The following is a 57,671-nucleotide window of genomic DNA, read 5'->3' as shown; positions in this document are numbered from 1 at the left end:
AAAACATCGCGGGCGAATTTCGGAATCTCTTGATTCCCGGTTGTTGAGTCAGTTGAACTGGTCTGAGGGACAGCGTCACAAACTTGAAGATGCTCTTGAATCTGAAGACAAGCTCGAACAACTCAAAAAAACTTCTCAAGACTTGCTCAATCAACTGGCGTCGAGGCAGCGAATCGATCAGCTCGACGGAGGGCTTCCGTCGAGGTTGGGGAGTGCTCGTCGAGATCTCGATAGCAGGTCGGGGCATCTTTATTCTCCGATCGAGCAACTTGCGAACGCGTTGCGGCAGCAGGCCCAACTCCTTCAGCAGAGTCAAAACTCAGCTGACTCTAACAAGAGCAACGAATTCCTGCGCCAGTCGCAACGCTATGAAGCAGAGATAAATCTGAAGCTACGGCATAGTCTGGACCAGTTGCGCGACCGTCGCGATCTGACCCAGTCTCGGATCGATGCCGATTCGCAATATGCAGCTGATTCAAGTCTTACTCATCGTGCGGTGACATCGCTCTTCAATATCTCTCAGCAGGGGCAGTTGACCGACTCTGAAGTTCCAGCTCATCTGGCTGAAATTTTTCCAGCCTACCGAATCCTGGAGGCAGGACATCAACTGATCCTCGTTCAGAAATCGGTGACTCAGTTACACAACCGGGAACGTTGGGAAACGGATCGATCGCAGGCTTACTTTGATCATCCCCGGCAATGGGATGTTCTCTTCGGGCAATTTGACATCGCCAGCCGACGATTACGAGAAGCGAAAGTCCCGACTGAAATTACGACCAGATTCGATCAAATGCGTTGGTCGGCGTCTGTCCGTGATGCTGCAAGAAAGATCGGGGAACGCCGCTGGAATCGTGAGAAGATTGTGGGAGCCAACCACGAACTTGGAGAGCTTCAACGAGAGATTGATTTTCTTGTCGTTGAGCTTGAACCGATCATGGCTCAGGCACGAGCAGTGATTGCAAACTACACGCCGACAATTCCACAAATGGCAGAGCAATCAGCACAGCAGCTTCGTAATCTGGAAGAAAAAACAACTCAGGCAGCTGAATCTGCCGAGAAGAACGAGACGTCGGAGCAGACGCCGCAACTGGCCGAGATTCAGCAATTACAAGAATCGATCAACCAGCAATTGGATGATTTATCACAAGCCCTCATTGAAGATGCGAACTCGCAAGATCTTCTGGATGAGCAACAACGCGAGCGTGCTCGAGATGCCGACGACAGTATCGCGATGATTCAAGAACCTGCGAGAAAAATGAACCGCGCACTTGAGCAGGCACAGGCTGCGAAAACAGGCGAGAAGCAGGCGAGCGATCTCGCACGAGCGACCGAGGAACAGGAGAAAACTGCACAAGCTTTAGACTTGGTCGCCAAACATTTTGGGAAACTTGAAGAAGGTCTCGACATCGCCGACTCACGCGAGCAGCTTCGTCAAGCAGAGCGTGAGATGGGAATTGCCGGGCAAATGGATCAGCAATACCAGAACGCACAGCAGCTTGGAGAAATGGCTCAGCAATCTCCAGAAGCATTACTTGCAGAACTCGAAAAAGAGTTGCAGCAGAACCCTGCAATGCAGCAGGCTCTCTCGGAAATCACAGAAAAAACGCTCAATGAAGCTCAAAGTGCTTTAGAGTTTGCAGCCCGGGATGATGAAAATATCCAGAAGGCGAATGAACGCTCCGATTCTCAGTTTCAGGCGAAAAAGAAAGAGCTTGCAGCGGGACTCCGTCAAGTTGGCTCGGAAGCATCCCAACTTTCCAGGCAGTTGCTGGCGCAGGCAAATCAATCGGCAGCACAAGGGAAATCTACTGAAGCTCAGAAGAAACTGGCAGAGACTCAGCAGAAACTGAACGAGATTGCGACGATCGCGAACAGTGCCAGAGATGATCAGCTTCTGGAAGATTTGCAACAGACCGCACAAGAAGCAAAATCCGCCCTGCAAGATGCTACAAAGTCTCTGAAGCAAGCGAAACAAGAGACCGCTGCGAAGAAGGATGAGCAGATTCACGCTGATGACAAATCGCGCGAGGCTCAAAAGAAAGACTCCGAACAGCGTCGTCAGCGTTTTCATGATCAACAAAAGCGGACCGCACAAGATCTCGCGAAACGGGCTGACGATGCAAAACGCCGGGCCGATCAAACTGTGAAGAACGCACAGAATCAGGTGAATAGCGCCGAGAAGAAAGTTCAACAAGCTGAGAAAAATCTCGCTAGAAAACCTGACGATTCGGGGTTGAAGAATAAGGTCAAACAGGAAGAAGCACGGAAGCTGGCTGAGCAAAAAAAACTGGACGCTGCGAAACAGGCACAGACTCAAGCTGTCGAGGTTGCTCAAGAGCTAAGAAAAGCCTCTGACGAAATCAACAGCAGGAAGCTTCCTCCACTGAACGCCCAAAATCCGGCGACTCAACTTGCTGACCTCTATACTGAAGAAGCCCTTCAGGTCGCTGAGAAATTGAATCAGCAGAGCGAAGAGCTTGCCAAAGCGTCAGAATTTCAAGATGAACTTGCACCGACTCAAAGACAGCTTGCGTCGTCCGAACAGCAGCAACAGGAATTGACTAAAGATATCAACAAGGTCGCAGAAGACGTCTCCCGAGCGGCGCGACATGAACGCAGGCTGAAGAATTTGAATGCCGTTGAGCCTCTCCAGTCGCTTGCAGAATCGATACAACAGGTTGCCACAAAGGAGTCAACAGAGGCACAGCAGCGACTCGGCCAAGCTCAAAGTGAAGCAGAGTCTCGCGAGGCTGCCGAGGCCACTAATCCTGCTGAGGCGAACAAACAACAGGGGCAGAATGACATGGCCCTGCAGGCTCAACAAGCTGTAGCCAAAACCGAAAAGTCACTTTTAGATCAAGCTGAGCAACTTTCGAAAGCTCTCGAACCAATCCTCGCCGCCGATGAGAACGCCCAGGCAAATGCAGAGGATCAACAAGGTGGACAAGCCGACCAACAGTCAGCGACCTCTCCGGGTTCGGGAACTCCACAGTCGAAACCGACAGCACAGCAACAGGCTGAATCACAGCGACTTGCTCAAACGCTCGATGAACTGGATCGACAGCTCGCAAATGCGAGTTCAAGTGAATCGGCCGACGGAGCGAATCCGCAGGTCGCGCAGACTCTCGATTCGATCTCGCAAGCTGCACGAACACAACAGGCTCAGCTTGCCAAATCTCGTACGCAATCACAGCAACAGTCTCAGTTGGCCTCCTCTGATTCCATAACAGAGTCAGCAGATGTTCCTTCCGAGACGGGGGTGATGACAGACTTTAGCGTTCAGGCAATTAATCGGACTGAAGATAAAAAATGGGGGATGCTTCGGAGTCAGTCAGCGGATGATTTGGCGAAAGGTCAATCTGAAGTCGTCTCTGAGGAATACCGAAAAAGTGTTGAAGCCTATTTTCGAGTCTTGGCTGAACGGGCGAGGAAGAAAAAATGAGGTATCAGAGATTCCCAACCGGGATCGCTTTTTCGCAGTCTGCGGTCGTTTGTTCTATCGTCAGTATCAGTTTAGTCCTGTCATCTGGACAACTCGTCGCACAGGTCGACGCAAATTCCGTAGACCAGAAAGCCTCCGCGTTTGAAACTGATGAAATTGATATCGGGGTCGAAAAAGCGATTGCGTATCTAATTTCTCAACAGCGTGAAGATGGAGCGATTCTCGATCAGCGATACGATAGCACGATGACAGCGCTGTCGATCATGTCGATGGCGAGCGTCGGAGTTCAACCCGCTGATAAAGATTCGCGAGGGCAAGCGATGCAGAAAGCATTGGCTTACATTCTTCGCGATGATCGTGTTGATGACAAAGGATACTTCGGGACCAAAGATGGTTCGCGAATGTACGGACATGGGATTATTACTCTCATGCTCACAGAAATGCTGGGAATGGGAGCAACCGAGGAGCAGGACCAACTGATCCACCAACGCTGTCAAAAAGCGATCGATGTGATTCTCAGCTCTCAAAAAGAACAGAAACCGACCCAGCACAGGGGTGGCTGGAGATACAATCCGAATTCCCGGGATTCTGATTTATCTGTTTCCGTCTGGCAGTTGATGGCGTTGCGATCAGCGAAGAATGATGGTCTTGCGGTTCCGGCGAGTGCGATTGATGAGGCTGTTGAATACTTGAAGCGATCCTACGCTTCACGGCTTGACCGAAATGGATTTCCCGATAAGGAGGCGAGTGGGTTCACTTACACTCCTGGACAAAGTCGCCCGACTTTTACGATGACAGCTGCCGGACTGCTGGCGATGCAGGTTTGCGGGGAGTATGAATCTCCATTAGTTACCGGGGCCTCCGATTGGTTGTTGGAGAATCCACCAAAATGGAAAGAACGCTTCTGTTCCTACGGGACTTACTACTACTCACAAGGGATGTATCAGCGAGGAGGCGAACACGCAATCAAGGCTCAAAAGCTAGTGCAGGAGATGCTTCTCGGGCAGCAGGCGAAAGATGGCTCATGGCTGGCGGAGAACGGATCGGAGAAAAGTCACGGACGTGTTTATGCAACCTCGATGGCGGTACTCAGTCTGTCGGTGAAATATCATTATTTACCGATCTATCAAAAGTAGCCCTGGAAAATCTTCCTCGGTGACTTCATTTCTGTCAGTGTAAAGAGAGGCGAATTTTTCGGCGTATAACAGTTTTTTCGATCATTCGAAGAATTTGACATCTTTTTGACACGATACGGTTTCCCTGATTGCAGTCGCCTGCGGTGTTCACTAGACTTCGCCTCGTTCGCTTTTCCGAAAGAAATTTCAGGAAAGACTGGTAAACGACCTGCCACACTCGCGAATTCAGTTCGCTGTCGCAAGTCATTCCCAGTAAAGGACTTGGGAGCGTAGCTCAGTTGGTAGAGCAACGGACTTTTAATCCGTAGGTCCAGAGTTCGAGTCTCTGCGCTCTCACATTGAAACCTGACAGGTACCAAAATATTGGTGTCTGTCAGGTTTTTTTATGCGCACTCAGCCCTTTTTTCAGTACAAGGTGACGACAGGTTCGGAAAATCAACCGGCCTTTTTAAGGCCGCAAGATCTCTGAGAAAAGTGAAATCTTTCTGGCCATTGTGGTTCGCAATTGAATAGCGGTTCGTATGTTCAGGCTTACGACACACGTTTGAAAATAAAACTGGCGCAGATTGTCTTTGTGACGTTCGCGCATGAAAACAACCTCGACAAGCAAAGCTCGGCGAGGCTGTTAGGGCTCAAAATCGATTGAACGTCGCGCAAATCTGAGGATGTCAGAGTTGATACGCTTTTCAGAATTGGGGCTATCAAGTTCTGAGAAAAACGTTCGAAACTCAAGTCTTCAACATGAGATGAAGAGGTTTCTTAATTCTCTGAGGTCAGTGAGTCTCTTTGTGACGCTTCTGTTTCGCGAACGGTTGAGAAGTGTGGACCTTTCAACTCTTGGTTCTCGTCGAATTGGACACCTTCGGCGGTTGTGATTCGGCTCACAAAATTCATGATGATGCCGGTAGAGTCGCGGGACATTTCCATTGTCTCCATGTCGTAGCCAGCTTGCTCGAAAAGGGCTCGACAGTCTTCTTCCGTTCTGAGGTAGAAGTGCCAGTCAGCATGCCATTGATACTCAGAAGCGACATACTCACGACAATCTTTGAAGGCAACATAGACTACGCCACCCTCGATCACTGACTGCCGCCAGCCTTCCAAGATGCGAATCATGTAGCGATCGGGGATATAGTCACACAGTCCGACGCTGTAAACGATATCCGAGGCGCCAAAGTTCTGGATGTTTTTCTCGCCGCTAGTCGTCTTTAAGGCGTTATAGCAGACGGGTGTGACAGTCAGATTTTTTGCAGCGGCTTGCTCGACTTCATCTTTTAAGAATCCGAGAGCAGCTTCATCGCTGTCCAGGCAGGTGACAGAAACCGGATTTTCGAGATGATCAAATCCGCATGTGTACTCACGTCCTGGACCGGATGCGACATTCAAAATCGAAACAGGTTTATCCCGCTTCTGGATTTCATCTAAGACAAACGCTTTCACGTCAGCTAAACGAGTTCGTACAGCACGGGCAAGGTCTGCTTTAAGAAAGTAACGGTCCATGACCAGTCCGAGCCCAGTCGACTTCGGCTCTTCGTTGTAGAGAGCCGTTAGCATGACATAGTCACCTGGGTAACCTCGGGGTTTTTTCTTTGCACGATCAAAGAACCAGCTTTGATCAAACCAGGGGGCGAGTTCATCGCGAAAGCGTTTTTGAATCTCAGCGAGTTTGCGAGTATCGTTCTTCAGCAATTCTTCAGCAGCTCGGCACTCTTCGCGTGACTGATGGAAAGCGGTCGTGAACTCTTCAACGCAACGGTCTTCGGTTTCCTGATCTGGGTTTTGCTCGATCTCCTTTTCGATACGACCCAGAGTTTCCTTAAAATTCGCAACTTCGACATTAAAGAAGGACTCGACATCAAATGGGATATTTGAATCTACAGTGGACATTTTTTCCCTTTATGGATTAAGCCCGACCATGATTTCTTACCCGCTGAAAAGAATAGTGGCAGTACGCTGGACCATTCACAAGATTATTTTGAACATTCTGAGCAAATTGATTGAAACGATTGTTCCGTGTTGTTCATTTTCTACAACAGTGAATTTACTCCTTTCAGGTAATTTGGGGGGACAAGGGAAAGAATGCCTCACGCAGGTGAGTCATGAAGTAAAGATATAGATTGATACCGGTGCTTTTGATTTGTGGTTAAACAGTCTTTCCCTTTACTTCCGAGTGCTTACTACTTCATGGCTTCAACACCTTCCCAATCTGAACTCAACTCTGACGTGGACACCGCTTCGGTTCACGAACAGGGAGTCGATGAAGGCGTGCTGCTGATGGAACGATTTCAGCTCATGACTCGGGTTGATTGTCGTCTTGGGTTTGAGTGTTGGCTGGCTTCAGATTTAGAGAATGAAGAGCTTGTTTTTGCCTTCAACCACGGAGAGCTGAAAGAGGACGTTCGGAAGAAATTTGTCAGTGACGTCGAACAGTTGCGTGCTAAAAATTATCGGAATGTTGTCGCTGCAACCACACGTGACTTTGCAACGTGGTTCTTCTCACCAGCGACCAATGGGGATCTGCTCCCCGACCTGATCGCTGAGCGACCGTTGACCGAATTAGAAGCATTGCGACTCTTTCAGGCCTTACTCAACGAGATTCAAAAACTGCACCAGGCTGGGGTTCTGCACCGTTCCTTAACGCCTTCGCACGTCCAGGCGAGACGGTCGAAACCCGATTGGACCTGGAGAATTTTCTGGACTGGGGGGCCATTCGTTGAGGAGTCTGCCGGAAAACTCAGCGAGCTCGATTTCCGAAATGTCTTTTACATGTCTCCCGAGCAGACGGGAATTGTCAGTGACAAGATTGGCGTCACTTCAGATCTTTACTCGGTTGCCTGTATTGTCTTTGAAGCACTCACACAGCGAACTCCATTCCTCGGTGAAACACTCAACGAATTTCTCTACTCGCAGTCTACGCAGAATTCGCCATCAGTTCGGAAACTTGGAGTCACAGTTTGCAGCCACTTTGATCAGATTCTCACACGCTGCCTACAGCGGCGAAGTGCTGATCGCTACCACTCAATCGACGCTGTCCTCGATGACGTGAACGCATTGTATGAGTCTCTGACGACGTCGGGGCGAGAACCATCGAATGCTATTGGGGCCAGTGATGTCCGGAATTCACTGGCTGCGCCAGCTTTTGTCTCGCGGAGAACTGAACTTGATCAACTGGAGCATGCCGTTGATCTTACGATTCCTGGTGAGGCTCAGGACATTATTCTCGAAGGAGAGTCCGGGTACGGGAAATCGCGGTTGATTTCAGAGTTGTCCAGCCGAGCTCACGCCAAAGGGATTGATGTCTACCACGGAACAGCTTCGATCGACATTCGGACGTCATTCAAAATTCTGAATCAGATTGCCAGTCAGATTGTGTCGAAGAATGACGCCGACCCGGAGTTTGGAGAGCGGCTGCGGTCTGAATGTCTTGATATTGAAGAAACACTCGTCAGAGCGCTGCCAAAACTGGCTCAACTTTTTGAGACTCAAGGTCAAGTCGCCAAGCCCCCTGTGAATGGTGAAGCGGGAACGCTTTTGGCCATCTGCCAGCTTTTCAGTCTGCTCGGTGATGCCGAAACCCCTGCCCTGGTAATCCTGGATGATTGTCAGTGGGATGCCGACTTCGTCAGCCGTTTATTGAAGTTTTGGCGTCTGCAACAGAGTGAAAAAAGTCCCGGTGACCGTCATGTCATGTTGCTCATTTCCTACCGGACAGAAGAGGTCTCAAATTATCATCCTCTAAAAAGTACGTCCCTCATTCAACGGATTCATTTGAGTCCTTTATCGGAGGGTGATGTTGATCAAGTCGTTCTTTCCATGGCAGGGCGAGTTCCACAGCGAGTCCTTGAGGTCGTTCGAGAGCTTGCGGCTGGAAGTCCGTTTATGGTGACTTCTCTTCTTTATGGCTTAGTCGAATCAGGCGGGATCTACCCCGCGCAGTCAGGTTGGAAAATCGACAAAGCTCGCTTTAGGAATTTGTGCTCATCTGCCGAGGCTGGCGAAGTCTTGGCGCAGCGTCTCGCGCTACTCTCACCTGCAACACGCAAGTATCTTGAGGTGGGGGCGATTTTGGGGCGTGAGTTCGATGTTGAGCTTGCCAACCAGGTTTCGGAGCTTTCTCCGTCAGAGATTCTTCACGCGATTCAGAATGCCAAAAATCGTCAACTTCTGTGGAAACGCCATACCAGTGAAGTTTGTGTTTTCCTGCACGATAAAATTCGGGAAGAACTCCTGTCGCGCATGAATCGGTCTGTACGAAAGAAGCTGCATCTTCTGACTGCCAGGTTCATCGAAAAAAAATACCCTGATCAGATAGCAGCCCTTGCTTACCACTATTCGTCAGCAGGAGCAAATGAGCTAGCTTACTATTACGCTTTATTAGCTGCGAAACGAGCCAGGAATCAACATGCGCTCGAACTCGCTGAGCAACAGTTTCGAATTGCGTTAAAGGCAACCCCGACAACAGGTGGTCCGAATCTCTTTGATATCCATGAAGGTCTTGGCGACGTCCAAATGCTTCAGGGAAAATACGAAGAGGCTCGCATTGCATTCGCACATGCAAGAGATCATGTGAAGTGTGATCTGGAGAGTGCTGAAATATGTGGGAAGCAGGGGGAGCTGTGCATTAAACGCGGAGACATGAATACGGCGATTCAACACTTTCGCGATGCCTTAGAGATCGTTTCACAAAAAATTCCACAGACACGATTCTCTCTGTTCGCTCACTTGGCATATGAAAGTTGTCGTCAGGTTGCACATACGGTTTTCCCAACACTCTTTCTCTCCAGAATGCGTCGAGAACCGACAGAGAGAGAACGTCTGGTTCTCAAGCTGTTGAGTGGGTACTCACATGCGAGTTGGTACTGTCGTTCTAAGCCGATGACGTTGTGGGCCAACTTACGTGGTATGAACGAGGGGGAAAAGTACTTCCCGACTCTTGAACTGGCGCAAGCATATTCCGACCACGCACCGGGGATGGTCCTCATTCCATACTTCCCCCGGGCGTACAAGTATGTCACCCGTTCTTTTGAGATCCGAGATGAACTCAATGATGAGTGGGGAAAGGGACAGTCGTTGCACTTCCACGGAATCGCTCACTATGCAAACTGTCGATATGAAGATTGCATCGACTATTGCCGGAGAGCAATAAAGATTCTCGAAAGAACAGGAGACTTCTGGCAGGTCCATATCGCGCGTTATCAGGTCGCTGCAGCTTTGTATCGGCTGGGGGATTTCGCTGGAGCGATCGAAGAGTGTCGTCGAAACTATGAATCTGGAATGACTCTTGGCGATGAGCAGGCTTCAGGGATCATCCTGGATGTCTGGATTCGTGCCATGAACGGTAAACTCCCTGCGGAGATGCTCGAAAAAGAACTTCGTCGGGAACGCGAAGACGCACAGGGAACGGCTCAAGTTCTGCTCACGCACGCAATTTCTCTCCTCGATCAAAATGAATCTGAGCGGGCGATCGCAGTGCTCAATCGAGCCCGCAACCATGTGGAAGCAGCCGGTGTCAAAAATCCTTACACCTGTCCGATTTATACCTGGCTGGTCGCTGCGTGGAGGCAACGCGCACAGCAGGACAAATCGTTCTTGCTTACGTCGCGAAAGATGTCTCTCAAAAAAGCTCGCAAGACAGCGAATCAGGCCATTCTGACTGCGGTTCGTTTCAAAAACGAACTACCGCAACTCTACCGGGAACTGGCATTGATCTCGGCCATGCAGGGTCGAAACGCGAAGGCAAATAATGAGTTGCAAAAAAGCCTGAAATTCGCAAGAAAACATAAAGCCGCTTATGAGTTGGCGCTGACCCGACAAGTCCAGCGAAAGCTGGGAGAAGAACTTGGCCGGAAGTTCACGAAAGCGGAGCTTGACCAATTTCAAGAGGCCGAGTTCCAGATCGAATCGGTCAATTTCTTGATCCAAAACGATGACGATCGAGAAACTCTTTCTCTCGCAGATCGATTTGAGACTCTCATGCAGACTGGTCGAAAGATTATGTCTGCCAGAGCAAACGAAGAGATCGTTCGGGAAGGTGAAGTCGCTGCACGTAAGCTTGTTCGTGCTCCGATTGCGAAACTGCTTTGGAAGAGAGACGCTCATCTTTATTCTGGGAACTCGCTGCGTCGTTCGAACGTCTTTAATCTCGCTGACCTGGAGGAATCTGAGCCACCTTCAACAATGTTGACAAAAGTGGTGATTCGAGGAGAGATCATTGCTCATTTGAAAATTGAGCATTCCGATCTCTCGCGGTCGTTCTCGATTACTGATCGTCAAATTGCAGAGTTTATTGCCACGCTCGTTGGTGCTGCTCTTGAGAATGCAGAAGGCTTCGCGGAACTCCAGGCCCTCAATGAAACACTTGAAACTCGTGTCGCAGCCCGAACGGAAGAACTTGAAGATCGTGCTTCGCAACTCGTCCGTTCCAATCGTGAACTGGAAACGGTTGCGAAAGCATTGCGAAGAACTCAGTCTCGACTTGTGGATTCCATTCGAGAAGCCAGAGATGCGAACGAAGCCAAAGGGCGGTTCCTGGCAATGATGAGTCACGAAATTCGCACGCCGATGAATGGAATTATCGGGATGTCTCAACTTGCATTGGCAACACGGTTAGACAACCAGCAAACGAGTTACCTGAAAACCGTTTCGCAATCCGCGAAAACTTTATTGACGATTCTCAACGACGTATTGGACTTTTCAAAAATTGAAGCAGGCAAGCTGGACATTGAGCGGATCGAATTCAACCTGCACAGTTGCGTTGTCGATGCGTGTCGTTTGCTCTGTGTGAAAGCGTACGAAAAGGGCCTCAAGTTCCGTTGTCTGATTTCTCCTGATGTTCCAGCCAGTGTTTACGGCGATCCGAATCGTATTCGCCAGATCCTGCTGAACTTGCTTGGAAACGCGATCAAGTTCACTGAAGAAGGACACGTCACGCTCTACGTTGAAAGGTCAACCGATTCTCGGTACGACCAGGGTATTGAGTTTTCAGTTCAAGATTCTGGAGTGGGAATTCACCCCGATGCGATCAACCAGGTGTTCGAGTCGTTTGATCAAGGCGATGCCTCGGTGACGCGACGGTTTGGCGGTACCGGCCTGGGGCTGGCGATCTCTCGCCAACTGGTCACCCTCATGGGGGGAGACATTCATGTTGAAAGCAAGCTTGAAGAAGGATCAGTCTTTCGGTTTGCACTGGAGCTTACACCGGCACAAACGCCATCTGAACGTCAGCAAGATTCAAAGTCGCTTTTACTTTACTCTTCCGACGATTTGTACTTCGATCATTTAGTAAGAATTGTGGAGGCTCTTGGCCATAAGATTGTTCGTGTGGACAGCCTTGAGAGTCTTCAGGAACTGGTCCCGAGTCAGGATGCATGTGAGTACGAAGCTCTGATTGTTGACATCGATTGCTTCGGGTTCTACGAAGATCAACTTCTAGGAACTGCAGCAGACCTGCTTCCGATCATCACACTGATCCCCTCGGGAATGGAAAGTGAACCATCGATACAACTCTGCGTAAAGACTTGCTCGCAACTCATCAAACCATTCACGATTGAAGAGTTTGACTCCGAGATTCACTCGCTGAATACTAAAGAGGAAAGCGACAGCGAGCAGGAAAATTTCGTCGCTCCGGAAATACCAGAAGGGACTCTGAAACTGCTCATTGTCGATGATAGTGAAATCAACTTGATGGTTGCAGGGGAGATGATTCGTTCGCTCGGTCACCAGGTGACCACGGTTGAGAGTGGTCAAGCGGCTTTGGAATTGTGCCAAACCGGGATCTTTTTCGATGCGATCTTTATGGATATCGAAATGCCGGGAATGGATGGTGTCACGACCACCCATAAAATTCGGGAATTTGAAGAGCAATCAAACGTCACCAAAACTCCCGTATTCGCCATGACAGCCCATGTCCTCGAAGAGTTCCGCGAGCGTTGCTTCAAAGCAGGGATGGATGGGTTTGTCTCGAAACCGATTGATCAGGATGAGTTAGAACGCTTCCTCAATCGATTCGAAGAGAATCTCAAAGCTCCCAAAACTTCACAGCGAAAACTTCAATGGGTGCAGTTCCCATCAAGCGAATAAGTCATTGACTGCTTGCCCATTTCCATCTTGGGTGACATAAAATGGACGGCCTTCGATGTCGAAACCGGTTCTTGGACTGATCCCCATCGCGGTCATGATTGTCGCATGCAGGTCCATGATTGAAACAGGGTTCTCGATGGCAATCAGCGGTCGTTCATCAGCCGTTTTTCCGTAGAGGAATCCTTTTTTCATTCCTCCTCCAAACATCACCACACTGGTTCCGCCCGTGAAGTGGCGATGCAATCCGTAGTGCTTCATCTCGGAAATTGTATCGACTTTGAATGTTGCTTGGTCATTGGCAGTTGAGCCGGGCTTGCCTTCAATAAGAGCGTCTCGGCTGAACTCAGAAGCGATAATCACCAGGGTCCGATCAAGGAGTCCGCTCGCTTCTAAGTCGAGGATGAGTTGAGCGACGGGGCGGTCGATCTCTTTGTGTAATCGATCGACCGTTTCATGTCCGCTGTTGTGTGTATCCCAATGCAAGAATGGAACGTACTCCGTGGTCACTTCGACGAAGCGAGTACCTGCTTCTACAAGTCGACGTGCCAGCAAGCAACCACGTCCGAATCGGCCTGTGTCGTATCTTTGGTAACTCTCTTGCGGTTCCTGACTGATGTCGAAGGCGTTCCGATCTTTTGAACTGAGTAAATGGTACGCGCTGTCGAGAGCATTCAACATCGATTCCTGTTGATAATCGCTGACGTACTCAGATCGTGGGCTTTCTTTGAGTAACTTCTTAAACAACCGGTTGCGACTGGCGAATCGCTGGGCGTTCATTCCTTTTGGCGGCTGAACCGAAGCGGCAGCTTGCTCAGGATACGGAAGGTTCATTGGTCCGTATTCCGAACCGAAGAAGCCCGCAGTGGTAAACGCCTTGAGCTCTTCCTTCTCTCCGACACCCTCCAAACGTTGACCGATATTTACGAATGCAGGCATCACCGGATTGACCGGACCCAGCACCTTTGCCATCCAGGATCCCAGATGAGGACAGGCTACCGTTTGTGGAGGGACATATCCGGTATGCCAATGATATTGATGCCGTGAGTGGAGGATGCTCCCCAGATCAGCTTGCACCGCAGAACGAACGAGCGTCGCGCGATCCATCACGCCGGCGATGTTCTCCAATCCTTGGCAAATTTTAATGTTGTCGACCGAAGTGTCGATCGCGGGAAACGTACTGAGCACATCCTTGATGGGGAGCCCCTTTTCGAACGGCGCATATCGCTTCGGATCGAATGTTTCCGGGGCAGCCATTCCGCCACCCATCCAGATCAGTATGCAGGCGTCAGCGGTCGCTTCGGGATGTTTGAGCTCATCATTTGCGCTCAGGTCGCGTGGAGCCCCCGCTGCCATTGCTGCCAATCCAGCAGCAGAGAGCTGTTTCAGGAAATCGCGACGAACAATCTGTTCAGGAACTTCAGACAAGTCATACTCAAACATGGCACTCTACTCTTTGAATACGTGATGTTCGCAATGGCCGCTCATGTGACATGGTTCCTGGCAGAAACTTACCAGGACTGGCATCACCTCTCGGTGATTCTCCTCTTCAATCGAAGAGTCCTTACGTTTTCGCTACACCTTCACTTCTTTCAGTCACCCGCTTACTTCTTCCTCTCTTCGATGCTTCGTCTCTCTTTGGGAATTCTGTGTGAATCAGCACGAAGAGCGGAAATACTATTATAGACGAACGGCTCATCGAATCAGTAAAAATTCGGGCATCATGACAATCACCCACAGCAGGTCTTCAATTTTTTCAGGAGTGATTGGTTCGCTCAGCGCTGATAACATCACTTCGCTTTCTTCGCTTGTTGGTGGACGTGTGAACGCCGAAAGCACTAGGAAATCGACCAATTCTTGCGGGCTGTCCCACTTTTTTTGACTGAGGTGCTCTCCGCCACGCTTGAGAAACGAGGCGAGAGTCTCACCGTTTGTGAGGTTGATTGCTTCGAGAGTCGTCAGTTCGTTGGGGCGAGAGGAGACAATTTGTTCGCGGAGCGGGCGACCAAGTGAGCTCATGAAGAAGTCATTGTTCATCAACGAAGCACGAATCATCGGCAGGTTTTCATCCGCTCCCTGCGCGAGTTTCTGTCGAATTGGTTGAGTGGTCTTTTCGCTCCAGGCACCAAGCGTTGGCACGATTTGGACTGGATTCCATTTTCCGGTCACTTTTCCGAGTCGCCCCTCCCGAGAAGCTGGAAGTTTGTCGTTCCAGTTCCAGGACTCATCTGTCGCAAAGGTGGTCTGTTTGCCGTTCTCTAGCACGAGGCGGCCTTCGAGGTAAAAGCCCGCAGGGTTCGGAGTCGCTCCTGTGTTCTTGGCAATTGCAATGATTGCGTTCTTCCCTTTTTTCAGTAGGTGATGAACGGGTATCGACTCCACTTTTTGCCAATTGTTGCCTCTGCTGGCTTCGCGATTATTGATGAACAGGGTGAACTCATTATCACAGGTCACGGCGATGACACCGCGCGAAACATCCTCGTCCAATTCAAGAGTCTTGCTGAGCAGGATCGTTTCACCCCCCGGAGGAACCCGATTCGGTTCCTCGGCCGGGGCTGTTCGCCAAATCCATTTCCCTTGCAGCGAGACTTGATCAACTTCTTCAGCGGTGACATTTGACCGCAAGATCGGTGCATCAATCGAAGTCGGTGCAGTCCCGGTGATTTGCCAGATACCGTCGAGGAACTGTTCAGCTGTCATCCGTTTTGATCTGGGACCACGGTAAACATATTCACCATCTAATGATTCCTGCGACAAAAGTTCCGTTTGAGACTGATAGGCTTGTGAAGTCGCAATGAGCGCGAGCACTTGTTTCAGATCGTAATTGTTCTCAATCAGGAAGTTAGACAGAACCTCCAGCAGATCGGCATTCCATGGTTCGCTTTGCATGGCGTCGAGTGGGTGAACGATTCCGCGACCCATCATCTGTGCCCACAATCGATTGACAATCGTCCGTGTCAATCGACCGTTTTCCGGATGTGTCATCAACTCGGAGAGTTGCTTGAGTCGTTCTGGTTGAGTCACTGAGGGATCAGTTTGCCCGAGCTCAGGAAAGACCCAGGCTGCCTTGGCCGTCTCACCGGTCGGTTTATCACAGCGATGAATCGCTAGTTCTCGATTGGAATAAATAGCTGCCAGTCCATAGGCTTCTTTTAATGTCCATCGGTCAATGAAACTGTCGTGGCACGATGCACATTTCATATTGATGCCGAGAAACGATTGCGAGATACTTTGTGAAAACTGAATTTCCAAAGTCTGCCCGGCACTGACTTCACCGCGCCATTTGATACCGTCGATAAAGCCCTGGCTGGCATTTGTTGGAGGAGCGATCAATTCCTTGACGAACTGGTCGTAAGGTTTGTTACTGACAAGTGCGCTGTACAGCCACCCACTGATTTGCTTACGCCCACCCGTGATGAATCCGGTCCCGGTGTAATCATTGCGGAGCAGATCGTTCCAGAAGCTGAGCCAATGGTCAGCGTAATCAATGTTTCTTTCGAGCAGGCTGTGGATATACCGTTCTCGCTTGTCCGGGCTTTCGTCATGAAGAAACGCTTCTAGTTCTTCGGGGGTCGGCAAAAGACCGACTAAGTCGAGCGAGACTCTGCGGCAAAATGTGGCATCGTCGATTGGCTTCGGTTGTGGAAGTTCGCGCTTCGACAGATAAGAATCCAGTATTCGATCAATCGGATGAGTTCTTCCGTCGACTGCTGGCGGCAGTTCGACTGAATAGGGTTTGAGGGGGGGCTCGTAATTTGCAGGAGCGAATGTGAATCCGGCGTCCCACTCCATTCCCTCTTCGACCCACTTTTTGAGTTGCTCGATTTCCTTTTGTGAGACACGAGGTTTCTTCGGCGGAGGCATTTGCACTTCAGGATCGTTTGAATGAATCAAATCCAGAAAGTACGAACCGCTCACATCTTTGGGAATCGCGTACCCTTTATCCAGAAATAGTCCCCGAGTGTTGATTGAGAAGCCACCTTTAGCTTCTTTCCCGCCATGACATTCAACACAATGCTTCTTCAGTATCGGAGCGATCTTGTGAGAGAAGTCGTCTGGCTCGGCGGCGCAGAGGCTCGCTGGAGTCATCAACAGGCAGCCGACTGACAGGCAGGCGACAATCAAGAATTGAAGGAGATTGGAAATCATATCGGTATCTTAAAAATGTGATGGATTCCTACAGACTTCAAGTGCGAATCAATGACCCTCGTCTATTTCAATTCGAGGACCTTATCCATGCGGTCTGCAATCTCGGTCAGTCGTGCTTTGTCTCCTCCTTTGACCTCGGCAGTCGCCCAACCGGAGTATCCAATTTCTTCAAGTGCATCGACCACCGCTGGATAGTCTGAGTCGCCATCGCCGATCTCGACGTTGAATCCTTTCCAAAGGCCCTCGTCCTTTTGGAGCTTGCGGCTGTACTCTTTAATGTCGAGCTTCCCGATCCGTTTGCCAAGGATGCGAATCCACTGTTCTGGAAAACCGAAACGAACAACGTTTCCGACATCAAAGTAAACACCGACAGCGGGGCTGTTAATTTCGTCGATGAACCGAGCCATTTCCAGCGGGCTTAACAGAAAGTTGTTCCAGACATTTTCAACGAGCAGTTGAATCCCCTGCTTCTCTGCGTGAGGAGCGTTTTCTTTGATTCTGTTTGACCACTCTTTGTAGTTGTCGTCATACGAGACATCTTTCGAGACACGCCCGGCGACCACCAGAACCGAGGTTCCGCCTAAGGTTTTAGAAAGATCAATTGCGGTTTTAATATCCGGGTTGTTGCTGTTGATGATCCCGTGAATCGGCAGTTCTGTTTTGTCGCGTGCCTGAAGAAGTTCTTTGACCTTGGCGGAATCTTTGTCGGCTGTGCGAATTTCGACGCCATCGTAACCAATCTCCTTAAGCAACGAAAACTTCTCAGCGATCGACAGCGACTTGTCTGTCACCATGTGATACTTGACCGCTTTCTTGAAGCGAGGAGACGTTTTCGCCTGTCCCATTGAAACGCTTGTCCCAGCTGCACAGGCCATTGCAGCGACAGCGCCAGTTTGAAGGAAATGTCGTCTCGATAAATTGCCTGATGCCATGATTCTTGTCCTTAGCGTGTCATCGATAGCTTGTCTTCAATTTCATTTGAGCACCGATCCTGAAACCTGAATTTGTTTTCTCAAACAGTGAGAAGAATGACCATCCCTACAAGTTTCCGGACTCGGCCTGGATAATACGATAGCGAGTCGACTCATCTGTTGCATGCAGCTTCACCGTTCTGTTACTGAGCCCTCAGCGATTCACCGCGAACCAACTTCTCTGGAATTTGCTGATCACCGCATCTTCAGTTTCCGGCACGCATTCTCAGCATCGATTTGTTCAATCTGTCTGGATACGATATTCTTACAGCCTGCCTTTCCGAGTTTGTTTTTTCAGGATTGCAAAACAGATGCGTTGGTTTTCTATTATTGCGTTGACGTCCATTTTCTTCACAATCACTGCTGAGGTTTCGTCAGCTGGCGATTTTCAGTTGAAGGATGGAGACCGCGTTATCTTTCTAGGCAACACTCTCGTCGAACGCGCGCAAGAATATAGTGAATGGGAGTCTCAACTTTCGCAGGCTGCGAGCGGCAAGAAAATCATCTTCCGAAATCTGGGGTGGAGCGGAGACACCGTCTGGGCGGAATCCCGTGGCCTGTTTGACCCTCCAGCTGTCGGTTACAAGCGGACTCAAGAACTAATTCAAGAACTCAAGCCAACCGTGATCGTCATCGGCTATGGAACCGTTGAGTCTTTTCGCGGACCCGAGGGGGTTGACGAATTCGTTGCGCAGTACCAGCAACTTCGCAAGGATCTGCTCAAGACCAACGCACGACTGATTCACCTGTCGCCAATCCTCATGGAGGCTGCTTCGTTCCCCAAATTAGCTGAAGGGGTGAACGAACGTGTCGAGACCGCGAATAAAAACTTGAACCTGTATGCCGAGAAGGTTCGGGAAATCTCTGCGGAATCTGGCGAATTGTTTATCGATTTCCGCGATGCTCAACGTAACAAAGCTGAGGGAACGCTCTGGACTGAGAACGGTTTGCACCTGTCACGAAGCGGATATGCTGAAACGGCAAAAGTGTTGACCCAACAACTCGGTGGGACCGTCTCTCAAAAGGACAATCCAGAATTGAAAGAATTGATTCGCAGAAAAAATGAACTTTTCTTTCATCGCTGGCGACCGCAGAATTTCACGTACTTGCTTGGTTTTCGAAAACACGAACAAGGCCAGAATGCGGTTGAGATCGCACAGTTCGACCCTCTCATTACGGAACTGGAAGCCCAAATTCAAAAACAACTCAGTCCCTGAATGAAGAGTCGATTGAGTCATTCATCGTGCAAGTCCAAGATCGGTCTTCACGCTCTGCTTCGTGGCAAGTCGTCTACAAAGTTATGAAAGTGATCTTTTCGGGCACGACAATGATTGGAAATGCTCTGAGGACCACATCCTCTGGATCAGTGGTGGTACACAAGATGAAATGGACATTCATCACATTGTTGAGCTGCATGATATGCACCGTTCTTGGCTCAGATTGCTTTGCACAGGACGCTGCTCAAGATGATGATAAGTTGCGAGAGCAAGTCCTCAATGCGATCGAGCGGGGGCAACGGTATCTGATTGACCAGCAAAATAATGATGGAAGCTGGCCGGCTGGGCTCTATGAGACACACGCGAATGGAGTGACTGGTCTGGTGACCTTGGCTCTGTTGAATTCTGGGCTGCCATCGGATCACCCCGCCGTCGCGAAAGCACTCGATCATCTTGAACACCCACAAATGCGGCCTGTCTCCACATACGAAATCGCTATGGTCATCATGGCATTGGCGGCATCGGATCGCGGACGGGGCAAAATCGCAGAGCTTTCTGCTCAGCTCGAATCTATGCAGCTCGAAAATGGAAGTTGGGATTACGGGACCAAAAACGGAAACTGGGACAACAGTAATGCTCAGTTCGCCGTCCTGGCCCTCCGGGAAGCAGCTCATGTCGGAATTCGAATTGATGAAGAGGTTTGGCGACGTGCTCAGAAACATTTTTTGAATGTTCAGATCGGCAGCAGAAAAAATCCCAGTGGGGCCGGTTGGGCCTACAAAGCTCAAGGAACTCCGACTGGCAGCATGACAGTAGCCGGGTTGGCATCACTGATCATTACCCAGGAAATGCTTCAGGACGATGGCGATGTCGCGCCGAACGGAGAGATTCAGTGTTGCGGAGGCGATGACGACAGCGAACTTCAAGAAGGAATCGACGCCGGTCTGCAGTGGCTGTCGAGGAACCTTAGAATTGAGTCCAACCCCGGAGTGGCAAACTGGAAATTGTACTACCTATACGGCCTTGAACGGGCTGGCCGATTTTCTGGACGCCGATTTTTTGGAGACCGCGATTGGTACCGAGAAGGGGCAGAGCATCTTGTCAATGGGCAGGATGTGCGTGCAGGTTTCTGGATCAGTCATACCGAACCGGTTCGCGTCGCTGGCACAAGTCTGGTTTTGTTGTTCCTTTCAAAAGGGCTTTCGCCGGTTCTGATCAATAAACTGAAGTACGGTCCCCAAGCCAACCGCAATCAAGACTTCAAACAACAGGATTGGAACAAGCATCCCAGAGATGCCAAAAATCTGACGAACTTTATTTCGCGTCAAGAAAAATGGCCGAAGTTACTCTCCTGGCAAGTTGTTGATTTACGAACGGCAGCCGATGGTGAGGGAGTCGCAGCTTTGATGCAGAGCCCCGTGCAACTTCTAACCGGTTCCGAAAGTCTCGACTCAATTCAAGGCCGCGAATTGGAACTACTGAGAAAGTACCTTGCGCAAGGTGGATTTCTGTTTGCAGTGAATAATTGTGATAGCGACGAGTTCGAAACCGGCTTTCGCGATTTGGTACGTCGACTTTTTGCTGGGCAGAATCAGCTGACGCGACTCCCGGACACACATGACGTTTATCGCAGTGAGTTTCTGTTTGAAAAAGGGGCAACTCCTGAACTGTGGGGAGTTGATTTCGGCTGCCGGACTGCAATTATCTACTCACCGTATGACCATGCTTGCCGATGGAATAAGTGGGCTGTGAATGATCCTGAGAAGCGACTTCCGGTCGTGAAAACGCAAATTGACAAGTCGATGAAAATGGGGACAAACGTCATTGCATACGCAACCGGTCGAGAGCTCTTCAACAAGCTTGAACGCCCAAAAATCCTTTCAGCTGGTGACGAAAATCAGCTCAACCGTGGTCGATTGACGATAGCCCGTTTGCGTCATACCGGAGGTTGGGACACAGCCCCGAATGCTTTGGGACGTTTACAGGCCGCTCTCGAAACCGTCGGTATCGAAGCGGCCCGGCAAACACCGAACTTGCCAGGGAATGACCCGGCTCTGTTTGATTATCCGCTCATCTATATGCATGGTCGAAAGAATTTTCAGCTGAGTGACGAAGAGATCGCAGGCTTAGGAAAATATCTGTCCAACGGCGGGTTTCTCTTTGCGGATGCTTGTTGCGGGGCGGAGCAGTTTGACGAAAGTTTTCGGAAATTGATCACTCAGATGTTTGGTCAACCTTTGGAAAAAATTCCAGTCGGGCATGAACTCTACAACATGCAACTCGGCTACGATATCCGTCGTGTCAAACGTCGCATTCCCGCAGAAGGACCGAATGTTTCAAGTATTGAAACGCGAGAGTCGATCGGGGAACCGATTCTGGAAGGCATCCAGGTGAACGGGAAATATGTTGTCGTATACAGCAAGTATGACTTGAGTTGTGCTCTCGAACGTCAAGCCACAACCGCCTGCGCCGGGTATGCCACAGAAGATGCCGTCAAGATCGGCGTGAACTTCGTGATCTACGGGCTGTTCCAGTAACCCTGTCTTGTCGATGAATGCTGCGTGAACTTGCGCGAACGCGAAGAACTCAAAGCCCTCGTAGTCTTCGAGCCTCCTTGTAGTCCGGGCCCTCTTCGTAGTCCGGGACCATTGTCCCGGACAGTAAATTCGCAACCTCTCGCGTGTCGTCTTATTGCCCTTCGCCGTCTATGAAAGTGCGATGCCATTGTTCCAAGCAAATCAGATTCCACATCCGGTAGGAATGATCCCAGCGCCCCTGCATATGTTCTTCGACCATTAGCTGCAGAGCTTCCGGATTGAAGTATCCACGGTCATAGCATTGTTCGGAGAGTAATGTCTCTTCGACGAGCGGTTTGAGTTCATTCCGAAACCAGTGATCGATCGGCACGCCGAAGCCCATTTTACTTCGCTTTTGTATCGATTTCGGAATCAGGTCAGAGAAGGTTTCAATCAGAATTTGCTTGCCCAAGCCGTTTTTGTATTTGAGTTCAATTGGCATTTGTGCTGCCAGTTCAACGACGTGATGATCCAGAAACGGACTCCGGGCTTCGAGGCTGTAGCACATGCTCGCGACATCAACTTTCGTCATAATGTCGCAAGTAAGATAGCTGACAACATCTGCACAGGTCGTTCGGGTGATGAAGTCTCGGCTGGGGCATTCTTCGTAAGCTTTGAGGATAAATTCGGCACTGTCAAAACCTTTTAATGATTTCCGAAATTCTGGTGTGTAAAGTGAATTTCGTGAATCCTGATCAAAGATTCCGATCCAGCGAAGGTAACGCCGCTCCGGTGATTGCCCTAATGCTCCCACGAATCGCTTAAGTCTGCGGCCGAAGGATTTCTGCTTCGTTGATGAAGGAATTTTCTGCCAAAGGTCCCACCCGAAGATCGAGCGAATCGGTTGCGGAAGCCAATCCGTTTTCCCTGCTAAGTCGACAGCTTTGTAACGCGGATAGCCACAGAAGAGTTCATCGCCACCGTCCCCTGAGAGTGCTACTGTTACGACGTTCCGTGTCACTTCGGAAAGGGACATCATCGGAATCGCAGAACTGTCGCTGAATGGTTCATCGTAATGCCAGATGAGTTTGGGCAGTATTTTGAGAGCCGACGGTTCGACCACGTATTCGTGATGATTAGTCCCCAGGAGTTCCGCTGCCTCGCGAGCATAGGCACGCTCGTCAAACTCCTTGACTGGAAAGCCGATCGAAAATGTGTGTATCGGCTTGTCCGAAAGAGACTGCATCAGCCCAGAGATGATCGTCGAATCGACTCCTCCGGAAAGAAATGAACCGATGGGAACGTCGGACCGCATTCGCAGGCGGACCGCTTCAGTGAGCGTCTCGCGAAGTTTCTGCTTCCATTGATCGACAGAGAGTTCCGGGAGCGGACGCTCTGAGGTCGGTTCATAAGGTGCTTGCCAGTATCGTGAAGTCGAGACCTCGCCCGATTCAAAGACCAGCAGGTGTGCCGGCGGAAGTTTCTGAAATCCTTTAAGGATCGTTCCTGGATACGGCACGTACTGATACGTCATGAAGAGATCAATGGCGCAGTGATCGACTTCGCGTTCAATTCCCGGAACTTCGAGGATTGCTTTCATCTCGCTCGCGAAGAGCAGGCGGTTGTTTTCCACTTTATAATACAGCGGTTTTTGCCCGATGCGGTCACGTGCTAAGAGTAACCGTTTTTTGTTTTCGTCCCAGATTGCGAAAGCAAACATTCCTCGCAAATGTTGGACGCAGTCATCACCATATTCCTCGTACAGATGAACGATTACCTCGGTGTCGGTGTCTGTCTTGAATTGGTGTCCGCTGGCGACAAGTTGAGATCGTAATTCTTTGTAGTTGTAAATCTCTCCGTTGAAGGCAATCCAAATAGTTCCGTCTTCATTGCACAGCGGTTGATGACCGCCACCTAGATCGATAATCGACAGCCGTCGATGTCCCAGGGCGCAATTCGTGGTGCCCTCTTTTGAGAAATAGGTTCCCGAATCATCCGGTCCCCGATGGCGGATTGAGTCCAGCATGCGCGTGAGGACATCTTGAGGCAGTTTCGCAGCCTGATTCGTCCAAACACCTCCGGCGATTCCACACATTGACTATGATTCTTTCTTTTCGTGTACTTTTTTTACGTCGAGGTCGCTGGACTCTTGAGCAGCTTCAGATTGTTCGTCTTCTTTGATTGAAAACTCTTTGATTAGGTTTTCACGCCTGATCGCTACTTGTTTGTCAAACGCGGAGAGAACGTCAATCGCTTTGTCTCGGGATGTGACCAGTCCAATGATGAGGTATTGGATAATCGCAATCCAGAAACAGACCCACCCCGTTGTTCCGTCCATAATGGTCGCCATGATGGCAAAGACTGGCGAAGAACGCTGTAAGTGAATGCAGACCAATCCGCGTAAAATGGGAATAAACTGTGGGCGAATATTCTCTCGAAAGCCTTTGCTTCCGTCCCAGGTAGGCTTTGGTGGTCCGGGATGCACAATCGAGAAGAGTTCCTGATCGGGCATCGCCTCAATCACCCCGATGGCCAGCAACAATCGCCCCGCAGCCACATACCAGTTATCCAGCGAGATGATAAATTTCGTGTCGAGCCATGCTCCGATAGCCAGTTCCACGTTCTTTGTCGCAAATAAAAGTAGTGCAGACGCCCGAAACCATTGTTCGACATCCTTCTCAAACTCTTCGTCCCACTCCTTTGTGTGGGCGACTTTCTTGCGGATCAGCCGTAAGAGAGGAATTGCAATCAAGCCAATAATCAATCGCGTCGCCGGTCGCAGGACGGGCGTTAAGAATTGTTTCATCAGCCAGTTTGACGGGATTGCCACTGATCCTCTCAGTTTTGCAATGCGTATCCCGGAAAAGGATTACGAATGGTATTGCTGGAAACGGGAAACGTTGTTTATGAAGACGCTCTGGAAAAAGATAGTTCATTGGGGGCAATTGAAACAGATGAACGGGCTGAACCCTTGTGTTGACCTGTTCCAGCCGTGGGAACACGAAAGCACCAGTCTTGACGATGATTCCTCCATTCTCTAGTGTGGCGTTGCTTTCTTGGAGAACGAAGATCGTGGTGAATCTGGTATTGAGATGTTCAATACTATGTCCCGGGTCCGGTCCCTCGAAAAATGGTGGTTCGGCACGTTGAGCCGCAAGGTTTCCACCGTTTCTCTCATCCCGTGTGACCGGGAACACGATCACACAAGTTCAAACATAACAAGAAGATAAGGAAAAAGAATGGCAGACCTCATTGCCCCTCATGGCGGACTTTCTGAGCCAGTATGTTGCACCGTTGCTCAAGACCAGATTGACGCGTTCAAAGCAGAAGCAGCCGACTTGAAAAAAGTCCCTGTTTCCGCCGCCGATCTCTCCAGTGTTTATCGCTTCGCTGATGGAACCCTCAGCCCACTCACCGGGCCGATGGATTCAGAGACTTACAACCGCGTACTTGATGAATCGGTCATCATCAACAACGGTGAAAAATACGCTTGGACGATTCCGATTGCGTTCCCTGTCACGTCAGAACTGGCTGCGACACTCTCAGCTGGCGAGAAAATCGCTCTGACGAATCCTGATGGAGAAGTTGTTGCGACTCTCGATTTGACTGACGTCTTTGAGTGGGACAAGCAGAAATATATCTCTTCAGTTTATCTGACTGACCGAACCGACCATCCCGGAGCGGATATGGTCCTCGTTGGCGATGCCGATAAAACTCACCTCATCGGTGGAACGATCAAGGCACTCCCACAACCGAAAAATCCGAACTTCGGACAGTATGTGCTCACGCCGCGTGAAGTTCGTGCGTTGATCGCAGAAACCGGTTGGGAAGCTGTTGTCGCCTTCCAGACTCGCAACCCGCTTCACCGTGCTCACGAATACGCTCTCGTTTATGCTTTGGAGTCACTCCTGAAAGCTGGCAAGAACGCAGGAGCAGTCTTGAATCCGCTGATCGGCGAAACCAAAGGTGACGACGTCAACGCTGAGATTCGAATGGAAACATACGAAAAACTCATCAGTGAACGTCAAATGGGCGACGGCGATAGCGACAAAGAACTTTGGTCATCACGTGATGACGAAGTTCCAGATCGCGTGAAGTTGCTCGGTCTCGACATCAAAATGTTCTACGGCGGACCAAAAGAAGCGGTCATGCACGCCATTTATCGTCAGAACATGGGCTACACGAACATCGTCATTGGCCGTAAACACGCCGATGCTCCATTCAAAGATGGAACCGCCATCTGGGGTGATTTCGATGCTCAGGAAATCTTCAGTAATCTGAACGGCGACCTGAAGATTCAACCAGTCAAAGTCGGCTTCGCTGCCTACTACGAATCCATGGGACGCGTCGACTTGATGGAAAACCATTCTGACGAAAAACCTGTCTTCATCTCTGGGAAAGATGTCCGCGCGACACTCCAGAAAGGTGAGCAAGTCGATCCACGGATCATGCGTGAATCGACATCACGCATTCTTGCAGATGCGATGAAACAGTAATTTGTCACCGTAACTTGTCACAGGGGCACTTAGCACTCTGTTATTGAGAAGTAAAAACGCCCTGGAAGGCTCGTTCTTCCAGGGCGTTTTGCGTTTACACTGTTCGAGTTGATCTCAGTTTTAAAAATGACGTTCTTTATTTCGCTTCATTTTTTTCATCGGCGAGCTTTCGAAACTCCGTCACAATGGCGGATTCAATCTCTTTCGCACGCTTCTTATCTGCGTCACTTTTGCTGAGCACGGCTAATTCTTTTTGAATTTTTAACTCGACCGAGAGGAGTTCCTTTTCAAAGTTGTTCGGGGTCGGCGACCATTTTCGCGTTTCGCCAGTCACCCAATCACGAAGCGTCTCTGTCACTCGTAGATCGCTGAACTCAGCAACCGCCAGACGTCCCCAGTACTTGCCGATTAAAGCTGTGCCGAGTGCCTCTTGTGGACTTATCGAGAGTTTATCCTTGAGACGCTTGGCAAGTTCCTGCTTCGGTGCAGGGAGTTCATTCGTTTTCAAATCAGCCATCAGCGTTCGTGAAAACGCATCACCGTACAGAGCCAGCAGACCGATCTTTTGGCCCCAGTCTTCTGAAGACTGTTCAAATAATAGAGCTTCGTGCATTACGAGATAGTCAAGGGTCGAGATAGGAGGAGCATGCCCCGGAACGACGTACGCAGGTACCGCGACTCGTTTCGTGGTGACGACGTCATTTGTGTAGTCGTAAAATTTTATTCCGTGACTCGATGTGGATGCCAGAAGCGTTTTTGCATCCGGCAAAGAGAGTAAATCAGAGACATCCGAGCCTGTCGAGATTTTCCAAATTTCCTTTTTTGACCGAATGTTAAATGCCCGCAACATGAAATCTGTTGAACCAGTGAAGAGCAACTTTGAGTCATTCGAAAATTCCACTGCAGTCACCCATCTCTTGGGGATCTCGAATGATGCAATTTGCTTTAAGGATTTGACATCCCAGAGGCGAGCAGTTCCGTCATAACTCGCGGAGGCAAGTTGTTGACCAGATTTGTCAATCGCCAGGTGCAGCACATCTTCCTGATGACCTGTTAAAACAGCAACTTCCTTGAAGTTTTCCAAATCCCAAACTCGAATCGTCTGGTCTCGGCTGGATGAGAACGCTTGCTTTCCATCAAGCGACAACACCGTCGATGTCACCTGAGCAGTATGCCCCTTGAGAATGGTGACCTCACCCGTTTTTAGATTTCGGACGATCACGTTTGCGTCGTCACCTCCGGTAATCAGCAAAGTCTCATCGGGAGTCAGTGCAACACTATGTACGTCGTCGGTGTGGTCTTCAAAAGTTTTCAGCAGCTTCCAGTCTTTGCTCGACCAGATTTTAGTTTTGTTATCGCCTCCACCAGAAAACAATCTCTCTGAGTTCGCATCAAAAGTTAAATCGAAAACCCAGTGATCATGCCCGGACCATTCATGAGTAAATTTATTCTGCTTCGTATCCCAGATGGAAATTTTCCCTTCACCTGTTCCAAACGCGATCAGGCTTCCGTTCTTGTTGATCGCTGCGGTTCGGATGGCAGTTGATGGGATCGGTGCAGCTCGTAAGCCGGTTGCTACCGGATCGAATTCAGGTGACTTGGCAGTTTCGGAGGCTTTCTGGTTCTCCTTTTTTTCTTGCGCCGGAAGGTCGTGTTGAAGGAGAGTGAAGAAGAGCAGCGTCAATAAAAGAATACGTCCTGCCATGAATTTCTCCCGTGAGAATAGACCAAAATAAATTGATGAGAAGTCATCCGTTTATTCTGCATAGAGTTTTGGGCTCCACAATAGTGATGTAGTACGGAATCAAAGATTGACAAACTTCTTACATGTTCCCAGCTTAATCGAAGTCGCTGGCTCGCTGACTTTCGAAGCAAATTGAAGTCATGATTGCTGAGCGGACTATCACTCTCCATACTCATAAGCGATGTGATCGAGTTCCGAAATCAACTTGAAAGGCCAACAAATGAAAATGTCTTACGCTTTCGCGATGACTCTACTCTCTGTCGCGACTGTTTATGCGGAGCCAATTGAGATCGGCTCACGGTTGGAACTGTTCACTGACGATTTTCTGATCGAGAGTATGAATGGCGATCTCTCTCAAGTTGCCCAGCAGCCGACCCCGCATGATGTCATCATCACAACTGATGAATCGTGGGAAGGAAACACCTGCGCTTACTACACGATCTTTCAGGATGGTGACATCTATCGGATGTATTACCGAGGATCTCATGTGAATGAGAAGACTCAGAAGTCGCTGCACCCCGAAGTGACCTGCTATGCAGAAAGCACCGATGGCATTCACTGGACCAAGCCGAATTTGGGTTTAATTGAATACAACGGTTCAAAAGAGAACAACATCGTCTGGGATGGAATCGGAACGCACTGCTTTGTGCCGTTCAAGGATACAAATCCAAATTGCTCTGCTGATGCAAAGTACAAAGCCATTTCGCGCGGACGACCACAAGGCAAGAAAGGTCTTTACGTTTTCAAATCTCCTGACGGAATTCGCTGGTCGTTAATGAATGATGAACCAGTCATCACCGAAGGAGCCTTTGATTCGCAGAACCTTGCGTTTTGGAACCCGCATACAAAACAGTACGTCGACTTTCATCGTACGTTTACGAAGGGTGTTCGAGATATCATGACCTGTACCTCGGATGATTTTATCAACTGGACGAAGCCCGTTTTGTTGAAGTATCCGGGCGCGGAGCATCAGCATCTGTATACGAATGCAATACGTTCGTATGATCGCGCACCCCATTTGCTCGTCGGCTTTCCGACACGCTACCTCCCGAAGGATAGCCAGGTCGAACCAGTCTTCATGTCCAGCCGGGATGGAGTCACATTTACCCGCTACAACGATCCGATTGTCCCGCGCGACGCTCCCGAAGACCGACAGGGCAATCGAAGCAATTATATGGTGCACGGGCTGGTTGAAATTCCAACCGAGCCGGGGAGGATGTCGGTTTTTGCGACGGAAGCGTATTATGTCGGTCCCGATACCCGAGTACGCCGCTTCAGCTACCGTACGGATGGCTTTGTTGCGCTTCACTCTGGTCAAAAAGGTGGGGAATTAATCACGAAGCCGATTCAGTTTTCCGGGGACGAACTCATTCTCAATTACTCTGCCAGAAAAGGGGGAGCAATTCAGGTCGAACTCCAGGACGCTGACGGAAACCCAATTTCCGGATATACTTCCAAAGATTGCAAACCGCTCAACGGCGATTCAATTGAGCAGGTGGTTCATTGGAAAAACGAAGGCAAATCGCTCAAAAATTTGCCCGAAAAGCCAATTCGCGTGAAATTTCTGTTGAACGGGGCGGACCTGTTCTCGTTTCAGTTTAGAGATAGACAATAGATCGAAGTCGAGAGTGAGATGAACATGTCTGACGACAAAATTGTCGAAGTCTATTCAGCCGATGATCTGATGGACGCCGAACATATCCAAAGAGTCCTCGCGGAGGAGGGGGTTACGGCGAAAGTTGTTGGTGCATCACTCCACAGTATTAGTGGTAAACTGCCAGTGCAATTGGCAACACCGCGATTGTGGGTTCATGAAGAAGACTTTGTACGCGGCCGACAAATCATAGAACTCGCTAAGCAGAAACAACGAGAACGGTCGCAAACGCGATCGTCATGGAAATGTGTAAGTTGTGGTGAAGAAAATGGTGCCGACTTTGAAATTTGCTGGTCCTGCCAGAAACTCGATGAGACACAAGATTGATGAACAATGCCAGAAATGACGATTCAGGAAGCGATTGAGAATTGGGTTGAGAGTTACAAGGAGAAACGCTTCAAGCTTCACGTTGCGGGTGCGATTGTCAGTTTTCTGGGCTCCCTTTTCGTATTGCTTGCGACCTATTGGGTGGTCAGGTTCTGTTTGTGGTTCGCCTTTTCCGGGGTTCTCGGAGCAGGAATTGGGCTACTGGCTGCAACGCTGTTCGTGATTGCATTGCTCTTCGCAGCTTACCTGCTTGTGAATCACGAAGAGGTGGAAAACGTCGATCTTGGCTCAGACGAACAAACCCAGAAAGTTCAGACAGCTGTGAAAGAGACCGGAAGTCGGTTCATGTCATTCTTTGGGAATCCGGAAACAGTTCGCGGAATCGTCAAGATGCTTTCCGTTTCGGTTCTGGCTGCTCCCGCGATCGTCATGTCCGGTTTTCGACAGACACGCGTCGCTCGAGATATTCAGAAAATTGAACCCGATTTTGTGACACCTTTTCTGATCCAGCTGGCGAAATCAGGGAAACGGATTCCCATGGATCAACTGGCCTCGAATCTGGGTGGGCGGACTATTGCGGACCTCATTACTCAGATGTCTCTCATTGATGGTGTGATCGTGCGGACCAAAGGAGCTAACGGGATGTATTTGAGAGAAGACCTCAAAGGAGAGCTTTTGAAAGCGAAGAATCAGCGGAAGGCTTCAGGGTAAATCACCTCAGAGTTTATGTGTTTGGGAAAGTCTGTTGGTGATTGACTGTTTGTTACGAGGCAGATCGCAACAGGATTCTCGAATTACTCACCCTTGATGACTGCAACCGCCATGGCTCCGTCGGTGTACCAGCGGTCTCCGCCTCCGTTTTTCCCCTCAAGGATTTTGTGGAAATCGGGGATTGACGAGACTTCTGACAAGTCTTGAGTTTGTTGTAAGTCGTGGAGCAAATGGTCCCGCTCTTTATCAACGTCGGGAGCGATATGATGCGTAATCTCACCGGTCGTGTGGCTGAAGCCGACACGTTCATCGTACGAAGCTGATCCCAGCCAGAGTGGTCTTCCTTGTTGATCTGGCTCAGGGTTTTTCCAGAACCGCACATGATGACGCTTTCGCGGGTCGTTTCCCACGGGCTGTTCGAAGGCGAGGTCTTCTTTCCGACCAAATAGATACAGGCTGCTTACAGGAGCTTCAACATACGAACGTTTCAAAACTGTGTCGGCAGCGATCTTCAGGTCACTACGAAACCCGAGCGGGTCCGCCGGAAACCACTTGGCCTTCTTCATAATCTCCTTGATTTCAGCTTCGGTTCCGACCAAAGCGATATTCAACGGGTCCCCTGCGTGGCCATCTCCGGTCGTGGTCAGCCTAGGACTCTGATCCAGCACGGGATGCCGGCGCGTGTACTGTTTCCAGACAAACGGGAGCAGAATATACGCGACGAGAAAGTAGACTACCAGAAACCGTGCGAGCCACACGCGGATCAGTTCTGTTCGCTTTTTTTTTGTTTCGCCGGAAGTCATCGGTGAATTGAAACTTTCGTTCGCGGGGTGTGAATGAAAAGCATCAGTAGGTCAGTGATTCATATGCCAGGTCTCCAAGCTCAGTAGTTCGAGCGCCGACCTGATTCTTGATTCGTTGCGTGGTAGAAATCCAAGATCTGTCAGGGCTGGAGCATTCTCCCATTTCGCCCATTCCCTTTGAATATTCGATGACTCTCAGGTTCTCAAGTTGAGAGTGCAGCGGAGGACTCTTTCACTTGTTCTACAATGAAAAAGATCGCCCACGCAGGAGTTTGCGTGGGCGATTTTAGCAAGCTTTGGTTGTCGCGTCACACTCGCGACAGGAACAAAATCCGGTCGGTTTGTGTGCTTCGAACGAACTCAATGTTCCAGAAACCAGAACATTTTGAAAATCGTAGAGTTGTTCTGTCTCCTCGGAGTTAGTGAACCATCACATGAATTGGATGCTTCACGGAGACAGAAAACTCAAAAACAATTAAATGGAAGGTCCACTTGGTGTTGGGTTCACTTCTGGGCCAGATTCTTCATTGGCTGGAGCAGAAAGTGCTGGGTCTGCTTGTGGAACAGGTTTGTTGGCGTCGTGCTGAATGGTACCGCAGTCACCGTTTGCACATCCGCCAAGTCCCGATGGAACTCCACAGCTATCACACGGTTGAACGGTGTAACATTGTTGGACGGGAACCATTCGACACACTTCATAGGCAACTTGACGTGGGACAAGTTTGGTGACCATTCGTGTAACGGTGCATGGTTCTTGTCGAGCGACCTGACGAGCAACTCTGTGAGTTACTGTGTAAGGGACTTTCTTAACTGTGCAGAATGGAATTTTGCGAGTACGGACTTCTGTCACGGTTTTGCATGTCTGAACCGGGATTTTAGATGTCTTGACTTCGCTGACCATTCGGCAGGTTCGCACTGGAATTTTGCGTGTTTGTGTTTCGCAAACCCATTTGCAAACTCGAACTTCACAGTTGTCAACAACTTGTTCGGGGACCATCCGACAGACTTGAACCGGACAGTTCTCGACAACTTGTTCAGGGACCAGTCGGCAGACCTGCACAGGGCAAACTTGTCGAACAACTTTTGGCACATAAACAGTGCAAGGAACTTGCTCGGTGATCACCCGGGTGCGTGGACGATAGGCAACTTGTCCTGCTCCCCAGCCAAAGTTTTTGAAGGGGCACAACCAAGGGCAGCAGGCGAAGCAAGGTCGTCTGGCTGGCATCGGGACTTGGGCACAAGGATCGCAAACCGGTGGTGGTTCACATTGCACAACGCGACGGACAGTTCGGTAGGTGGTGACCGGTTGCATGACTCGGTAGCAACGTTCCTGGTTCACAGTTTCCGTTACTTGCCGCATGACAGTTCGTGTCACCTGGCGATTCACGGTTTCCGTGACGGGTCGCATGACCGTGCGAGTTGTTTGTCGGTTCTCAGTGGTCCACACGGGACGCCGCACCTGATAAGACTCTTCTCGATAAGAAGTTTCCCAGACAGGGCGTTGAACTGTGTATTCTTTTTCCTGATAAGAGGTCTCAAAGACCTGTCGGCTCACCTGATATTCTTCTTCGCGAAATTGTTGTTCGACAACATTGCGATAGCAGGTTTGTTCGACGTCTTCATAGACGGTATCGTAAACCGTTCGATTGTATGTTTCCTGAACTGGTTCACAGATTGATTCGTAAACAGTTCGGTAGCATGTTTCCCGCTCGACTTTGCAAGCAGTGTAACACGCAGTTGGTTGGCAATGCGCGACTGCACAGCGATTATAGCCAGCGGTTCCACAGAACCAGCCAGCCTGCGCTGTGGCCTCCCCAGAGATCGCTAAGGCAAATGCCGCGACTCCCCACAACACATTCCTCATGGTTGTCTCCTCATTGGTGTAAAAATCATGGGTTCAAAAGAATCATCCTGATTCATACACGCCTCCATACTGCCAAAACGCCACCTGGAATTCAATAAAATCTTTCCAGGAATTGTCCAACATCAGAACAATTTGATCAGAGCTACATCTGATCAGTCGTTTTCACTTCAATAGAACACTTTCGTGTTTTTTGTCCGTGAAGATTGCTTTTCATGTAATGAATCACTCATCTCCACGAGACTGTTCGCGTACATCTTTTTCAAATCTGATTTAGAATTCTCATAATCCTGCTTCATCTATAAAGCTAGAACTGATCCTGAAACTTGAAATTGCTCTCTCAAACGTTGAGGAAAGCGACCATTGCAGTAGTTTTCGGACTGGTTCTAAAACAGGATTCCGGGTTCATGGGAATTCCTGATCGTTTCCTAATCTGTGACCTGAACAAAACCGCTCATCTCCGACGATTCGGCAGCATGACATTGGCTCCCGGTCCAGGAGACGTGCTCCTGTTCCCGGTCCCGATGTCGTGAGAGCACTTCTGGTGAAATGAGAAATTTGCTCAAGTGGGATCAGTTCCTGAATACTATCGCCATTGCTGGAGCAACTTGAGTCAAAAGGTCAGTTTCTCTGACTGTGCCAAGATGAATTTAGGCAACATGTCCTAAAACCGGAACAGTTTACCCCACCTATGATGGATGAAATTGTTGATGAGGTTGGATCGGTTGAAACCAGGCTGTCATCATCCTCAAAATCGGATAAGATTCACATGCGATCTTTGATGGGTGTTTCCTTGCAGAGTTCAGGAGAGACAAATATGTCCGATGCTCGTTTACTCCGACGTCTGGATGAAGTTGTCGTGCGGATGCGACGTTTAAGAGCGATTAAAGCATCTCTCGCATGCTGGACGGTATTAGCAATCGTGCTGCTGGGAATGCTGATCGACGGACAGTCGCGGATCGAGTTTCTGAAAGTGATTCTCGTTTGCATCCCAATCTCGATTGTCTCTTCAATCATCGTGGGGCGAGCAAAAGCGACCGATCGATCGGAAGCTGCCTTGTTGTTAGAAAACGAGTTTCCGGAACTGGATTCGATGCTTCTGGCAGCGATGCGACAAAGTCCAGCTTTGGGCCGCTGGGAACTGAACTACTTGCAGTCCGAAGTGGTCACCAATGTTTTGCAGCACGAACGCAAACATAACTGGTCGCGGGCGGTGAAGTCTTTTTCGCCAACAAGATTCTGTCGCATCGCCGCGATGCTGACTTGTCTCTTTCTCGTCCTTGAAGCGCCAACGTCTCCACCACAGTCAATCGGGGAGCAGGCAGCTGATCAGGTCGTTGACGACGTTCTCGACTTACAGACACCAATTGAGATTAGCGTGGATCCCGGTGACGCCGAAGTGGAACGCGGAACCAGTTTACTTGTCCTCGCTCGGTTTGGGGAACGACTGCCAGTTGATGTCACGCTCGTCGCTGTTGATCAGAACGCAAACGAAATTCGCGTTCCGTTACAGAAGAGTCTCGATGACCCTGTTTTTGGTGGGCGAATTCCTGAAATTGTTCGAGATCTGACTTATCGCATTGAGTACGACCAGCAGGATTCAGATGAGTTTTCGGTCACCACATTCACATACCCGGAGCTCTTGAAAGCGGATGCAGAAATTCAGTTCCCCGACTACACAGGACTCGATACTGAAACGATTGAAAATGTTCGACGCTTAAGTGTCGTCGAGGGAGCCAAGATCAACTTTGATTTCGAATTGAACAAAACTGTGAAGTCAGCAGCTTTTGTCGATGACGACGGGAATCGTCTTGAGTTGGAGACTCCACAATCAGAAGCCAATCAACTTGCGCTCAACTGGGCTTCTTCAAAACCGGGCAAGCAAAAATTTCGGTTAGTGCTAACTGATGAAAACGATCGCAGTAATCGAGATGCTCCCGAGTTTGTGATTCAGGTTCTTCCAAATCAACCGGCGAATCTGAAAGTTGCCTTTCCTGCACGCGATGTCCGAGTTTCTCCGCTAGAAGAATTGTCGCTGCAAGCGAACGCATCAGATGATTTCGGATTGGTAGAGTACGGCCTTGTCTATGAAACCCCCGATGGCAAACAGGCAGGAATGGTACTGGGAGAGAAAGCCGGGAAAAATGAAAAGGCAACAATGGACCATCTGTTGCATCTGGAGCAACTGAAACTCAATCCCGATCAACTCATCTCGTACTATTTCTATGCTGACGATATTGGACCGGATGGGGAACAGCGCCGAGCCTTCAGTGACATCTTCTTCTCGGAAGTCAGACCCTTTGAAGAAATCTTCCGAGAAGTCCCTGCGAACCAACAGCAGCAACAGCAACAGCAGCAGCAACAACAGGATGGAACTCAGTCTGGGAAACTGCTTGAAGTTCAGCGGCAAATTGTGACGGCTGCCTGGAACTTGATTCGATCCGAGTCGCGGACGGAACCTTCTCCGAAGTTTGCGGAGTCAGCGGAAGTTCTGTTTGAATCGCAAGAAGAAGCGATCACGATGGCGGAAGAGTTGATGGAGAAGATCGACGATGAGCAAATGAAAGTTCATCTCGTCGAAGCGATAGAGTTAATGACCTCGGCGTCTCGACACTTCGCAGGTGCGTTGACCAAAAATGATCTCGAGCTCCTTCATGACGCACGCTCGAAAGCTCAGGAAGCCTATCAGGGATTGCTGAAATTGAACTCGCGAGAAAAGAATGTCCAGCAGTCTCAACAGTCGAAAAGTCAATCTCAGAGTTCAAGTCAGCAAGATCGTAACCGACAAATGAAGGCCCTTGAACTGAAGAATGATCGTGACCGGTACGAAACCGAACGACAGGCTCAACAGCAGGAGCAACAACAGGAACAGCGTGAAACGTTGCAGGTTCTTAATCGATTGCGAGAACTGGCCCGGCGTCAGGAAGATCTTAATGAGAAAATTCGCGAGCTGGAGAACAAGCTTCGAGACGAAACTGATGCGAAACAGAAGGAAGAATTAAATCGCGAATTGAAGAGGCTTCAGGAGGAACAAGAAGAGTTGCTGCGGAATCTCGATGAACTCAAAGAGCGAATGAGCACCGAAGAAAACCGCGAACGCATGGCTGAAGCCCGCGAGAAAGTCGACGAAACGCGAGAACGTGTCAGACGCGCAGCGGAATCACTGAAAGAGCGACAAACTTCGAAAGCGTTGACAGAGGGAACACGCGCACAGCGAGAGCTCAATGAGCTTCAGGAAGAGTTCAAAAATCAAACGGCAAGCCAGTTTGCCGATGCGGTCCGAGAACTCCGAAAGGATGCTCGCGAGCTGTCGGAGAACCAGGAAGAAATCGCAAATGCCATGAATGGCAAAGAAAATGGAGGCGAACAGCCAAAGCAAAAGTCCCTGCGACCGGCGGAAGAGTCGAAAGATCGCGAAGAGATTGTCAAAGCTCTTGAAGCTCAGAAGGAACGTTTGGGGGGACTCCTTGATCGCACCAAGGAACTCGTTGAAGAATCGGAAAATACCGAGCCGCTTCTCTCTCGAAAACTGTACGACACGATGCGAGATCTTCGCAAATTCGAACCTGAAGAGGCACTCGAAGGAGCAGCTCAGCTGCAACGCTACGGAATCGAAGAAGAAGCGAAGAAGGCTCAGGCCCAAGCCCAGGAAGGGATCAAACGCTTGCAGCAGGGAGTTGAAGAAGCTGCCGAATCAATTCTTGGTGATGAAGGTGAAGCCTTGGCAGCCGCCAGTGAAGTTCTCGATGAACTCACACGTGCCATCGAAAACGAGCTTCGCGAGAATGGAGCGGAAAATTCAGAAGCGAGCGGCAATCAAACGGGGCAGGACAATCCTGAGCAGAAGCAATCCGGTCAGGAACTTGGACGGAGTCCGGGAGAAACACCAGATAAAACGGGCCAACAGGCCGGAAACAGGGAACAGACACCAGGTGATAGTACTCAGCCCGGTGGCGAAAATGATCTTCAACAACCTCCCATGCCCAATCAAAGTGATCAACCTTCTCAAGATGGACAACCGGGTCAGCAACCGGGACAACAACCGGGACAACAACCGGGACAACAACCGGGACAACAACCGGGACAACAACCGGGACAACAACCGGGACAACAACCGGGACAGCAACCGGGACAGCAACCGGGACAGCAACCGGGACAGCAACCGGGACAGCAACCGGGACAGCAACCGGGTCAGCAACCGGGTCAACAACCGGGTCAACAACCGGGTCAACAACCGGGTCAACAACCGGGACAACAACCGGGTCAGGGTTCACAGTCGGGGCAGGATCGTCCTAATCTCGGTCAGCAGCTTGGGAACCTGTTTCAAGAAGGAGGAGGCCAGAATGGAGGGGCAACTGGTCCACAGCGTCCACTTACTGGAGATGATTACAAAGAATGGTCGGATCGAATGCGTGATCTCGAAGAGATGGTCACCAGCCCGGAATTGCGTACGCAGGTTGCAACGATTCGCGAACGTGCTCGGCAAATGCGGATTGATATGAAACGTCACTCGAAAGCTCCCGACTGGGAATTGGTCCGCACATCGGTGTATGGTCCAATGGTAGAATTGCAGCAGGAAATCGCAGAGGAAATTGCTCGGCGTGATCCAAATGAAGAATTGGTTCCGATCGACAGAGATCCAGTCCCACAGAAATATGCGGATCTGTTGCAACGTTATTACGAAGAGTTGGCCAAGCAGCGACAACCAGTTGAAGCCGCTCCGTAAGGAAGCAGCTTCGAAGCGAATGACACGACATTTTATCAACGATATTTTTATGCAATCATCCTTTCAAAACTTACTGAATCGCCGTCAATGGCTGACACAATCCGCCCTTGGATTCGGAGCGGTTTCGCTCTCCGCATTGAACTGGCAACAGCTGCAGGCAGAGACCTCGCAAGGTGAGCCAAACTCTTATCTTCAATACCCGCGACGTGCGAAGAATGTGATCTTTCTTTACATGGACGGAGGGCCGTCGCAGGTCGATACATTTGATCCCAAGCCGCTTCTAACGAAAGAGAACGGTCAACCGTTCAAAATGAAAGTTCAGCCAACTCAGTTTGCGAACAATGGCTCGACACTCGGCTCACCATGGAAGTTCAAACAACATGGTGAGAGCGGACTCCCGGTAAGTGAGCTGTTTCCGCATGTGGCGACATGTGTCGATGATCTCTGCGTGATACGCTCGATGACGTCGGAATTCCCCGAACATACCGGGGCCAACTATTTCCTTCACACTGGGCATGGCTTGCAAGGCCGACCGAGTATGGGAGCCTGGGTGACCTATGGTCTGGGGACTGAAAGCCAGGAGCTTCCCGGATTTGTGGTCTTGAACAGTGGGCTGATTCCACCGGGTGGACTGGCCTGCTTTGGAAGTGGATTTCTTCCAGCGACGTTTCAAGGGTCGGTTTTCAAAGAGGGCGCAACGCCGGTTGCAGACATCTTGCCGAAAAATATCTCAACATCCGCTCAGTTGCGAAAACTTGAACTGATGCGAAAGATGGATCGGAGCTTATTGGCTCGGGAAGGACCGCACGATGCAATTGAGTCTGCAATTTCAAACTACGAACTCGCATTTCGAATGCAGTCTGCGGTTCCAGAATTGATGGACTTGTCTCAGGAATCTGAGGCAACGCAAAAAATGTACGGCTTGCAAGAAGACTGGGCAGGAACAAAAACCTTTGGACAAGCTTGTCTGGTTGCTCGCAGAATGGTCGAGCGTGGCGTTCGCTTTATTCAGCTGACGTGTCCCGGCGGAGCGGGAGATCGGTGGGATCAACATTCTAAATTGATCGACGGACATACGAAAAATGCCCGGTCAGTCGACCAGCCGATCGCGGCGCTTCTCAAAGATCTGAAAGTGCGTGGCCTACTCGATGAGACACTCGTTATTTGGGCGGGCGAGTTCGGGCGAACACCTTTTGCACAAGGAGCGGATGGCCGAGATCATAATCCATTTGGGTTCACGATCTGGATGGCTGGCGGAGGGGTTCAAGGAGGGATGAGCTACGGAGCGACCGACGAATACGGCTACCATGCGATTGAAAATCGCCTCGAGATGTACGACCTGCATGCCACGATTTTACATTTGCTCGGGATCGAACATACCGCTCTGACAGTGCGTTACAGCGGAAGAGATATGCGACTCACCGATGTCCATGGAAAAATTGTCCATGATATTGTGAAGAGTTGAGGCAGGCTGAAGCACGGGAGAGCTTCAATTTCGGTTTGACGAAGCGATCAGTCACTCGCTTGAGGGCTGAGCGTTGTTGTTTTGGCCAGGTTGAGAGTTCGCTGGATTTGCGTTGTCGCTCTTCCCTTTTCGATTTGCTCCCGTCGTTGAAACGCTTAACTTTCCACCAATTCCGAAGGACTGGTGCAGCCGGTCTCGAAGGAAGGAAGGGCTGATTGCGGGATTCACCGATAGAACTTTTACGGAATTGTCAGGCTTGGCTGCGACGTCGAGAGTTTCGATCAATTCAGTAATCCCCTCTATGAGTCCGCTGGCAGCCGAGACGACAAGCGTATTGGAGACTTCGTCGACACCAATCGAAAGCAGCCCTTTGAACTTGATCGGCTCTTGTGGCTGGTCTGCTTCTTTCTTCTCTTCATTGTTCCGAAACGGGGCAAACGTAATACCTTGTGAGGATGGCTGCTGTTGATTTTGACCATCTTTCCCTTTGGTTTGCAGGGCAGGGTCATTGGCGCTCAGTAAATCCCGATAGACAGCCTTCACTGTTTCTGAAATGACGGCGGCTTGCGAAAACTCGATATGGTAGATCTTGGTGACGCGGATCGATTGGGGGTCACTTGATTCCGGCCGATCGTAGATTTCAAGGAGTTCTTCAATAATCGCCAACTGTTGAGCGGTCGCACCTTGAACAAGCAGCGTGCGAGAATCGTCGTCTGAAATGATTTTTAACTTTCTTTGTGTCGAGAGACGATCCGGCGATTGTTTATTGAAGGTCCGCGTATTTCCGAACCAGTCGAGAATCTCTTCTTCATCTTCTTCCGATGTAAAGAAGTCGTCGAGGAGCAACTCGACACCAAACGGCCAGGCGTACTTGATTTGATAAATTTTGTAGTCCGGAGATTTTGGTGCGAGTTCTGAAATGAGATACTCCAGTTCGTCGAGTGCTTCGGTATCTTCGGATCGGATTTGAATCCGCCCATCGGGTAGCTGCCTGATGGTAATCGGAGCGGGCATGACTTCGGGTTCTGCGAGCGGATGCTGGTCAAGTTGTGGCCGCTGAGCAAGTTCTGATTCTTCAGCAGGAGTTTGAACCGGCTGAGTTTGGGTCAGCTCAGTCGGTGCGAGACCAGCCGTTTTCATCTCAGACGCAAAGTGAATTGCTGTGTTGGAATTCAAGCGAACGTCATTTTGCCTCTGCTCGATTGGCTTCTGGGCAGCGGGCTTTTCAGAATTTTCTTTTGAAGATTCGATGTTGAGCTGGTTTTGATTTTTTCGCTGCCAGACTCGTTCGACCTCTTCCAGAAGTCGTTCTGCATTTTCATCGGAGTAAAGATCGACTGTGCGCGATCTCGCTGGGTTGGCCTTACCCGCTGGGAATTCTCCCATTTTGATGAGCAGGTTATCGATTTCTCCCCGTTCCGATTCATTAGCCCACACGAGGAGGCGATTGTTCTCGACATCAGCATCGACTCGAAAGGGACGTTTGTCTTTCGTGGTCTCTGACTGGTTCCCACGGTAGCTTCCGTAGTACCCATAGTAACGGGATCGCGAGTTATCTTCTTCCTCTTCTTCTTCACCCAACATGTATTGAATGGTTCCAGCCACATCGCGGGCACGCAGTCGTCTTAATGTGACCACATGAAACTGTCGGCTGCTTCCATCGAGTCGGTCGACTAATGATTGAATTGTGACATGGTCAGCGAGCGTTCCATGCACAATGATCGCATTGTTTTCCGAGTCGACTTGAATCTTGGATGTTGGCGAGAGGTCGCCAATTTCTGAAAGGATCTTGACCAGCGGGTCCGGCTTTAATGTCGACAGACGATAGACTCTCATTCCGTCCAGGTTTTGAAGGATATGTTTCGTCGGATCAGAAGCGACATCCATCGCCTTGATCGTTTGTGCGATGATCTCCATTTTGTCCGGGGAGGCATGTGTCAGAATACTGTTCTCGCGTTCGTTGAGAACCAGCTTTGGCTCTGTTTCTTCTTTTCCTTTGTCACCGGATGAATTTCCGCGCTGTTGCTGTTGTTGCTGCATCCGTTGCAGTTGCTGCATGATCTGCATGCTCGAACTTCCGGAAATATCATTGGAGCCACCGGAGAGTGACTGCGGTTTTCGCAATCCGAGAATTCCATACAAAGAACCAATCACATCGACAGCACGGACGTGCTCCAGCTTGAATTCACGAACAAGCCCTCCATCGGAATTGGATTTACTTTGCTCATTCGTGAGCAGGTTGTAAACCTCCTGCAGGTTTGCCGCCACGTCGACCGCTTCTAAGCGATTGATCGATGTAATTGCATGTAACTTTCCATTGGGACTGAGCATCGGCTTCAGTTGTTCGACAGCCTCATCGGCCAGAATCCAGTCAAGTGGAAGAGAGACTTTCACGAATTCGTGCGGCAGGCACTGGTTGAGATCTTCTGCCTGGACTCGAGGAACGAGCCCCGGATTAAGAGTCGCGATTTTGGCAACCGTCAGAAGTTCGTCATGAACCAAAAGTGTATAACCGCGAGCCAGCAGATGGCGGTTGATCATGTCGCGAGCTTCTAAGTCGGTGTAAGCCCGCTGCGTCCGTAAATTGACGTAATCGCCTGGGAGTTCCTGCCAATCGAGGTTGAGGTGCGAATAGCGAGCCAGCCAATCCAGGACAACGGGCCAAGGGGTACCGTGGAAGTTGAACTTCACGGTTCCTTCAGCGTTCAAGTCAATTGGAACAGGCTGTTCGAGTGGGTCAGGTTTGTAGTCGCTACGAGTGATGGTTTTGGGCGACGCTTCTTTATTGTCACTCTCTTTTTTGTCTTTCTCGTCAGCCTTCTCCGCCGTTTTGCTATCTTTCTCTGTTGAAGGTTGTCCAGAGACTGGCTTCCCGGCGGGTTGCGATGCTGATGCAGGGCGAGCTGATCGTGAACTCCGCTCGACAACGACCTCTTGAGCAGGCAGTGACTCAGCAGCAATCAAGCAGACGCCAATCACCAAAAGCAAAACCCTGATTTTCACTGTTCTTTTCCCGTACAAGACTTGAAATCCTGGATGTTTTGGCAACCTGAGTGTTTCTTAGAGCAGTTTGCTCTACCGTGTGCCCATGAAGAACGCGATTGATCCATAGAATTGCTGTTCGCCACGAGGCAGACCCGTACACCAATTCGAAAGATGCTTTAGGTCTAACAATACCGTCAACACCTTTGGGACAACTCGAAACTCCAGTGGTTCCTCGCGATCTAGAGGTGTTGCTAGCGTTTTATGGAGGCTCCTTGACCGTCAGTTCAGCCCCGGACCGTCATCTCAGCGAAGCGGTCTCTCTATGGTACGATGGAGAGACGCCCAATCGATAGAAGAATTCCTGAAAAAACGTAATATTCACGAACTCCACGATCGCTACGATTCCCCATACCGTCATGACCGCACAAGTGGTCAACGGAAAACAGCCGATTGGACCGTGCATTGGCTCAAACGTTCTGGGTGAGGAGTGGGAAGAGGGTGCATGGCGCGGACGCTTGGAATTCCCCGGTGATCCTTCTCAATGGTGATGGGAACCGAGCCCAGATCCGTTTTGTAATAGTTTGAACTGGGGAAAATATCTGCAGGGTATGAGAAGTTCCCAAGCATCCCCAGCGAAATACAAATCGCACCCCCTACGGAACTCTCCAGCATTCCGCCGACCCAACAGGGAATGTCGGCATCTTTAGAGTCATTATGAATTTTGAGCGCATTGGTGATTCCGCCGACGCGCCCCGGCTTGATATTGATGTACCGGCAGGCCTTGAGTTCGATCGCCTTTCTCGCTCGTTCAGGTGACGAAATACTTTCGTCCAGACAAATCGGGGTTTTCAACATCGACTGAAGTTTGGCATGGTCATGCAGATCATCAAAGCCGAGCGGCTGTTCGATCATTGCCAGGTCGAGCGAATCGATCTCTTGAAACATGCTGAGGTCAGCGAGCGTGTATCCGCTATTGCAATCGATATGAAAGATGGTGTCTGGGAACTCATTGCGAACGGATCGAAGCATCGGAAGATCCCAACCAGGTCGGAACTTCAACTTAATTCGCGGGAAGCCTTCAGAGACTGCTTGATGAATCAGGTCGAGTAATTCTTCAATCGAGTCCTGTACGCCGAAGTCCGCTCCGACGGGGATGCAATCCCTTTTTGCACCGAACAGGCGGTGTAAAGGTTGCTCAGTGAGATTTGTCTGCAGCGTCCACCATGTGTTATCAATCAACGCTTTGGCGAAAGAGTTCCCTTTGTAAATCGAGAGTGCGTGTTGAATCTCTTCACCAGATTTGAAGTCTTGCCCGAGGACCCGAGGAGCCAGCCAGCGCTTTGCCGTCTCGAAAATTCCACCAGCCCATTCCGGGCTGTAACAGGGAGCAGCCAGCGGACAACTTTCGCCCCATGCCTCGGTTGAACCAGAAGTCATCCGGCACAGGACCGACTCCACAACAGAGTCTTCCCCATACGCTGTCCGCCAGGGCGTGATCAGCGGGAGAGCGACATGAAAGATCTCGATGCGGTCAATGATCACATCGACCTCCTTGTTATCGACGCAGGGACATTTGCAGAAGCGTGTTTATTAATGCTGCTCTCTGGCCTGTTACCAACCGAGAGACATGTTGCTTTCAATGGCGAGTTGGGCTTCGTGTAAGTCGACTCCGGTTTCCTGGCGATACAACCGGATGGCGTGAACCTTATCTCCCGAGGCTTTGGAGAGGCAGTCGCGAGCAACTTCACAAGGGGCGACTGAGGATTCGATCCCAAGAAGACGTTTTGAAATGACCCAAACGTCTCGTGGTCGCTGAAGAACTCTCCTCACCGCCTCATCAGGGTAGTGCTGTTGAGCGAGTTCGATTGCTTCCTCCTCGTTGGCCGCCCAGCCGACCATGATGTGTGCATCTGTTTCAATTTCAAAGAGCGGCATCGCGAATCCAGTGCATGAAGGTGGGAACACAAAACTTTGCTAAATCCTCGGATGGGAGTCTAGTTTTGTGGATGTGGATTCGACAACTCCGTAACCAAAATCTCGAAGCAAAGAAGTCCCCGCCTTGAGAGGCTTTTCACCTGAGTCATGATGGATCTGGAGACCACATGAATTCCAAGGTGAGTCCCATTTCGATGCTGGTCGTGCTCGTGAAATTCACTTTGATGACTTCGTAGACGACTGCTCGCCACGAAACTGAATGCGTCCAACAGTTCTGAAATGCTCTCAAACGAGCAGTTCTGTTTTGGGCTTGCTCACAAGTGGTTGCGAACTCCTCGCAGCGATTTTCGATTCGAAGTTTCTACTTGACGACGCGGCTGATTTCGTCGACAGAAGTGAGTCCTCGGACAACAAGCCGAAGACCCTCTTCCTGCATGTAGAGCATCCCGTTTTTACGGGCTTCATTTCGAATGGCAGACATATTCGCTGCATCGCGAATCATATCTCGAATTCGTGGAGTGATGATTAGCATCTCAAACACGCCCACACGTCCCAGATAACCGAGGCCATTGCACTTCGTGCAGATTGAGGTCGGCTTCGTGGGAGGACGATAGAACTCTTTGATTTTCTCTGGAGGTAAGCCAACGGCCTTTAGAAGTTCAGCTTTCGGTTTGTAGGGTTCACGACATTTTGGACAGAGGCGTCGGGCCAAACGTTGTGCGAGAATTGCGGAGATTGAGGTCGAAATCATAAACGGCTCAACACCCAGGTCGAGCAAGCGATACAGCGCAGTAATGGTGTCGTTTGCGTGGACAGTTGAAAAGACCATGTGCCCGGTGTTGGCAGCCTGACACGCAATTTTGGCGGTTTCTTCATCGCGGATTTCCCCGATCATGATGACGTCGGGATCTTGGCGGAGAATGCTCCGCAGAGACTGGCCGAATGTGTTTCCAGACTTTGCGTTCACTTCGATTTGAGTGACGTTATCCATCTTGTATTCAACAGGATCTTCGACAGTGATGATGTTTTTCTCGTAGCTGTCGATTCCGTTGATGCAGGCATACAGGGTTGTTGATTTTCCCGCACCAGTCGGTCCGCAAACGAGCATCAATCCGTGTGGCTGAACGATTGTGGCCTCAAGCTCACGCTGCAGTTGTTTCCGCATGCCCAGACCCTCGATCGTTCCGACGGAGTTGGTCTGGTCGAGAATACGCATGCTCAACTTTTCGCCGTGTCGCGTTCCTTGCGAAGCAACACGAAAATCGATTTCTCGACCTTCCACGATTGCACCAAACGACCCATCTTGTGAGCGCCGTTTTTCGGTGATATCGATTGCACACAAAACTTTGAAGATGTTGACGATGGCATCGCCGATCGCTTTGTCGAATGGTTCAGCGGGGTACATGACGCCGTCGATTCGGATTCGCACAGAGAGTTCGTCGTCTTTGGGTTCCAGGTGAATATCGGTGGCGCGACGCAGGAGTGCATCGTAAACGAGTTCTTTAGCAGCGACGTATCCACGAGAGGATTCGACTTGTCGAGTCCGGTTATCGTCACGCTGACCAGATTTCGTTTTCCCCATGAACTTAATCGGAGGACCGGAGGCGGTGTCGGTCTTCTCTCGTCCACCAATGTTGATACCAACTTTGGCCAGTTGACGGCGGGACCATTTGGTCAAGTGATCGCGTGTCATCACCTTGCGTGAATCGGGGACACGGCTGTTTCTCTCAACAATATAGAATCCGAGCGGAGATCCGATGGAAGCCAGCATTACGAAAAAACCAGCAGCAAAAACCGGGACACAAAGGACTGCAGGAAAAGCAGCGATCCCCCCCATGAGCATCAAGCTGTTCCAGAACGGAGGTCGGACTTGAAGGCCCCGGCTGTCTTCATGGACCCAGTTCATGTAGTGAAGCCAGAACGCAAGAACGGCAATCAAAAAGACTAGCTTCACCACGGAAAGATACATTCCAACCTGAGGTGCCACTCTGGTTTGAAGACCGTGATCCGGACGAGAAGGGACCACATTTCCACGAGCGAAACCATCGTGGGGTTTCGGATACTTGCCGACCGATGTGATCGATTGTCCCTGAGCGGGGAGAGTTCCTCCCTGATTGGGAAGTGGTGCTGACGCTGGTTGCTGAGCCAACGCTGCCTGCGAGATGCTAAGAAGCAACAGCATCCCCAGCATGATGAATATTGGTTTCAACGAATTCACAGCCTCGATTCCTTCTCCGACATGATTTCATCTGTCCGCGGTGAAAGTCGTTGAAATCGCCTGACAAGACTCCAGCGACCACTGTCATTCACTGAAAGTCAGTGAAGTTCTACTTTGGCATGCTGAAGTTTGTTTGGGCGAATCAATATACGACAACGTTTTCTGCGAGTCGAACTGAACGAACAGTCGGTCGTTGGATCTGTTCGTTCAGGTGTTCTTCACAAATCCGCGATTTCAATGTCTGCTTTGAATTTCAAAACGAACAGTCTGGATGTGACACAAACCCTTGTTCCTCGCTTATTCGAACAGGTGTTCGCGTTCTGCCTCGTGGTGAACGGTAACTTATAGTGGTGAAATGTGTTCCACACGAGGACACGGCAGAGCAAACTGCTCTAAAGAATCGCTGGACCTTTCACATCGATTCCCTTGATCATCATCTTGAGTTCTTCCACGTTCGGCGAAATCTCGAATGCCGCCTGACGGCTGACGAATTCACGATCAACAAACGAATACAACGAATCATTAAACAACTGCATCCCCTCATCTTTTCCGAGACGAATGGCTGCCGAGAGCTTTTCATCTGAAGCTTCGAGGATCAGCTTTCTGACTGTGGGATTGAATCGCATGATTTCCACGATCGGAACGCGCGACGGCTGGTCCACAATCGTCTTCAACAGTTTTTGACCGACGATCGCTTTCATGTTCATCGCCATACTTGCTCGGATGGCGCTATGCATGGACTGCGGGAACAAATCCAGAATACGTTGAATCGTTCCCGGAGCACTTGAGGCGTGAATGGTTCCGAACACCAGGTGACCGGTTTCCGCGGCATGGATGGCGGTTTCGAACGTTTCCATGTCTCGCAATTCCCCCACCAGAATAATATCCGGGTCTTCACGGACAGCATGCTTCATCGCGATACTGAAATCCTTAACGTCCATCCCGATTTCACGTTGATTGATCAGGCATTTGTCCGCTGTGTAGATGAATTCGATCGGATCTTCAATTGTGAGGATGTGCTTGCGGTACTGCTGGTTAATCCAGTTAAGCATCGACGCAATCGTCGTTGACTTACCTGACCCAGTCACCCCGGCGAGCAACACCATCCCCTGATCGTACTTACAAAGTTCTTCCATAACCGGAGGGAGGAACAATTTTTCAAACGGGGGAATCGATTGTTCAACTTTTCGAGCGACCATCCCGGGCAGGCCAAGTTGCTTGAACAGATTCACACGAAACCGCCAGTCACTTCCACCGTCTGAGACGATGTGAGCGAAATCGGCTCCACCCTCTTCTTCGAAAATTCGCTTGTTGCGATCGTCCATGACTTCATAAAACATCGCCCACAGCTGTTCTTCCGTGAGCGGTGGCATCGTGAGTTCACGGATTGCACCTCGCACGCGAAGCATTGCCGGCTTGTTTGTTTGAAGATGCAAGTCGGAAGCTTCATGTTTAATTTGAAGCTTAAAGAGCTTGTTGATTTCTGGTTCGACTCCTTTCAACTTCCATTCGGCAGGGCCATCTTTAAATGTACTGGCGTCCGTTACGGGAGCCGCGGTTTTCGTGGCAGACATTCAGTCACTCCAAGTCAAAATCAGCGAATCAATATCGGGATGTATCAGAGAACAAGGAAAACGAGAGAGGTGTTTGAATTTGAAAGACTGCTTCGGCAGAATTATTTTGTCCCGCGTGAACACGACTTGCCTTAACAGAATCCGATCAAAGTATAGCAATGACAGAGACTTCCTGAAAATGGAGTGTGGCACCAAGACGGGAATCCCAGCAAATCGAGAGTTCCGATTAGAAGAATTATTGACATTTTTCCGGTGCTGGACAAATTTCCCCTAACGAATCTCTTTTCGAGGGGCCGATCTAGGAGATGTGGTGGTCCTTTTCCACCAAGGATGGATTGCGCTCCTCTTCTTCTGATGAGAGTATTGAGCAATTCTGTGAATGGATGAACAGAGGCTGTGCGATGAGTTCAACCGACTCGCCTGAACGTCAATTTTCCCTCCGCATTGAGCGTGGACGGACGAAGCACCCAGAACGCCCAATTAACGAGGAGCGATTTCTGATCGGAGCGGGAAGTAATTGCCACCTTCAGCTGGGAGGAGAAATGCCAATTCTCCATAGCGTGATCATCCCGGTGGATGCTGGTCTCTGGATCGATGCTGTTGTGAAAGAGCCACAACTCCTCGTGAATCGGTCCCCGGTTCGAGAATCTGCACTTCACAAAGGTGACTTGGTCGAGATCGGCGATTTCGTTTTTGTGGTCGATGAGAGAACAGTGGGCAGCTCTGAAAATGTCGTTGAAGAAGACATCAGCGAAAATATTGAAGACGAAAACGTAGATCTTCGCGAAATTTCCGCAGAGGATCTCATTGATCTGCTTGGCGAAGAGATTCGAGCGATTGAAGAGTTCGAGGCTGCTCAGGTCAGTGGCGCGGATGCACTTCTGGAAACAGCCTCTCAAGCTCAAGATCAAGATCTGCAGGCGATTGACTCACTTGCCGCAGAGTTGGAGATCCGTTCAGCTGAGCTCGCCAGACGTGAAGAATTGTTGTCCGAGAAGGCGTCGCATCTTCAGAAGGCTCAAGTGCGACTCGAAAAATATCTTCAGCAGTTGACCGCACAAGCACAAAAAGAAACCGATAAAGACGGCGACAATCCGTTTCGGAAGACTGCTTAAAAGAGCATCAAGACAGCATCAGTCGAAACACAAATCGATTGCGCACCAGTATTCCGCAGGCGGGTTCCGAACTGCGAGTTTAACCTGACGGGTTTCTGGTTGTTCGATTGCGTTTATTCGATTCCGTTCGCCTTCAAGTGTTCCTTAAACCATGCGTTGACCGGAGCAGGACTTGTAGCGGGGTGATACGGAGCTTCGTCTTTGGGCATAAGCTTGCTGAGTGCCTGAGCAATATCGTAATTGATCTCCATTGCGCGACGATCAAACTGAGCGGGCCCGGCGAGATTCTCGAACTCTTCCGGATCAAATCGATGGTCGTAAAATTCGAATGAACCATCTTCGTAGCGGATCAGACGGATGTCTTCCGTTCGAATTGAGTGGTTCCCCTTCGCGTAGGTCGTCAAAATTCCGATCCGCCAATCTGGGACGGGCTTGCCCTGAATGAGAGGGACAAGACTGACACCTTCATTTGATTCATTCGGCGGTAAGTTGCAGAGCTCAAGAAGAGTCGGATAAAGATCGATCAACCCGACTGGCAACGAAGTCGTTTGTGCGAATTCCTGTTCTGGCAATGAAATGATGAGCGGGACTCTCGTCGACTCTTCCCACAAGCTGTGCTTTGAAACACGATTCTTTTCACCCAGGTGATAGCCGTGGTCGCTGAAGAGAACAACAATCGTGTTGTCTGCGTATGGGCTTTCTTGAAGTGCCTTCAAGACTCGCCCGACCTGATGATCCATAAAAGTGATACACGCCAGGTAGGCTTGGACACACTTCTTGAATTGCACGTCGTCCTCTTGTTGTAACCAACCCAGGTTCGGGAATGCGGGCATCTCGTGGATTTTGACACCAATCTCGGGGATGTCATTTTGATCTTCTTCGCGAACCTTGGGTAAGATGATTTCGTCCAATGGGAAGCGTTCAAACCATTTCTCTGGAACGTAGAATGGAACATGAGGACGGACCATTCCGACCGCGAGAAAGAAGGGCTTCTCATAGTCCTGGTTGAGTTTCTCGATCGCCCAACTGGCCGATCGGAAATCGGGCATCTGTTCGTCTTTTTCCGGGAACGCACCCCAATCGGTTTGAGTGCCTGAATAGGGGGCGTCAGGCAATTCGTAGTTAAACCGTTTGCCTTGCTTCGGTTTAGGACCAAAGCCATCCTTCCACCCTCCATACTCATTGAACGCGAGTTTTTCTGGGTATCCGTGTGTGATCTTACCCACGCCCATCGTGTGGTAACCCTGTTTGGAGAAATACTCCGGCAGGAGTTTTCCACGAAAATGCTGTTCGTCTTCAGCCAGACCCTTTCCGCGTGGTTGCTGGTAGACTCCAGTGCTGTGTGGATACAAACCGGAGAGTAGAGAAGCTCTTGACGGTCCACAGATCGGGCCTTGGCAGTGTGCGGTTGTAAAGAGTGTTCCACGATCAGCGAGGCGATCAATATTTGGCGTGTAGGCTTGGGGGTGACCCTGGAGGCAACCAATCCAATCATTCAGATCGTCAACAGCAATGAAGAGTACGTTTGGTCGAGCTGCGCGATCCGTTTCTTCTCGGATTTCTTCTGCACTGACCACAGTGGATGCGGTGAACGTGAGAAGCAGATGGAGTGTCAGGAAACTGGATGTCGCATATAATTTTAAAAAGGAAGATCGATTCATGTTGATCTCAGCAAGCAGTTCATCTCGTGAGGAAGGTCTTAACAAACTGGTCAGCCCCGAGATTTTCTTCGCAGGGTTACTAGACCAGATCTGAAATCATGTACGCACTCAGTCTCGAGGAAGTGAGCGTTTCATCACATGGAATGCACTCTTCGTAAGCACCAGAAACACAAATCTCTTCTTTGAGGTGCAGCGAGTCTGATCAGTCTGAATTTTTTGCGGACATCAATTCAATGTTGATTGATCATAGTCATTACTTCGCTTCTGTGTCGTTCTTGAGAACTGCGAAGCAGCTGATAATTGTTGAAAGATGGCTAAAATGAGGGATTAGTGAACAAATTCGTCTCAGAGGCAAACTTGCTCTCCTCTGACGTTGCAAGTCGAGCTAAACTACTAATTAGCCCCGACAAGCTTGGAAGCTGTTCTGACATCTTGTTTTCGAATATTCATTCAGGGGTTTGATAAGTTCGCTCGACATCTCATGGAGTTTGATAAGCAGTCAATCGGCTGGCGGGAAGCTTGGCGTCACGCGGCGAATTCGTCCGGCAGGAGATCAACAGAAGGCTGCCACTTTCAGTTTTCCGAAACTGTAAGCTTTTTTGTGGAAAAGGTTTAGAGGGTATTCGCAGGTCAGGGAGAGAGCATTTCCTATGCTCGCCAAGCTCGTGAAAATCCTTCATGTTAGTGGTTTGGTGAGTACTGACTGCGATCATGACGCATTCTGTCCAGTTGCGATCATTGATTAGTCGTAAGTGGTCTTATGGTAGATGTTTCAGGCGAATGTGACCCGCGAGATTCACTGCTGGACAAACAGTTCATCAAGGTGATTTTTAACATTTGTCGCCGATAAAATGATCAGGCCAGCAAGCCTGTACAATACTCCTAGACACGTCTTTATTCAGGTTCAACATGTCATTTTGTGTTCAGCCTAGCTCTGAATGTCATCCTCAATCAATAATTGTATTGCACGTTCATTGGCGTGCAGCGTACGTGGATCCGAATGGCATTTTAGCTGAGACGGATTATGAGGTCGTGCGCGAGTGTGGGCAGAAAGGGTCGTTGTCAACGCGATGAGTGAATCTACGGATAAGACGATGGAAGATATGGACGTCACAAAAGTCTTTAACCCAGGCGAGCATGATTTGTTCTCCGGCAAGAACCGGGAGGAATCCGCGAGTCGTTTAAATAGACACTATCAGGACATCATTGGTCGCCAGGCTGTCTCTTGGGAGCAAGCGTATCGACTAAAGAAAATTCTCGGATCCGGTGGACAGGGAAGAGTCTTTCTTGGTGAGCGAGAAGGTGCTTTTAATGTGAGTTTTGACCTCGCCCTGAAGTTCTATCGCCCAGATGGCTACGACAATGTTGAGATGTATCGTCGCGAAATGTCACGACTGGCTGCGGTGGCGATGCAGGTTTCGAAAATTCAGCAGGATCATATTCTCGACGTTTATAACGTCATTGAATACGAGGGGATTCTCGTTCTCGCTTGTGAATGGATCGACGGGATTGATATGCGCCGACTTTTGTCGCCGACCGTTCTTGAATCGATTCGACACAAAGTGAACCCAGATCGCTGGGATTACATTAATGATGTCGTCATCACCGACGCCGGTTTTCAATCCCGAATGATGCCAAGTGTGGCGATGGGGATCTTTCGCGAATGTTTGGCGGGGCTTTCTGCACTACACCGGGAAGGTGTGATTCATGCTGATATGAAGCCTGCCAACGTCATGGTCAAGCAAACTGGAAACAGCAAGATCATCGATCTGGGATCATCTTTCTCTATCAATGCTCCACCGGAACGACCGACCTGGACTTGGAGATACGCCCCCGTTGAAGTTCTCCGCGGGGCCACCCACACGCCACTTTCAGACCTGGCCAGTTTGGGGTATGTGTTATTGGAATTACTCTCGGGAAAAGTCCCATTTGTGGGTGTCACGGACCGTAATGAACTCATCCGGCTGAAAACCGCGACATGGGAGCGGATTCCGGAAATTTTGCCGAAGGATCTCGCGAGAAACTCAACGATTGTGGAAATGCTGACCAAAATGATCGCACCTGACCCGGCAGATCGTTTCAACTCGCTGGAAGATGCTGATCTTTCAGATGTCGGAGCTGCAGAGATTGTACGGCAACTCGTTAAAGTCGATATGGACACCGTCGCGACCAATGAAATTCGTGTATTGATGCAAGAACTCCAGGCAGCTCAGGGTGGTCCCGAGGCTGCCTGAATGTATAAATCGCACCTGTAGCACCTCGCTCTTGTGAGGCCTCACACTTGTTAGGCCTAACAAAGTCAGGCTGAAAGCCGTTTGCCTCACCGTGTACCTGTGCAGAACGAGATTACCAATCTGAAAATGCGTTACTTCTGTCAAAACTACTGTCAAATTTGAGTGAAAACCATCGAGATCGAGCAGAGTCAGAGGTCTCTGAGGCTTCAATCTTCGGAATTTCATGTAATCAGTTCGTTTTCGGGAACTGAAACGTCAGAAAAGTCGTCCAAGATTCAATCCATGATTGATCTTCACGAGCACGACAAAGACTGAAAATGCGTTAAGAACTGTTCCGAAAACTTGAATTTGGCCTCTCATACCCAGGGAAGATTTTCATCATTAAGGTTTTCGGAGGATACAAAAAAGGGTGAGTGTGAAGTCAGACGATATCCGGCTGATCGAAAAAACCCTGGCGGGGGACAACGAAGCGTTCGGAGAGTTGGTCTTGCGGTATCAGGATCGGCTGTGCGGTACGCTTGTTCACATGCTGGGCTCGTTTCATGATGCGCGCGATGTCGCTCAGGAAGCATTCCTGTCTGCATTTGAAAAACTCGGAACATTCCGCAAGGAAGCGTCCTTTTACTCCTGGCTGTTTCGGATTGCCTACAACGCTGCTGTGACGAATCGCCGAAAATTGAAACGTCGAGCTGGGTCCTTAGATGCCAATTATGAGCAGACCGGGAATGAACCCGCAGACAACGATCCCACCCTTGAGCCCTCCCACAAGTTGCAAACAGAAGAAAAAATCCAACAAGTTCAAACTGCCTTAAATCAGCTCGCTCCCGATTATCGGGACTCGCTGATTCTTAAAGAAATGGAAGGCATGAGATACGACGAAATCGCTGCCGTTCTGGGTTGTCCGATTGGAACGGTCCGGAGTCGTATTCACCGGGCAAGGCTTGAACTGCGAGAGATTCTCGAGCGAATGACTGAAAAAGAACCCGAGACAACATAACCCCAAGGCAACATCACGGAACACTCGTCGTGAGTTGATTCCAATTCGAAAGGCTAAGCTGAGTTTTCCCGATGGCGTTACCATTTTCAGAAGATCTGTTATCTGCTTATCTCGATGGAGAAACGAATCCTGAAGAGACCGCGCTCGTGGAACGCCTACTTGCGGAGCAGCCAGAACTTCAGTCAGAACTCCATCAACTGACCGACCTCAGCCAGTCGATTCAGGCTCTCCCTCGAATCCCTGCTCCTGATGATTTTGTTCAATCCGTCCTGTCCGAAGTCAATCAGCGTCGTCCGGTTCAGCCAAAGTCTATTGCTTCCAAGCCGGTGAAAAAGTCTCAATCATCCCGTCTCTGGAAAAACGGGTTGATTGCTGCTTCGCTGCTCTTGGCTGTGGGCCTGTTTTCATTGCGGTTACGTGAAGCAAAGATGCCGCTTGAAATGGCTGCGAATTCGGAGATCGGTGACCAGTTCGAAGCCGATTCTGTAGCTTTCACCAAAAATCCAGCTGGCGAAAGTGGTTCGGCAATGAAAGATGCCGGCGCGTTGATTTCCGAATCGTCTCTCTCTCTGAATGAAAGTCCATCTTCCCCTTTGATTTCTATGGAACTGAGTTCAGGAACTATTCCGGCAGATGATCCTGAAATCGCCTTCCCTCAAGTTATCACGCTCGATAAGGAAACGATTGCAAATCGTCTTAGCTCACTGAGTGATGCTCCAAAATCAGGAGATGAAGTTTCGATTTTGGCAATGGATGGTGACTCTCCGATTCTTGTCGATTTTACTGTCATTGATGCTCAGAAAACTTTGGGACAACTTCAGGTGCTCCTGAAAAATCATTCCGTTCAAGCGGTAGCTGTGGGGCAGGATTTTGAATCCAAACTCGATTCGAACCAAAAACTTGTTGCCATTTATTTAGATCTGGATGAGCCAGTTTTCGAGGAAATCCTCAGCCAGGTCAGCGCAATCGAAGCCGTGGTTTTTGTCTCGGAGGAGGCCGAACAGGCAGCAGGCTTAGAGCAATCAAAAGCCGCTAACTCCCCTATGCAGCGGTACTCTTTAACTCACAGCGACAGCGCTCAGCCGATGGCAGGCCGTGGTGTGGAAACATCCTCGACAGAGGGAACTCAGATAGGAACGCTAGATCGATCGAATCTGAAATCCTCCCCAAAAAACAAGAGCACGTCTGTGATGAAAACAACCAGCACAGAGCAGCAGTTTCGATTCGATATGAGTTCCGTTCGCGAAACTTCGAAAGCATCGATGCACTCCGATGCTGCTAAGCCGACACCTGACTCCGCGGAACCGTTCTTGGATAAGAAGTCTCTTTCTGAACTGAAACCGAATCCACCGACTCCATCGCTTCCGATTCGGTCTCCTGAAGGAATGCTGGCAAAACAGCCAGCAGGCACGAAAAATGCTCCTTCCTCCAAACGTGTTCTCCCCGGGGGCACTGAGCCTGCGACCACGACCCCGATGAGCAAGGTCTCTATTCAATCAAAAGGCACAGACGCACAGAGCGTCTCTCCGAAAGAGCAGGAAAATGCTCCGGAACGAATTCGTGCCCTGCTGCTTCTCCGCGAAGAACAGGAATGATCAAGACCGGGAAATCGATCCCTCACGTTTGACGCATCCGTGCCATCTTCTATCCTCCTTCAAGAACCGCACCGACGCGTGTTCGCTCCTTGATTCCTCTACGATTGAAGCACGCATCGATAGAACGTTTTTTATGCTTCTTTCGCTCGTGACCCTTCTCTTTACGACATCACCTGCATGCCGCGAGGCAGCAGTGGAAAACTCATTTTGAATTGTTCGAGTGGTTCATTTCAACTGAATTGACAGCTAGCGCGGTCTGCGGAGCAGGATGCTTTCCTGCGGGAGACGCCTCGTCGTCTCTCGATTCAGGTCCAACAGGACGCGAAAAGCTCGACCTGGATAATTCTGCACAGGAAACATGATGACAGTCCCATCGCAAGATATTCTTGAAACGTTCGAAAATCCATTTCCGAAACGTACCTACACCATCGATACAGTTTGCCCCGAGTTTACGTCGATCTGCCCCGTAACCGGGCAGCCAGATTTCGGGACCTTGACGATTTCCTACATCCCCGACCAGAAGTGCGTCGAACTGAAGTCACTGAAACTCTACCTGCAGGAGTATCGCAATCACGGTGCATTCTACGAGCAGGTGACCAACTTGATCCTGGACGCTCTTGTTGCGGCTACTCAACCACGCTGGATGAAAATCGAGGCAGCGTTCACTCCACGTGGCGGCATTCGTACAACAGTCATCGTCGAGCATCCAGACGCAGCCAATGTGTAAATCAGCAGAGCGACTTCACCCTGTGGATCTCCGGGAATCTGCGAAGTGATTTGACTTGCTGCATCTCATCCAGCAACAATGTCTCAGAGCAAATTCAATGATGTTTATTGCGTGCTGCCTCGTGGCAAGCGGTCTTTGAAGTCATGAAAGCAGACTTCACGTGCACGAAAAACTTTGAAAATGCTCTGTGAACAGACCTAATTGCCTCCAGGCACAAGTAGTATGGTTTCTCAAACCGATTGGGTAGAACGACTCAATTCTGAAAGCACGAATCGAGACGAAGCAATCACTCAGCTTCGAGCGATTTTGATTCGTGGGTTACAGAAAGCGCTCTCCAGCAAAGGCGTGGACAATGCCTTCGTTGAGGATATCACTCAGGATGCGCTGTTACGGATTCTGGATAGTCTGGAGACCTTTGAGGGGCGCAGCCGATTCACAACCTGGGCCATGGCAATTGCCATTCGTACAGCAGTCAGCGAAATGCGTCGTCGGCACTTCAAAGATGTCTCGCTGGAACAAGTCATCAATCATGATGATGGTCAAGTGGTTGAACTTGAAGATTCTGATACAGTGACTGTTTCGGCGACATTGGATAAAGAAATTCTTTACGCAAACTTGCGGCGACTCATTGAGTCCGACTTAACTCAACACCAACAGACGGTGATCCGCGCATTGCTGGGAGGCATGCCAGTCGAAACGATCGCAGACCGTCTGGGGACGAATCGAAATGCTGTCTATAAAACAATGCACGATGCACGAATCAAGTTGAAACGAGCCTTCGAGTCTTCGGGAGTTTCTCGCGAAGATATCCAGGGAATCCTGGCGGGGGGAGCGTAACGATGAACTTAACTAATGAGAAACTTGAACAGCTGCTGGAACTGGTTTCCAAGACTTGCAACGACGCAACGATTGATTGCGACGAGTGTCTCAAATATGTCGCCCAATACGCGGAAGAACATCTTCAAGGGATGACTCCCTGCGAGCAACTTCAAGCAGTGAAAGTTCACTTGGAGCATTGCATCTGCTGCCAACACGAATTCGAAATCTTCATGATTGCTTTTGAAGCAATCATGAAAGAAGACGGAGACTGCTGACGAACTGCTTTCGTACCGTAAAAAGATTGGCGTCCGCAAGCTTGCGGCGTGTCAATCAAAGCCAAAAAGCATTACTACGTCTTTCGAATTCGCATTCGCTATCTGCCTCGTGACTACGTCGCTATTTCATTGACGAAACCCGTTGTTCCGTTATTTGCAGGCACACGCTAGCCCGGATTTCTCACAGAAAGAATAAACGAAACGGTCGTTTTTTGCGTAAGTGATTTTGTTCACAACACTTTCGC

General features: G+C 49.9%; 34 protein-coding genes and 1 tRNA gene (1 of these 35 running past the window's edge). 20 read left to right on the top strand and 15 right to left on the bottom strand.

The window, feature by feature from the left end; translation table 11 throughout:
* The 3 genes from ACN0YR_RS19975 to ACN0YR_RS19965 form a co-directional block, all read left to right on the top strand.
* On the top strand, window positions 1-3,442 hold the 3' portion of the coding sequence (locus ACN0YR_RS19975) for a hypothetical protein (protein ID WP_417850981.1). 2,180 nt of this gene lie to the left of the window's left edge; 3,442 of the gene's 5,622 nt are visible here — the last part of the coding sequence; the start codon falls outside the window, past its left edge; it ends in the stop codon at window positions 3,440-3,442.
* The gene (locus tag ACN0YR_RS19970) at window positions 3,439-4,578 is read left to right on the top strand and encodes a prenyltransferase/squalene oxidase repeat-containing protein (RefSeq protein WP_417850980.1); all 1,140 of its coding nucleotides are present in this window, start codon (window positions 3,439-3,441) and stop codon (window positions 4,576-4,578) included. Before ACN0YR_RS19975 ends, ACN0YR_RS19970 begins: the two co-directional genes overlap by 4 nt.
* Window positions 4,579-4,841: 263 nt before the next feature.
* Window positions 4,842-4,914: transfer RNA gene (locus tag ACN0YR_RS19965), tRNA-Lys, on the top strand.
* A 423-nt stretch (window positions 4,915-5,337) separates the two neighbouring features.
* On the opposite strand, the gene ACN0YR_RS19960 is transcribed toward ACN0YR_RS19965, so the two are convergent.
* Window positions 5,338-6,462 carry a class I SAM-dependent methyltransferase family protein gene (locus ACN0YR_RS19960; protein WP_417850979.1) on the bottom strand — a complete coding sequence of 375 codons (1,125 nt, stop codon included), beginning with the start codon at window positions 6,460-6,462 and terminating at the stop codon, window positions 5,338-5,340.
* A 297-nt stretch (window positions 6,463-6,759) separates the two neighbouring features.
* Between ACN0YR_RS19960 and ACN0YR_RS19955 the strand changes: the two genes are divergently transcribed.
* Window positions 6,760-12,654 carry an ATP-binding protein gene (locus tag ACN0YR_RS19955; RefSeq protein ID WP_417850978.1) on the top strand — a complete coding sequence of 1,965 codons (5,895 nt, stop codon included), beginning with the start codon at window positions 6,760-6,762 and terminating at the stop codon, window positions 12,652-12,654.
* Here the strand turns inward: ACN0YR_RS19955 and ACN0YR_RS19950 are convergent.
* The 3 genes from ACN0YR_RS19950 to ACN0YR_RS19940 form a co-directional block, all read right to left on the bottom strand.
* Entirely contained in the window at window positions 12,643-14,094 is a 1,452-nt protein-coding gene (locus ACN0YR_RS19950) for a DUF1501 domain-containing protein (RefSeq protein WP_417850977.1), read from the bottom strand. The two genes, ACN0YR_RS19955 and ACN0YR_RS19950, sit on opposite strands and share 12 nt — an antisense overlap.
* A gap of 252 nt (window positions 14,095-14,346) precedes the next feature.
* Window positions 14,347-16,800, bottom strand: a complete 2,454-nt coding sequence (locus ACN0YR_RS19945) for a DUF1549 domain-containing protein (protein ID WP_417850976.1) — start codon at window positions 16,798-16,800, stop codon at window positions 14,347-14,349.
* Between the two features lie 62 nt (window positions 16,801-16,862).
* The gene (locus ACN0YR_RS19940; RefSeq protein WP_417850975.1) at window positions 16,863-17,732 is read right to left on the bottom strand and encodes a sugar phosphate isomerase/epimerase family protein; all 870 of its coding nucleotides are present in this window, start codon (window positions 17,730-17,732) and stop codon (window positions 16,863-16,865) included.
* A 350-nt stretch (window positions 17,733-18,082) separates the two neighbouring features.
* On the opposite strand from ACN0YR_RS19940, the gene ACN0YR_RS19935 reads away from it, so the two are divergent.
* Both ACN0YR_RS19935 and ACN0YR_RS19930 read left to right on the top strand, forming a co-directional pair.
* A complete protein-coding gene (locus ACN0YR_RS19935; protein WP_417850974.1) occupies window positions 18,083-18,988 on the top strand; it encodes an SGNH/GDSL hydrolase family protein in 906 nt (301 codons plus the stop codon).
* 164 nt (window positions 18,989-19,152) lie between these two features.
* Window positions 19,153-21,525: a DUF4159 domain-containing protein gene (locus ACN0YR_RS19930; protein ID WP_417850973.1), complete on the top strand. Its 2,373-nt coding sequence runs from the start codon at window positions 19,153-19,155 to the stop codon at window positions 21,523-21,525.
* Window positions 21,526-21,676: 151 nt separating this feature from the next.
* Here ACN0YR_RS19930 and asnB read toward each other — a convergent pair whose 3' ends face one another.
* Both asnB and ACN0YR_RS19920 read right to left on the bottom strand, forming a co-directional pair.
* Entirely contained in the window at window positions 21,677-23,599 is a 1,923-nt protein-coding gene (gene asnB / locus ACN0YR_RS19925) for an asparagine synthase (glutamine-hydrolyzing) (RefSeq protein ID WP_417850972.1), read from the bottom strand.
* Window positions 23,600-23,602: 3 nt separating this feature from the next.
* The gene (locus tag ACN0YR_RS19920) at window positions 23,603-24,334 is read right to left on the bottom strand and encodes a DNA topoisomerase I (RefSeq protein WP_417850971.1); all 732 of its coding nucleotides are present in this window, start codon (window positions 24,332-24,334) and stop codon (window positions 23,603-23,605) included.
* A 409-nt stretch (window positions 24,335-24,743) separates the two neighbouring features.
* Here ACN0YR_RS19920 and ACN0YR_RS19915 point away from each other — a divergent pair, with 409 nt between their 5' ends.
* Entirely contained in the window at window positions 24,744-26,000 is a 1,257-nt protein-coding gene (locus ACN0YR_RS19915; protein WP_417850970.1) for a sulfate adenylyltransferase, read from the top strand.
* Between the two features lie 136 nt (window positions 26,001-26,136).
* Here the strand turns inward: ACN0YR_RS19915 and ACN0YR_RS19910 are convergent, their stop codons facing one another.
* The gene (locus tag ACN0YR_RS19910) at window positions 26,137-27,705 is read right to left on the bottom strand and encodes a WD40 repeat domain-containing protein (protein WP_417850969.1); all 1,569 of its coding nucleotides are present in this window, start codon (window positions 27,703-27,705) and stop codon (window positions 26,137-26,139) included.
* Window positions 27,706-27,964: 259 nt separating this feature from the next.
* On the opposite strand from ACN0YR_RS19910, the gene ACN0YR_RS19905 reads away from it, so the two are divergent.
* The 3 genes from ACN0YR_RS19905 to ACN0YR_RS19895 are packed head-to-tail and all read left to right on the top strand — an operon-like array spanning window position 27,965 to window position 30,436.
* Window positions 27,965-29,359 carry a hypothetical protein gene (locus ACN0YR_RS19905; RefSeq protein WP_417850968.1) on the top strand — a complete coding sequence of 465 codons (1,395 nt, stop codon included), beginning with the start codon at window positions 27,965-27,967 and terminating at the stop codon, window positions 29,357-29,359.
* Between the two features lie 24 nt (window positions 29,360-29,383).
* Window positions 29,384-29,725: a DUF2007 domain-containing protein gene (locus ACN0YR_RS19900; protein WP_417850967.1), complete on the top strand. Its 342-nt coding sequence runs from the start codon at window positions 29,384-29,386 to the stop codon at window positions 29,723-29,725.
* A gap of 6 nt (window positions 29,726-29,731) precedes the next feature.
* Window positions 29,732-30,436: a hypothetical protein gene (locus ACN0YR_RS19895; RefSeq protein ID WP_417850966.1), complete on the top strand. Its 705-nt coding sequence runs from the start codon at window positions 29,732-29,734 to the stop codon at window positions 30,434-30,436.
* Between the two features lie 83 nt (window positions 30,437-30,519).
* On the opposite strand, the gene ACN0YR_RS19890 is transcribed toward ACN0YR_RS19895, so the two are convergent.
* On the bottom strand, window positions 30,520-31,239 hold the full coding sequence (locus ACN0YR_RS19890) for an LssY C-terminal domain-containing protein (protein WP_417850965.1): 720 nt from the start codon (window positions 31,237-31,239) through the stop codon (window positions 30,520-30,522).
* 475 nt (window positions 31,240-31,714) lie between these two features.
* Window positions 31,715-33,103, bottom strand: a complete 1,389-nt coding sequence (locus ACN0YR_RS19885; protein ID WP_417850964.1) for a hypothetical protein — start codon at window positions 33,101-33,103, stop codon at window positions 31,715-31,717.
* Between the two features lie 814 nt (window positions 33,104-33,917).
* On the opposite strand from ACN0YR_RS19885, the gene ACN0YR_RS19880 reads away from it, so the two are divergent.
* Window positions 33,918-37,826: a hypothetical protein gene (locus ACN0YR_RS19880; protein ID WP_417850963.1), complete on the top strand. Its 3,909-nt coding sequence runs from the start codon at window positions 33,918-33,920 to the stop codon at window positions 37,824-37,826.
* 49 nt (window positions 37,827-37,875) lie between these two features.
* Window positions 37,876-39,291, top strand: coding sequence for a DUF1501 domain-containing protein (locus tag ACN0YR_RS19875; RefSeq protein ID WP_417850962.1), 1,416 nt, complete (start codon window positions 37,876-37,878; stop codon window positions 39,289-39,291).
* Between the two features lie 51 nt (window positions 39,292-39,342).
* Here ACN0YR_RS19875 and ACN0YR_RS19870 read toward each other — a convergent pair whose 3' ends face one another.
* Window positions 39,343-42,294 (bottom strand): secretin N-terminal domain-containing protein, encoded by a 2,952-nt coding sequence (locus ACN0YR_RS19870; RefSeq protein ID WP_417850961.1) that lies wholly within the window; start codon window positions 42,292-42,294, stop codon window positions 39,343-39,345.
* Window positions 42,295-42,392: 98 nt separating this feature from the next.
* Between ACN0YR_RS19870 and ACN0YR_RS19865 the strand changes: the two genes are divergently transcribed.
* Window positions 42,393-42,629 (top strand): hypothetical protein, encoded by a 237-nt coding sequence (locus ACN0YR_RS19865; RefSeq protein ID WP_417850960.1) that lies wholly within the window; start codon window positions 42,393-42,395, stop codon window positions 42,627-42,629.
* 79 nt (window positions 42,630-42,708) lie between these two features.
* Here the strand turns inward: ACN0YR_RS19865 and menC are convergent, their stop codons facing one another.
* From menC to ACN0YR_RS19845, 4 genes are all read right to left on the bottom strand, one after another.
* On the bottom strand, window positions 42,709-43,818 hold the full coding sequence (gene menC, locus ACN0YR_RS19860) for an o-succinylbenzoate synthase (RefSeq protein WP_417850959.1): 1,110 nt from the start codon (window positions 43,816-43,818) through the stop codon (window positions 42,709-42,711).
* 69 nt (window positions 43,819-43,887) lie between these two features.
* The gene (locus ACN0YR_RS19855) at window positions 43,888-44,211 is read right to left on the bottom strand and encodes a DUF6793 family protein (protein WP_417850958.1); all 324 of its coding nucleotides are present in this window, start codon (window positions 44,209-44,211) and stop codon (window positions 43,888-43,890) included.
* A gap of 361 nt (window positions 44,212-44,572) precedes the next feature.
* The gene (locus ACN0YR_RS19850; RefSeq protein WP_417850957.1) at window positions 44,573-46,429 is read right to left on the bottom strand and encodes a GspE/PulE family protein; all 1,857 of its coding nucleotides are present in this window, start codon (window positions 46,427-46,429) and stop codon (window positions 44,573-44,575) included.
* 392 nt (window positions 46,430-46,821) lie between these two features.
* On the bottom strand, window positions 46,822-48,003 hold the full coding sequence (locus ACN0YR_RS19845; RefSeq protein ID WP_417850956.1) for a type IV pilus twitching motility protein PilT: 1,182 nt from the start codon (window positions 48,001-48,003) through the stop codon (window positions 46,822-46,824).
* Window positions 48,004-48,404: 401 nt separating this feature from the next.
* Here ACN0YR_RS19845 and ACN0YR_RS19840 point away from each other — a divergent pair, with 401 nt between their 5' ends.
* On the top strand, window positions 48,405-49,118 hold the full coding sequence (locus ACN0YR_RS19840; RefSeq protein WP_417850955.1) for a hypothetical protein: 714 nt from the start codon (window positions 48,405-48,407) through the stop codon (window positions 49,116-49,118).
* Window positions 49,119-49,231: 113 nt separating this feature from the next.
* On the opposite strand, the gene ACN0YR_RS19835 is transcribed toward ACN0YR_RS19840, so the two are convergent.
* Window positions 49,232-50,779 (bottom strand): sulfatase, encoded by a 1,548-nt coding sequence (locus ACN0YR_RS19835; RefSeq protein ID WP_417850954.1) that lies wholly within the window; start codon window positions 50,777-50,779, stop codon window positions 49,232-49,234.
* A gap of 1,070 nt (window positions 50,780-51,849) precedes the next feature.
* On the opposite strand from ACN0YR_RS19835, the gene ACN0YR_RS19830 reads away from it, so the two are divergent.
* From ACN0YR_RS19830 to ACN0YR_RS19805, 6 genes are all read left to right on the top strand, one after another.
* Window positions 51,850-53,013, top strand: a complete 1,164-nt coding sequence (locus ACN0YR_RS19830; protein WP_417850953.1) for a serine/threonine protein kinase — start codon at window positions 51,850-51,852, stop codon at window positions 53,011-53,013.
* Window positions 53,014-53,422: 409 nt separating this feature from the next.
* Window positions 53,423-54,010: an RNA polymerase sigma factor gene (locus ACN0YR_RS19825; RefSeq protein WP_417850952.1), complete on the top strand. Its 588-nt coding sequence runs from the start codon at window positions 53,423-53,425 to the stop codon at window positions 54,008-54,010.
* 71 nt (window positions 54,011-54,081) lie between these two features.
* On the top strand, window positions 54,082-55,605 hold the full coding sequence (locus ACN0YR_RS19820) for an anti-sigma factor family protein (RefSeq protein ID WP_417850951.1): 1,524 nt from the start codon (window positions 54,082-54,084) through the stop codon (window positions 55,603-55,605).
* Window positions 55,606-55,966: 361 nt separating this feature from the next.
* A complete protein-coding gene (gene queF, locus ACN0YR_RS19815; RefSeq protein ID WP_417851000.1) occupies window positions 55,967-56,332 on the top strand; it encodes a preQ(1) synthase in 366 nt (121 codons plus the stop codon).
* 222 nt (window positions 56,333-56,554) lie between these two features.
* Window positions 56,555-57,169 carry an RNA polymerase sigma factor gene (locus tag ACN0YR_RS19810; protein WP_417850950.1) on the top strand — a complete coding sequence of 205 codons (615 nt, stop codon included), beginning with the start codon at window positions 56,555-56,557 and terminating at the stop codon, window positions 57,167-57,169.
* A 2-nt stretch (window positions 57,170-57,171) separates the two neighbouring features.
* The gene (locus ACN0YR_RS19805; protein WP_417850949.1) at window positions 57,172-57,426 is read left to right on the top strand and encodes a hypothetical protein; all 255 of its coding nucleotides are present in this window, start codon (window positions 57,172-57,174) and stop codon (window positions 57,424-57,426) included.
* Window positions 57,427-57,671 lie beyond the last annotated feature (245 nt).

Source organism: Thalassoglobus sp. (assembly GCF_048270125.1).
GTDB lineage: Bacteria > Planctomycetota > Planctomycetia > Planctomycetales > Planctomycetaceae > Thalassoglobus.
Note: the sequence above shows the minus strand (reverse complement) of the source record. Positions and strands in the feature narration are given on the sequence as shown.

Excerpts from the sequence above, each read along its gene's own strand:
- ACN0YR_RS19910 (WP_417850969.1), bottom strand. The coding sequence starts at position 27,705 with ATGGCAGGACGTATTCTTTTATTGACGCTGCTCTTCTTCACTCTCCTT.
- ACN0YR_RS19935 (WP_417850974.1), top strand. The coding sequence starts at position 18,083 with ATGCGTTGGTTTTCTATTATTGCGTTGACGTCCATTTTCTTCACAATC.
- ACN0YR_RS19960 (WP_417850979.1), bottom strand. The coding sequence starts at position 6,462 with ATGTCCACTGTAGATTCAAATATCCCATTTGATGTCGAGTCCTTCTTT.
- ACN0YR_RS19810 (WP_417850950.1), top strand. The coding sequence starts at position 56,555 with ATGGTTTCTCAAACCGATTGGGTAGAACGACTCAATTCTGAAAGCACG.
- ACN0YR_RS19955 (WP_417850978.1), top strand. The coding sequence starts at position 6,760 with ATGGCTTCAACACCTTCCCAATCTGAACTCAACTCTGACGTGGACACC.
- ACN0YR_RS19885 (WP_417850964.1), bottom strand. The coding sequence starts at position 33,103 with ATGAGGAATGTGTTGTGGGGAGTCGCGGCATTTGCCTTAGCGATCTCT.
- ACN0YR_RS19915 (WP_417850970.1), top strand. The coding sequence starts at position 24,744 with ATGGCAGACCTCATTGCCCCTCATGGCGGACTTTCTGAGCCAGTATGT.
- ACN0YR_RS19895 (WP_417850966.1), top strand. The coding sequence starts at position 29,732 with ATGCCAGAAATGACGATTCAGGAAGCGATTGAGAATTGGGTTGAGAGT.
- ACN0YR_RS19845 (WP_417850956.1), bottom strand. The coding sequence starts at position 48,003 with ATGTCTGCCACGAAAACCGCGGCTCCCGTAACGGACGCCAGTACATTT.
- ACN0YR_RS19835 (WP_417850954.1), bottom strand. The coding sequence starts at position 50,779 with ATGAATCGATCTTCCTTTTTAAAATTATATGCGACATCCAGTTTCCTG.
- queF (WP_417851000.1), top strand. The coding sequence starts at position 55,967 with ATGACAGTCCCATCGCAAGATATTCTTGAAACGTTCGAAAATCCATTT.
- ACN0YR_RS19950 (WP_417850977.1), bottom strand. The coding sequence starts at position 14,094 with ATGTTTGAGTATGACTTGTCTGAAGTTCCTGAACAGATTGTTCGTCGC.
- ACN0YR_RS19805 (WP_417850949.1), top strand. The coding sequence starts at position 57,172 with ATGAACTTAACTAATGAGAAACTTGAACAGCTGCTGGAACTGGTTTCC.
- ACN0YR_RS19830 (WP_417850953.1), top strand. The coding sequence starts at position 51,850 with ATGAGTGAATCTACGGATAAGACGATGGAAGATATGGACGTCACAAAA.
- ACN0YR_RS19820 (WP_417850951.1), top strand. The coding sequence starts at position 54,082 with ATGGCGTTACCATTTTCAGAAGATCTGTTATCTGCTTATCTCGATGGA.
- ACN0YR_RS19875 (WP_417850962.1), top strand. The coding sequence starts at position 37,876 with ATGCAATCATCCTTTCAAAACTTACTGAATCGCCGTCAATGGCTGACA.
- ACN0YR_RS19940 (WP_417850975.1), bottom strand. The coding sequence starts at position 17,732 with ATGGCATCAGGCAATTTATCGAGACGACATTTCCTTCAAACTGGCGCT.
- ACN0YR_RS19945 (WP_417850976.1), bottom strand. The coding sequence starts at position 16,800 with ATGATTTCCAATCTCCTTCAATTCTTGATTGTCGCCTGCCTGTCAGTC.
- ACN0YR_RS19900 (WP_417850967.1), top strand. The coding sequence starts at position 29,384 with ATGTCTGACGACAAAATTGTCGAAGTCTATTCAGCCGATGATCTGATG.
- ACN0YR_RS19880 (WP_417850963.1), top strand. The coding sequence starts at position 33,918 with ATGTCCGATGCTCGTTTACTCCGACGTCTGGATGAAGTTGTCGTGCGG.
- ACN0YR_RS19905 (WP_417850968.1), top strand. The coding sequence starts at position 27,965 with ATGAAAATGTCTTACGCTTTCGCGATGACTCTACTCTCTGTCGCGACT.
- ACN0YR_RS19970 (WP_417850980.1), top strand. The coding sequence starts at position 3,439 with ATGAGGTATCAGAGATTCCCAACCGGGATCGCTTTTTCGCAGTCTGCG.
- asnB (WP_417850972.1), bottom strand. The coding sequence starts at position 23,599 with ATGTGTGGAATCGCCGGAGGTGTTTGGACGAATCAGGCTGCGAAACTG.
- ACN0YR_RS19930 (WP_417850973.1), top strand. The coding sequence starts at position 19,153 with ATGAAATGGACATTCATCACATTGTTGAGCTGCATGATATGCACCGTT.
- ACN0YR_RS19855 (WP_417850958.1), bottom strand. The coding sequence starts at position 44,211 with ATGCCGCTCTTTGAAATTGAAACAGATGCACACATCATGGTCGGCTGG.
- ACN0YR_RS19840 (WP_417850955.1), top strand. The coding sequence starts at position 48,405 with ATGAGTTCAACCGACTCGCCTGAACGTCAATTTTCCCTCCGCATTGAG.
- ACN0YR_RS19890 (WP_417850965.1), bottom strand. The coding sequence starts at position 31,239 with ATGACTTCCGGCGAAACAAAAAAAAAGCGAACAGAACTGATCCGCGTG.